This window comes from Actinophytocola xanthii, assembly GCF_001921205.1.
Taxonomy (GTDB): domain Bacteria; phylum Actinomycetota; class Actinomycetes; order Mycobacteriales; family Pseudonocardiaceae; genus Actinophytocola; species Actinophytocola xanthii.
The window spans coordinates 1-57,551 of record NZ_MSIE01000004.1 but is presented as its reverse complement, the minus strand read 5'-3'; the positions used below and the strand labels follow the sequence as shown (position 1 = coordinate 57,551).

General features: G+C 71.8%; 53 protein-coding genes. 28 read left to right on the top strand and 25 right to left on the bottom strand.

The features are described 5' to 3' along the window. The first annotated feature begins 83 nt into the window (after positions 1 to 83). From BU204_RS03325 to BU204_RS40565, 16 genes are all read left to right on the top strand, one after another. Positions 84 to 704, top strand: coding sequence for an SACE_7040 family transcriptional regulator (locus BU204_RS03325; protein ID WP_083660969.1), 621 nt, complete (start codon positions 84 to 86; stop codon positions 702 to 704). 69 nt (positions 705 to 773) lie between these two features. Next, positions 774 to 1,574 (top strand): SAM-dependent methyltransferase, encoded by an 801-nt coding sequence (locus BU204_RS03320; protein WP_075124029.1) that lies wholly within the window; start codon positions 774 to 776, stop codon positions 1,572 to 1,574. Between the two features lie 78 nt (positions 1,575 to 1,652). After that, positions 1,653 to 3,863, top strand: coding sequence for a diguanylate cyclase domain-containing protein (locus BU204_RS03315; RefSeq protein WP_075124028.1), 2,211 nt, complete (start codon positions 1,653 to 1,655; stop codon positions 3,861 to 3,863). Positions 3,864 to 3,883: 20 nt separating this feature from the next. After that, positions 3,884 to 4,396, top strand: coding sequence for a hypothetical protein (locus tag BU204_RS03310; protein ID WP_075124027.1), 513 nt, complete (start codon positions 3,884 to 3,886; stop codon positions 4,394 to 4,396). A 63-nt stretch (positions 4,397 to 4,459) separates the two neighbouring features. Next, complete coding sequence (locus tag BU204_RS03305; RefSeq protein WP_075124026.1) at positions 4,460 to 5,395, top strand: hypothetical protein; 936 nt, start codon at positions 4,460 to 4,462, stop codon at positions 5,393 to 5,395. Next, the gene (locus BU204_RS03300; protein ID WP_075124025.1) at positions 5,392 to 5,697 is read left to right on the top strand and encodes a transcriptional regulator; all 306 of its coding nucleotides are present in this window, start codon (positions 5,392 to 5,394) and stop codon (positions 5,695 to 5,697) included. The genes BU204_RS03305 and BU204_RS03300 overlap by 4 nt, the downstream gene beginning before the upstream one ends. Positions 5,698 to 5,712: 15 nt before the next feature. Further along, positions 5,713 to 8,799 (top strand): S8 family peptidase, encoded by a 3,087-nt coding sequence (locus tag BU204_RS03295; protein ID WP_143229283.1) that lies wholly within the window; start codon positions 5,713 to 5,715, stop codon positions 8,797 to 8,799. Between the two features lie 52 nt (positions 8,800 to 8,851). Beyond that, on the top strand, positions 8,852 to 10,399 hold the full coding sequence (locus BU204_RS03290) for a PucR family transcriptional regulator (RefSeq protein ID WP_075124023.1): 1,548 nt from the start codon (positions 8,852 to 8,854) through the stop codon (positions 10,397 to 10,399). 121 nt (positions 10,400 to 10,520) lie between these two features. After that, positions 10,521 to 11,636 carry an alanine dehydrogenase gene (ald, locus tag BU204_RS03285; protein ID WP_075124022.1) on the top strand — a complete coding sequence of 372 codons (1,116 nt, stop codon included), beginning with the start codon at positions 10,521 to 10,523 and terminating at the stop codon, positions 11,634 to 11,636. A 541-nt stretch (positions 11,637 to 12,177) separates the two neighbouring features. Beyond that, on the top strand, positions 12,178 to 12,384 hold the full coding sequence (locus BU204_RS03280; RefSeq protein WP_075124021.1) for a hypothetical protein: 207 nt from the start codon (positions 12,178 to 12,180) through the stop codon (positions 12,382 to 12,384). Between the two features lie 5 nt (positions 12,385 to 12,389). Continuing rightward, entirely contained in the window at positions 12,390 to 12,689 is a 300-nt protein-coding gene (locus BU204_RS03275; RefSeq protein WP_075124020.1) for a hypothetical protein, read from the top strand. Between the two features lie 130 nt (positions 12,690 to 12,819). Continuing rightward, complete coding sequence (locus BU204_RS03270) at positions 12,820 to 14,046, top strand: ABC transporter ATP-binding protein (protein WP_075124019.1); 1,227 nt, start codon at positions 12,820 to 12,822, stop codon at positions 14,044 to 14,046. Further along, positions 14,046 to 14,945 carry an ABC-2 transporter permease gene (locus tag BU204_RS03265; protein WP_075124018.1) on the top strand — a complete coding sequence of 300 codons (900 nt, stop codon included), beginning with the start codon at positions 14,046 to 14,048 and terminating at the stop codon, positions 14,943 to 14,945. The genes BU204_RS03270 and BU204_RS03265 overlap by 1 nt, the downstream gene beginning before the upstream one ends. A gap of 44 nt (positions 14,946 to 14,989) precedes the next feature. Then, a complete protein-coding gene (locus BU204_RS03260; RefSeq protein ID WP_083660968.1) occupies positions 14,990 to 18,826 on the top strand; it encodes an ABC transporter ATP-binding protein in 3,837 nt (1,278 codons plus the stop codon). Positions 18,827 to 19,111: 285 nt separating this feature from the next. Beyond that, entirely contained in the window at positions 19,112 to 22,921 is a 3,810-nt protein-coding gene (locus tag BU204_RS03255) for a multifunctional oxoglutarate decarboxylase/oxoglutarate dehydrogenase thiamine pyrophosphate-binding subunit/dihydrolipoyllysine-residue succinyltransferase subunit (RefSeq protein WP_408607981.1), read from the top strand. A gap of 3 nt (positions 22,922 to 22,924) precedes the next feature. Continuing rightward, positions 22,925 to 23,101: a DUF6104 family protein gene (locus BU204_RS40565; protein ID WP_198942754.1), complete on the top strand. Its 177-nt coding sequence runs from the start codon at positions 22,925 to 22,927 to the stop codon at positions 23,099 to 23,101. Between the two features lie 42 nt (positions 23,102 to 23,143). On the opposite strand, the gene BU204_RS03250 is transcribed toward BU204_RS40565, so the two are convergent. Next, positions 23,144 to 24,136, bottom strand: a complete 993-nt coding sequence (locus BU204_RS03250) for an aldo/keto reductase (protein WP_075124016.1) — start codon at positions 24,134 to 24,136, stop codon at positions 23,144 to 23,146. Between the two features lie 81 nt (positions 24,137 to 24,217). Between BU204_RS03250 and BU204_RS03245 the strand changes: the two genes are divergently transcribed. Next, a complete protein-coding gene (locus tag BU204_RS03245; RefSeq protein ID WP_075124015.1) occupies positions 24,218 to 24,409 on the top strand; it encodes a hypothetical protein in 192 nt (63 codons plus the stop codon). Position 24,410: 1 nt separating this feature from the next. Here BU204_RS03245 and hutI read toward each other — a convergent pair whose 3' ends face one another. The 5 genes from hutI to hutH all read right to left on the bottom strand — a co-directional run bounded on the left by hutI (position 24,411) and on the right by hutH (position 31,482). Then, a complete protein-coding gene (hutI, locus tag BU204_RS03240; RefSeq protein ID WP_075124179.1) occupies positions 24,411 to 25,556 on the bottom strand; it encodes an imidazolonepropionase in 1,146 nt (381 codons plus the stop codon). Between the two features lie 126 nt (positions 25,557 to 25,682). Further along, positions 25,683 to 26,996, bottom strand: coding sequence for a formimidoylglutamate deiminase (locus BU204_RS03235; RefSeq protein WP_075124014.1), 1,314 nt, complete (start codon positions 26,994 to 26,996; stop codon positions 25,683 to 25,685). Continuing rightward, positions 26,993 to 28,195: an allantoate amidohydrolase gene (locus BU204_RS03230; RefSeq protein ID WP_075124013.1), complete on the bottom strand. Its 1,203-nt coding sequence runs from the start codon at positions 28,193 to 28,195 to the stop codon at positions 26,993 to 26,995. Before BU204_RS03230 ends, BU204_RS03235 begins: the two co-directional genes overlap by 4 nt. Further along, on the bottom strand, positions 28,188 to 29,849 hold the full coding sequence (gene hutU / locus BU204_RS03225) for a urocanate hydratase (RefSeq protein ID WP_075124012.1): 1,662 nt from the start codon (positions 29,847 to 29,849) through the stop codon (positions 28,188 to 28,190). Before hutU ends, BU204_RS03230 begins: the two co-directional genes overlap by 8 nt. 130 nt (positions 29,850 to 29,979) lie before the next feature. Further along, positions 29,980 to 31,482 (bottom strand): histidine ammonia-lyase, encoded by a 1,503-nt coding sequence (gene hutH, locus BU204_RS03220; RefSeq protein ID WP_075124011.1) that lies wholly within the window; start codon positions 31,480 to 31,482, stop codon positions 29,980 to 29,982. 77 nt (positions 31,483 to 31,559) lie between these two features. On the opposite strand from hutH, the gene BU204_RS03215 reads away from it, so the two are divergent. Further along, positions 31,560 to 32,369: an IclR family transcriptional regulator gene (locus BU204_RS03215; protein ID WP_075124010.1), complete on the top strand. Its 810-nt coding sequence runs from the start codon at positions 31,560 to 31,562 to the stop codon at positions 32,367 to 32,369. A gap of 2 nt (positions 32,370 to 32,371) precedes the next feature. Here the strand turns inward: BU204_RS03215 and BU204_RS03210 are convergent, their stop codons facing one another. The 6 genes from BU204_RS03210 to BU204_RS03185 form a co-directional block, all read right to left on the bottom strand. After that, a complete protein-coding gene (locus BU204_RS03210) occupies positions 32,372 to 33,289 on the bottom strand; it encodes an ABC transporter substrate-binding protein (RefSeq protein ID WP_075124009.1) in 918 nt (305 codons plus the stop codon). A gap of 14 nt (positions 33,290 to 33,303) precedes the next feature. Beyond that, positions 33,304 to 34,041: an ABC transporter permease gene (locus tag BU204_RS03205; protein ID WP_075124178.1), complete on the bottom strand. Its 738-nt coding sequence runs from the start codon at positions 34,039 to 34,041 to the stop codon at positions 33,304 to 33,306. Next, complete coding sequence (locus BU204_RS03200) at positions 34,038 to 34,712, bottom strand: ABC transporter permease (RefSeq protein WP_075124008.1); 675 nt, start codon at positions 34,710 to 34,712, stop codon at positions 34,038 to 34,040. Before BU204_RS03200 ends, BU204_RS03205 begins: the two co-directional genes overlap by 4 nt. Beyond that, positions 34,709 to 35,842, bottom strand: a complete 1,134-nt coding sequence (locus BU204_RS03195; RefSeq protein ID WP_075124007.1) for an ABC transporter ATP-binding protein — start codon at positions 35,840 to 35,842, stop codon at positions 34,709 to 34,711. Before BU204_RS03195 ends, BU204_RS03200 begins: the two co-directional genes overlap by 4 nt. Positions 35,843 to 35,999: 157 nt before the next feature. Beyond that, the gene (locus BU204_RS03190; protein ID WP_233159166.1) at positions 36,000 to 38,525 is read right to left on the bottom strand and encodes a sensor domain-containing protein; all 2,526 of its coding nucleotides are present in this window, start codon (positions 38,523 to 38,525) and stop codon (positions 36,000 to 36,002) included. Between the two features lie 251 nt (positions 38,526 to 38,776). After that, complete coding sequence (locus BU204_RS03185) at positions 38,777 to 39,976, bottom strand: NAD(P)-dependent malic enzyme (protein ID WP_075124006.1); 1,200 nt, start codon at positions 39,974 to 39,976, stop codon at positions 38,777 to 38,779. A gap of 219 nt (positions 39,977 to 40,195) precedes the next feature. On the opposite strand from BU204_RS03185, the gene BU204_RS03180 reads away from it, so the two are divergent. After that, complete coding sequence (locus BU204_RS03180) at positions 40,196 to 40,804, top strand: dTDP-4-dehydrorhamnose 3,5-epimerase family protein (protein ID WP_075124005.1); 609 nt, start codon at positions 40,196 to 40,198, stop codon at positions 40,802 to 40,804. Here BU204_RS03180 and BU204_RS03175 read toward each other — a convergent pair. Then, the gene (locus tag BU204_RS03175; protein ID WP_075124004.1) at positions 40,784 to 41,119 is read right to left on the bottom strand and encodes a S26 family signal peptidase; all 336 of its coding nucleotides are present in this window, start codon (positions 41,117 to 41,119) and stop codon (positions 40,784 to 40,786) included. The genes BU204_RS03180 and BU204_RS03175 overlap by 21 nt on opposite strands. Before the next feature lie 81 nt (positions 41,120 to 41,200). On the opposite strand from BU204_RS03175, the gene sodN reads away from it, so the two are divergent. Together sodN and BU204_RS03165 are read left to right on the top strand one after the other, a co-directional pair. Then, positions 41,201 to 41,608: a superoxide dismutase, Ni gene (sodN, locus tag BU204_RS03170; protein WP_075124003.1), complete on the top strand. Its 408-nt coding sequence runs from the start codon at positions 41,201 to 41,203 to the stop codon at positions 41,606 to 41,608. A 197-nt stretch (positions 41,609 to 41,805) separates the two neighbouring features. Beyond that, complete coding sequence (locus BU204_RS03165; protein WP_075124002.1) at positions 41,806 to 42,297, top strand: HAD domain-containing protein; 492 nt, start codon at positions 41,806 to 41,808, stop codon at positions 42,295 to 42,297. Here the strand turns inward: BU204_RS03165 and BU204_RS03160 are convergent. Together BU204_RS03160 and BU204_RS03155 are read right to left on the bottom strand one after the other, a co-directional pair. Then, complete coding sequence (locus tag BU204_RS03160; protein WP_332888565.1) at positions 42,284 to 42,910, bottom strand: GyrI-like domain-containing protein; 627 nt, start codon at positions 42,908 to 42,910, stop codon at positions 42,284 to 42,286. The genes BU204_RS03165 and BU204_RS03160 overlap by 14 nt on opposite strands. Before the next feature lie 123 nt (positions 42,911 to 43,033). Beyond that, entirely contained in the window at positions 43,034 to 43,900 is an 867-nt protein-coding gene (locus BU204_RS03155; protein ID WP_075124000.1) for an NAD(P)-dependent oxidoreductase, read from the bottom strand. 76 nt (positions 43,901 to 43,976) lie between these two features. On the opposite strand from BU204_RS03155, the gene BU204_RS03150 reads away from it, so the two are divergent. The 3 genes from BU204_RS03150 (at position 43,977) to BU204_RS03140 (ending at position 45,451) form a co-directional block, all read left to right on the top strand. Beyond that, positions 43,977 to 44,330 (top strand): winged helix-turn-helix transcriptional regulator, encoded by a 354-nt coding sequence (locus BU204_RS03150; protein WP_075123999.1) that lies wholly within the window; start codon positions 43,977 to 43,979, stop codon positions 44,328 to 44,330. Between the two features lie 23 nt (positions 44,331 to 44,353). Beyond that, the gene (locus tag BU204_RS03145; protein WP_075123998.1) at positions 44,354 to 44,941 is read left to right on the top strand and encodes a histidine phosphatase family protein; all 588 of its coding nucleotides are present in this window, start codon (positions 44,354 to 44,356) and stop codon (positions 44,939 to 44,941) included. A gap of 63 nt (positions 44,942 to 45,004) precedes the next feature. Continuing rightward, positions 45,005 to 45,451, top strand: a complete 447-nt coding sequence (locus BU204_RS03140; RefSeq protein WP_233159141.1) for a GNAT family N-acetyltransferase — start codon at positions 45,005 to 45,007, stop codon at positions 45,449 to 45,451. Between the two features lie 13 nt (positions 45,452 to 45,464). Here BU204_RS03140 and BU204_RS03135 read toward each other — a convergent pair whose 3' ends face one another. The 3 genes from BU204_RS03135 to BU204_RS03125 form a co-directional block, all read right to left on the bottom strand. Continuing rightward, positions 45,465 to 45,863 carry a RidA family protein gene (locus tag BU204_RS03135; RefSeq protein WP_075123996.1) on the bottom strand — a complete coding sequence of 133 codons (399 nt, stop codon included), beginning with the start codon at positions 45,861 to 45,863 and terminating at the stop codon, positions 45,465 to 45,467. Positions 45,864 to 46,035: 172 nt separating this feature from the next. After that, positions 46,036 to 46,761, bottom strand: coding sequence for a S1 family peptidase (locus BU204_RS03130; protein ID WP_075123995.1), 726 nt, complete (start codon positions 46,759 to 46,761; stop codon positions 46,036 to 46,038). An 88-nt stretch (positions 46,762 to 46,849) separates the two neighbouring features. Further along, positions 46,850 to 47,275 carry a TMEM200 family protein gene (locus BU204_RS03125; RefSeq protein ID WP_083660965.1) on the bottom strand — a complete coding sequence of 142 codons (426 nt, stop codon included), beginning with the start codon at positions 47,273 to 47,275 and terminating at the stop codon, positions 46,850 to 46,852. 76 nt (positions 47,276 to 47,351) lie between these two features. On the opposite strand from BU204_RS03125, the gene BU204_RS03120 reads away from it, so the two are divergent. Continuing rightward, positions 47,352 to 48,302, top strand: coding sequence for a diacylglycerol/lipid kinase family protein (locus BU204_RS03120; RefSeq protein ID WP_075123994.1), 951 nt, complete (start codon positions 47,352 to 47,354; stop codon positions 48,300 to 48,302). Between the two features lie 229 nt (positions 48,303 to 48,531). After that, a complete protein-coding gene (locus BU204_RS03115) occupies positions 48,532 to 48,786 on the top strand; it encodes a WhiB family transcriptional regulator (protein ID WP_075123993.1) in 255 nt (84 codons plus the stop codon). Between the two features lie 67 nt (positions 48,787 to 48,853). On the opposite strand, the gene BU204_RS03110 is transcribed toward BU204_RS03115, so the two are convergent. From BU204_RS03110 to BU204_RS03085, 6 genes are all read right to left on the bottom strand, one after another. Further along, a complete protein-coding gene (locus BU204_RS03110; protein ID WP_075123992.1) occupies positions 48,854 to 50,359 on the bottom strand; it encodes a sensor histidine kinase in 1,506 nt (501 codons plus the stop codon). Between the two features lie 19 nt (positions 50,360 to 50,378). Further along, positions 50,379 to 50,594: a biotin/lipoyl-binding carrier protein gene (locus BU204_RS03105; RefSeq protein WP_075123991.1), complete on the bottom strand. Its 216-nt coding sequence runs from the start codon at positions 50,592 to 50,594 to the stop codon at positions 50,379 to 50,381. 43 nt (positions 50,595 to 50,637) lie between these two features. Continuing rightward, positions 50,638 to 50,934, bottom strand: coding sequence for a mycothiol system anti-sigma-R factor (gene rsrA / locus BU204_RS03100; RefSeq protein WP_075123990.1), 297 nt, complete (start codon positions 50,932 to 50,934; stop codon positions 50,638 to 50,640). Next, complete coding sequence (locus BU204_RS03095) at positions 50,931 to 51,596, bottom strand: sigma-70 family RNA polymerase sigma factor (protein ID WP_083660964.1); 666 nt, start codon at positions 51,594 to 51,596, stop codon at positions 50,931 to 50,933. The genes rsrA and BU204_RS03095 overlap by 4 nt, the downstream gene beginning before the upstream one ends. 120 nt (positions 51,597 to 51,716) lie before the next feature. Further along, on the bottom strand, positions 51,717 to 52,328 hold the full coding sequence (locus BU204_RS03090; RefSeq protein WP_075123988.1) for an alpha/beta hydrolase family protein: 612 nt from the start codon (positions 52,326 to 52,328) through the stop codon (positions 51,717 to 51,719). Positions 52,329 to 52,335: 7 nt separating this feature from the next. After that, positions 52,336 to 53,097 (bottom strand): SOS response-associated peptidase, encoded by a 762-nt coding sequence (locus BU204_RS03085; RefSeq protein WP_075123987.1) that lies wholly within the window; start codon positions 53,095 to 53,097, stop codon positions 52,336 to 52,338. A 113-nt stretch (positions 53,098 to 53,210) separates the two neighbouring features. Here BU204_RS03085 and rsgA point away from each other — a divergent pair, with 113 nt between their 5' ends. Both rsgA and BU204_RS03075 read left to right on the top strand, forming a co-directional pair. Then, positions 53,211 to 54,257 carry a ribosome small subunit-dependent GTPase A gene (gene rsgA / locus BU204_RS03080; protein WP_075123986.1) on the top strand — a complete coding sequence of 349 codons (1,047 nt, stop codon included), beginning with the start codon at positions 53,211 to 53,213 and terminating at the stop codon, positions 54,255 to 54,257. Between the two features lie 65 nt (positions 54,258 to 54,322). Next, entirely contained in the window at positions 54,323 to 55,141 is an 819-nt protein-coding gene (locus BU204_RS03075; protein ID WP_075123985.1) for a DUF6612 family protein, read from the top strand. Positions 55,142 to 55,219: 78 nt separating this feature from the next. Here the strand turns inward: BU204_RS03075 and BU204_RS03070 are convergent. Then, positions 55,220 to 57,551, bottom strand: a 2,332-nt coding sequence (locus tag BU204_RS03070; protein WP_075123984.1) for a S8 family serine peptidase, incomplete at its 5' end; no start/stop codon positions are given.

The window sequence follows — 57,551 nt, the reverse complement described above, 5'->3', positions numbered from 1 at the left end:
CGAAAATGAGTGATGTTGCCCCTTCGGGCGTTCGCCCACCGCCTGCTGTTAGCCAGCGCTAACGCGGCCGGTAGGCTCGAGAGGTGTCGACCCGCCGGGAGCAGATCCTCGCAGCCGCGGCCGAGCTGTTCGCCCGGCACGGTTTCCACGGCGTGGGCATCGACGAGATCGGCGCCGCGGTCGGCGTCTCCGGTCCCGCGCTCTACCGTCACTTCCGCAGCAAGGACGCGATGCTCGGGGAGATGCTCACCTCGATCAGCGAGTCGCTACTGGCAGGCGGCCAGGAACGCCGTGACACCAACGAACCCGCCCAGGTGCTCGGCGAGCTGATCCGGTTCCAGGTCGACTTCGCGCTCGACAACCCGGCGCTGATCACGGTGCAGGAGCGCAACCTCGGCAACCTCACCGAGCCGGACCGGCGGCGGGTCCGCGCCCTGCAACGACGTTACGTCGAGGTGTGGGTGCAGGCCATCCGCGAGACGGCACCCGCGCTCGACGAGCCGACCGCGAGGGCGGCGGCGCACGCGGTGTTCGGCCTGATCAACTCGACGCCGCACAGCCGCCACCTGGGACGCGACGGAATGGCCACCATGCTTCGGGAAATGGCCGTCGGCGCATTGACCAGGGTGTGCGCTGACGGGCGCCCCTCGGGGGATCTCCAAACGTCCAGCCGGGAATTCCGGATCGCTGGTACATCTGGGTGAACCCGCCCCCGACGACCCCGCGCCGGTTAGTAGTGTTTCGGTCACGGATCCGAAACGGAGAGGTGTACGGTGTCGCAGCAGACCCACTGGGTTCCTACCTCGGTCGACCTCGAGAAGGCAAGCGCGGCAAGGATGTACGACTACCTGTTGGGCGGGAACCACAACTTCGCGGTCGACCGTGACTTCATCCAGCAGCTGATGCGGCTACAGCCGGAGATCAAGCGGTACGCCCTGACCAACCGCTCCTTCATGCGTCGTGCGGTGCTGTACCTGATGGACCAGGGCATCCGGCAGTTCCTCGACCTCGGTTCCGGCATTCCCACCGTGGGCAACGTGCACGAGATCGCCCAGGCGGTGGACCCCACCTCCCGCGTGGTGTACGTGGACAACGAGCACGTCGCCGTCGCCCACAGCCAACTCCTCCTCGAGGACAACGAGAACGCGGCGATGGTGCACGCGGACATCACCAAGCCGCTGCTGGTGCTGCAGGACCCGGTCACCAGGAAGCTGCTCGACTTCGACCAGCCCATCGGCGTTCTGGCCGTCACCATCGGCCACTACATCCTCGACGAGCAGGACCCGGAGGGCGTGTACGCCGCCTACCGGGACGCGGTCGCGCCGGGCAGCTACCTCACGATCACCCACCTCACCGACGACTACCTCAAGGTGGACGAGCTGGCGGAGGCCATGACGAGGTCGCAGAACCGGATCGCCGCCCGGACGCGGGACCAGGTCCGGGCGTTCTTCGGCGACTTCGAGCTCGTCGAGCCGGGACTGGTGACCACCTCGCGGTGGCGACCGGAACGCCCGGAGGACGTGCAACCCGGGAAAGAGGACGGGCTCTACGCCGGTGTGGCCCGCAAGAACTGACGCCGGGAGCAACAGACCGGCAGCGGTACTCTGCTGCCGGCATCTGGTATCGCTGAGTATCGCCACGACTACGGACTGATGGACACCTATCCAGTGCACGCCACCCCGCCCCCGGCCTCCAGCCGGGAGGACCTGGCTCGGGCGTGGACGGGTGCCGCCACCTCGTCGGCCTACATTCCCAGGGCGGCCGACGAGCTGGAAGCGGTGCTGCTGGCGCTGGTCGACGAGCTGCTGGCGGCACTGCACGAGGAGACGGGCGGCGGTCTGGTCTCGGTCGGTGAACAGGTCGGCTCCCGGCTCGTCGACGAGGGCTTCATCGATCCGGAGTCCCTGCGCGCCACCATCGACGTGCTCACCGCCGGCCTGCTCGGCGACCTCGGCGACACGCCGGACGCGGAGCTCGCCCGGCGGACCGCGGCGCTGCTCGGCGCCATGTCCGCCGGCTACGCCGACGGGTTGCGTTCCTACACCCTGACCCAGCAGGAGCGGCTCAAACAGGCGCTGTTCAACGCGATGGTGCGGGCCGAGCACAGCCTGCGGGCCACGGAGAACCGGTTCCGGGAGGTGTTCACCTCCTCGGCCGTCGGCATCGCGATCACGGACCTGAACGGCATGTGCGTCGAGTCCAACCCGGCGCTGAGCCAGATCCTGGGCCGTCCGCACAACCACCTCGCCGGCCGGATCCTCACCGACTACTTCCTCACCGAGGACCCGATGCCGATGGCCGGCCTGGCCGGTCCCCGACCGGTGCCCGGGGACCTCTCGGCGACCTACCGCCGCGTGCTGGACGGCGAGGTGGAGCGGGTGCACGAGCAGCGCAGGCTCCGCAACGCCGACGGCGACACCGTGTGGGTGTTCGTCGCGATCTCGCTGCTGCACGACGGGGCCGGCGACCCGGCCTACTTCGTCACGATGGTGCAGGACGTCAGCGAGCTCCAGCTGCTCTCCGACCGGCTGGGCCACCAGCTGCTGCACGACGCGCTGACCGGCCTGCCCAACCGCAAGCACTTCGAGTCGAAGCTCGAGACCACGCTCGGCCAGGCGGCCCCGAACGCGTCGATCACGCTGTGCTTCGTGAACCTGGACGGGTTCGCGATGGTCAACAACAGCCTCGGCCACGAGTTCGGCGACCGGCTGCTGCGCACGGTCGGCCGGCGGCTGGAGGCGGCGGTGTCCGACGAGCGCGCGATGGTCGCCCGCCTCGGCGGTGACGAGTTCGCCGTGCTCGTCGAGGACCTGCCGGTGACCCCGGACGTGAACGGGATCATCGAGCGGATCACCGCCGAGCTCGCCGAGCCCGAGTACCTCGGCGACCGCAGCGCCGGGCTCGGTGCCAGCGTCGGCGCCGTCCGCTGCCGGGCCGGCGAGATGTCGGCCGAGGAGCTGTTCCGCGCGGCCGACACGGCACTTCGCCGGGCGAAGAGCACCGGGCGCCGGCAGTGGGCGACCTTCCACGGCCGCGAGGACGGGCTGGCCCGCGAGCGGGACGCGCTGGCCGCGGAGCTCCCCGCCGGCTGGGAGAACGGCCAGCTCACTGTCGCCTACGAGCCGGTGGTGCGGCTGGCGACCGGGAACGGCGGCCACCGGACGGTGGCGGCGCGGCCGGTGCTGCGCTGGCGTCGCGGCGAGGAGAGCTTCGGCCATCGGTTCTGCACCGAGCTCGCCGAGCGAACCGGCCTCTCGCTCCAGCTCGGCCCGTGGGTGCTGCGCGAGGCGTGCCAGCTGCTGCCGGCGCTGCGCGAGGTGTTCGCCGACGAGCCGGAGCCGTTGGTGCGGCTCCAGCTGTCCCGGGCCCAGTCCGGCGACGCGGACCTCGTGCGTGCGGTCAACGAGGCGCTGCGGGACACCGGCAGTCCGCCGGGGCTGCTGGAGCTCGCGCTGGACACCGGCGCGCTGCTCGACGAGTACGGCGACGCGCGGGACAACCTGGACGTGCTCAACGATATTGGCGTGGCGACGGGGCTGTGCGGGTTCCAGGGCGGTCCCCGCGAGCTGGACCTGATGGCGGCCTCGTCGGTGCGGTCGGTGACGCTGGCCCAGCACGGTCTCGGGTGCGCGGCACACGAGACCGCGAGCGGGGTGCTGCGCGAGGAGACCGAGCGGCTGGTGCGCACGATCGCCGCCGGTGGGCGCGAGTGCTCGGTACTGGACCTGCGGACCGAGGCGGAGGCGCGGTGGTGGGCGTCGGCCGGAGCGGTGACGACCCAGGGCGGCGTGTTCGGCCTGCCGGTGTCCCCCAGCGAACTGGCCAGCTTGCCCGATCCGACGCGTCGGCCGGCAAACGGTTGAGCGCGCCTCGACCGACCCTGATGGAAGATGTGGCCGTGGACCCGCAACCCGACCCGGACCGCCGGCAACGCATCGTCGAGGTCGCGAGCCAGGCGCTCGCGGCCATGAACGCCGGCGCGGACGAGGGCGCGGCGGACCGGGTGACCGCGGCCATCTCGGCCAACCCCACCAGCCGGGACGACGCGCAGGAGCTCATGCTGCTGCTGTTCGGCGAGTGCAGCGCGATGGTGACCGCCCTCGGCCAGGGCGCCGAGGCCCCGGTGAAGATGCAGGTCTACGACGACGACGGCCAGGAGGTCTCGATCGACGAGGCGGACCCGCCGGTGCGAACGGCCGTCCGCACCCTGCTCGCCGAGGTGCACGGCGACTCCGAGGCGGCCAGGACCCACATCCAGATCGCGCTGGCCAACGCCGCGCCGGAGGAGATGGTCACGCTGGTGATCCAGGCCCTGCGCTGGACGATCCGCCTGGCCCACGAGTGCACCACCCGCGACCTCCCGGTCGCCGACTGGATCACCGACGCCCTGTCCTGACCCCTGCCGTGCCGATCCGAGTTCTCTGTTGACCAAATCGGTTTGCAATGCAAACCTGTGTGCATGACAGATTCTGGGGACAGTGCCCTGACCGACCCGTCGTCGCGGGAACCGGACGCCGGCGAGCTGCTGACCGACCTGCGGTCCCTGCGTGAGCGGGTCCGCCTCGACCGGCACGGCTTCGCCTTTCCGCTGTTCCTGTTCGGCGGCCTGATCCTCCTCGCCCCGCTGCTCTACGGCCCGGCGCCGCGACTGGCGGACCCGAACGGCGGGCGCGTTGTCGTGCTGGCGAAGCCCGGCCCCTTCCCCCAGTTCGAGCCGGCCGTGGACATCGCGGACGGGTGGTTGGTCGGGTGGTACTGGATGCTGGTGATCGTCGGCGGGCTCGCCGCGACCGGCTGGTGGTACCGGCACCGCGCCCGGCGTCACGGGGTGGAGACGAGCGTCGCCGTGCCCTTCGCCGCGGCCGGGGCCGCGCTGTTCGGCCTGCTCATCGGGGACCGTCTGCTCACCGACGTACTCACGCCGGAGGGCTCGCTCTACTCCGACCCGGCGACCAACCTGCCGGTTCTGTTCGGCTCGGCCGCACTCGCGGCACTGGCCCTGGCCTGGGCGCTGCGTCCGGGGCGCACCGAACGCGCCAGGAGCCGGGGGGTGGCCGCGGGCACGCTGCTGGCCATGATCGCGTTCTCCGCGCTCTGCGTGTACATGCACGGCGGCTTCGCAGCCCTGCTGGTGATCGCGGTGGCGCTGCTCGTGCTGGCCGCCTACGAGCGCAGCACGCTGCTCGGCGTGGTCGCCGTGGTCTTCACCGCCGTGTCCGTCCCCGCCAACCACTCGCTCTGGTACTGGAACTTCCCCGAACTGTTCAGGAACGTCGGCCTGACCTGGTTTCCGGACACGCGGATTCATGCGCTGTACACGCTGCTGGTTCCCGGTCTGGTGCTGCTGGTCGGCGGCGCGGTGGCGGCGCTGCGCGGCCGGGGTGCCCGCGGATGAGTGACCACCCGACGAACGGGCTCAGCGACGTCGTCCACCAGCGGCACCGGCTCGGCATCCTGACGATCACGGCCGAGTCCAAGCGGATCGAGTTCGGCTACCTCAAGGAGACGCTCGACCTCACCGGCGGCAACCTCTCCCGGCACATCACCGTGCTGGTCGACGCCGGGCTGCTCAACCTCGAGAAGGGCTACGACGGACGACGGCCGAAGACCTGGGTCAGCATCACCCGCGCCGGCCGTGAGGCCCTGGCCGAGGAGATCGCCGCCCTGCGCGCCCTCGTCGACCGCCACGGCGACTGAGCGAGGAGACCTCCCGTGCGACCACGTCCCGAATCCATGATCGTCACCGTCCTCACGGCCCTGGCCTTCGCGGCCGCGCCCACGCCGACCTCCGCCACAACAAACCCCGACCCCGCGAGCGACACGGTCACCCTCGTCACCGGGGACCGGGTGTTCCTCCGGGTGGACGGCTCGGTCGCCGGACTGCGGCCGGCACCTGGCCGGGAGCACATCCCGGTGCACACCTATCGCGACGGCGCCGGAACCCACGTCGTCCCCGGAGACGCGACCCGACCGCTGGCCACCGGCCGGCTCGACCCGAGGCTGTTCGACGTCACGCTGTTGCGCGAGCTGGGCTACGGCGAGACGGCCGAGCCGCTGCCGCTGATCGTCGACGGACAGGTACCCGGCGCGCGGGCCGCACCGCGCCTGCCCGAAGGGGTCGCCGCCCGCGTGACCCGAAGTGTCGACACCTGGCGCGTACTCGCCGGCGCCCGCCGGGTCTGGCTGGACGGGCGGCGACGGCTCAGCCTGGACCGGAGCGTGCCGCACATCGGCGCCCCCGCCGCCTGGCAGGCCGGGCTGACCGGGGCGGGCGTCACCGTCGCCGTGCTGGACTCCGGCGTCGACCATGACCACCCCGACCTCGCCGGCCGCGAGGTGGCGGAACGCAACTTCACCGACTCGCCGGACACCGTCGACCGGCACGGCCACGGCACCCACGTGGCCTCGACCATCGCCGGCCAGGACGCGGTGTACCGGGGAGTGGCCCCGGGAGTCCGGATCATGGACGGCAAGGTCGTCGACGACGACGGCTGGGCGACGGACTCCGCGATCCTCGCCGGCATGCGGTGGGCGGCCGAGAACGGTGCCCGCGTGGTCAACCTCAGCCTCGGCGGGCAGGACACCCCCGGTACCGACCCGGTGGAGGCGGCCGTGGACTCGCTGTCCGCCGAGTACGGAACGCTGTTCGTGGCCGCCGCCGGCAACGGCGCGAGGCCGGGCACGATCGGTTCGCCGGCCAGCGCGGCTGCCGCGCTCGCGGTCGGCGCGGTTGACCTCGACGGAGCGGTCGCCTCGTTCTCCAGCCGGGGACCGGGCCTGGATCGGGTGGTGAAGCCGGAGATCACCGCGCCGGGAGTGGACATCACCGCCGCCGCGCCGGGCGGCGGCCACGCGACAGCCTCCGGCACGTCCATGGCCACGCCGCACGTCACGGGCGCCGCCGCGCTGCTCGCCGAGCGGAACCCGGGGTGGACGGGCCAACGGCTGCGGGCCGCGCTCACCGGCTCGGCCGGGCCGACGAGCGACGCCGGGGTGTTCGAGCAGGGAGCCGGGCAGGTGGACGTGGCCAGGGCGCTCACCTCGCCACTGTCGACCTCACCGCCGGTGGTCGATCTCGGTGTCGTCCGGTATCCGAACGCCGAACCCGTCACCAGGACGCTGACCTACCACAACGACGGCGCCGCCGACCTCACGCTGGACCTGGCGGTGGACGCCGCCGGGTTCTCCCTAGGCAGCGACTCGCTCACGGTGCCGGCACGCGGGCAGGCGGCGGTCGAGGTCACCGCCCTGCCGGGCAGCGGCACGACCACGGTCACCGCATCGGCCGGAGCGCTCTCGGTGCGCACCCCCGTCGGGGTCGTCTGGGAACCGGAGAGCTACGACGTCGAGGTGACCGTGCTGGACCGGGACGGGCGGCCCGCCGCCGACTACGACCTGCTGCGGCTCGGGTTCGGCGAGGAGGGCTCGCAGTTCCACCACGACCCGGACGGCACCGTCTCCCTCCGCCTACGCGCCGGCCGGCACGTGCTCAAGGCGACGGTCTACGGGGACCGCGCGCACGAGGTGGTCTACCCCGCGCTCACCGTCGACGGCGACACGGCCGTGACCCTCGACGCCCGCACCGCGCGGCCGGTGGCCGTCGACCTTCCCGACGGGGACGCCCGGGCGGACGGGTTCGACGTCGGCTTCGCCGTGGAGCTGCCCGACGGCGAGGTCAGTTCGCACTCGGTGATGTACTCCTCGCCGGACCAGGTGGCCGTGGCGCACGCGGGTCCCTCCTCGGCCGGTGTCATCGCGTGGCTCGCCGGGCAGTGGGCAGGCGGCACGTCGAACTACAACCTCGCCTGGTTCCGTCGCGGTGGGGGGTTCACCGGGTTCGACCGTGCGGTCGACCGCGGCGACCTGGCCCGCCTCACCACGCGGCTCGCCGCGGTCGCCCCGGGCGCGACCGGCGACCTGCTCATGTGGCCGGCCCCGCTCGGCGGCTTCTCTCCGGCCTTCCAGTTCGCACCGCCGCAGGCCAGACCGGTCGAGGTCGCCCTGCCCGCCGCCAGGACCACCTGGGTCAGCACGGACGTGGAGTGGTCGACGGCGCTGTGGCAGCAGACGGACACCGGGCGCAGCACCGTCCAGACCCCCGAGCGGCGGTACCGGCCAGGCCGCCACACCGTCGAGGACCTCGGTCGGCCGGTCTTCGGGCCGGCACTGCCGCCCACCCGCTACCCGACACCCGGGGCGTACCGCACCGGGAACTGGATCGTGGCGCGGGTCCCGCTGTTCGGCGACGGCGCGGGCAACGCGGGCACCTCGACCGTCGACGACGCCCGTACGGTCCTGTACCGCAACGGCGTCGAGGTCGGCGACGTGCCGGCGCCCGGCTCAGGCGAGTTCGAGGTGCCGCCGGAGGCCGCCGAGTACCGGCTGTCCACCTCGGCCACCCGCTCCGGCACCGAGCTGAGCACGCACGTCGCGGCGACCTGGACGTTCCGCTCCGCCCACGTCCCCGCCACGTCGACGCGGCGCCTGCCGCTCTCGGCCATCGGCTTCCGGCCGGCGCTCTCGACGACCGGCACCGCGCCCGTCGGGCCGTTCGCCGTACCGGTTGTAGTGACCGGCCCCACCGGTCAGCCCGTCCGCCCCCGCCGGTTGACCGTCGAGGTCTCCTACGACGACGGCGACACCTGGCAGGTCGTACCGGTGGACCGCGACCAGGTCGCGTCGCTCACCCACCCGGCCGGCCCCGGCTCGGTGTCGCTGCGCGCCTCCGCGGTCAACCACGACGGCACGACGGTGACGCACACCCTCGTCCGCGCCTACCTGCTCGAGCACCAGCCCTAGGCGAACCGCCTCGCCGGGGTGGACGATCACCCCAGCGAGACGGGAGCGATCGATGATCACGGTGCGCGGCGTGGTGGACCGGGTGGGTCCGACGTTGCTGCACGTGCGGCTGGACGGGCGGGCGAGCCACGTCAGCGATGTCGTGATCGCCGAGCCGGGGCGCAGGGACCAGGTCGGCGACGGTGACCTGGTCCTCGGCGTCTCGGTGCACGCCGTGCGGGAGGCGGTCGAGCTGGTGCGCCACTGCGGCGCCCAGGGCGCGGCGGCGGTCCTGCTCAAACCGCCGTTGGCGACCAGGGCGGCGGTTCGGGCAGCGGCGCAGACCTGCGAGCTCTCGCTGGTCGAGGTGCACGCGGGGGCTGCCTGGGCGCAGGTCGTCTGGCTGCTGCGGTCCGTGCTCGACGCGGCGGCCGACGAGTCCGAGCTGGGCGACACCCCCATCGGCGGGCTCGGTGACCTGTTCCGGCTGGCCGACGCCGCGGCCGCGGTGGTGGACGCACCGGTCACGATCGAGGACGCGAACTCCCGGGTGCTCGCGTACTCCGCCCGCCAGGACCGCACCGACTCCGCCCGCGTCTCGACGATCATGGGCCGGCGGGTGCCCGACGACGTGCTGGCCCGGTTCCGCTCCCGAGGCGTGTTCCGCGAGCTGTCCCGGGGCCGGACGACGATCTTCGTGCCGGCCCAGCGCGACGGCACGCTGCCCCGGCTGATCGTGCCGATCCGGATGGGCGGGGAGCTGCTGGGGTCCATGTGGGCCGTTGTCCCCGGTCCGGTCGCCGACGAACGTGCCGCCGCCTTCGCCGACACCGCACCCGTGGTGGCGCTGCACCTGCTGCGCCGCCGGGCCACCGAGGACGCCGAGCGGCGCAGGTCGGCGGAGGTGGTGCGGTCGCTGCTGGCCGGTGCGGGCAGCGTCCGGCTGGCCTCGGCCGAGCTGAACCTGGCCGACGAGCCGCACCGAGTGGTGGCGATCGCGAGCCAGGCCCAGGACACGCTGGGGGCCGAGGGCATGCGGCTCGCGCTGTGGGAGCGGATCACCGCGGGCGTGGGCAGCCGTCCGGCCGTGGCCGAGCTGCACGACGCCCTGTACGCGGTCGTGCCCGACCGGGACGGCGCCGGCGGGTGGCCCGCGTTGCGTGCCGCCCTGGCCGAGGACCGCACTCCCCCGCTGGTCGCCGCCGGTCCGGCGGTGGCCCTCGGCGAGTTGCCCGCCTCGCGCGCGCTCGCCGAGGAGCTGCTGTCGCTGCTGCGGGCCGGGTTGGTCGCCGGCCCGGTGATCGCGCACGAGCAGGCCTGGCCCGTGCTGGTGCTGCACCGGGCGGCGGTCGCCGTGGCCGGCGCGGGCGCCGCCGAGTTCGGCCCGCTGCCGGTGCTGCGGGCCCAGGACCGCGAGGCCGGCACGGCCTACGTCGACACCCTCTACGAGTGGCTGCGTCATCCCGGGGACCCGCGGGCGGCCAGCCGCGCACTGCGGATCCACCCGAACACGCTGCGGTACCGGATGTCGAAGCTCGCCGAGCTGGTGGAGGTCGACCTCGACGACCCGGACGTGAGGTTGGCCCTGCTCACCCAGCTGACGGCGTTGCGCTGGGCTTGAGCGAACTGTGCTGAGAACACGACCGGCAGAGGTCATTATCGTGCTGTCAGGACGATGACTATCACGCTCGGTCATCTCACTGTGGGGTATAGCACTCGTCTGGCCCAGTCGGGAGGAAGTCGTGAAGGTCGCCGTTCCCCGCGAGATCAAGAACCACGAGTACCGCGTGGCGCTGACCCCGGCCGGGGTGCACGAGTTGGTGACCCACGGCCACGAGGTGTTCGTCCAGGCGAACGCGGGGCTCGGCTCGGCCATCTCCGACGACGAGTTCATCGCCGCGGGAGCCAAGGTGCTCGCGACCGCGGATGACGTGTGGGCCGAGGGAGACCTGGTCCTCAAGGTCAAGGAGCCCATCGCCGAGGAGTACCCGCGGCTGCGGTCGGACCAGGTGCTGTTCACCTACCTGCACCTGGCCGCCGACGAGCGGCTGACCAGGGCGCTCATGGCCGCCGGCACGACGGCGATCGCCTACGAGACCGTGCAGACCCCGACCGGCGCGCTGCCGCTGCTGGCGCCCATGTCGGAGGTGGCCGGGCGGCTGGCACCCCAGGTCGGTGCGTTCGCCCTGATGCGTCCCTCCGGCGGCCGGGGGGTGCTGCCCGGCGGTGTGCCCGGCGTGCTGCCGGCACGGGTCGTGGTGATCGGCGGCGGGGTGGCCGGCATCAACGCCGCGGCGATCGCGGTGGGCATGGGCGCGGACGTGCAGGTACTCGACACCAACGTCGACCGGCTGCGCCAGATCGACCACGAGTACCGCGGCCGGCTGCGGACGCTCACCAGCAACCGTTTCGCCGTGGAGGAGGCGGCCCGCGAGGCCGACCTGGTGATCGGCGCGGTCCTGGTCCCCGGCGCCCGTGCACCCAAGCTGATCAGCAACGACCTGGTCAAGGAGATGCGGCCGGGTTCGGTCCTGGTCGACATCGCCATCGACCAGGGCGGCTGCTTCGCCGACTCCCGGCCGACCACCCACGCCGACCCCACCTACGAGGTGCACCAGTCGGTGTTCTACTGCGTGGCGAACATGCCGGGAGCGGTGCCGAGGACGAGTACCTACGCCCTGACCAACGTGACGCTGCCCCACGCGGTCGCCCTGGCGAACAAGGGCTGGCACCGGGCGCTGCGCGAGGACCCCGCGCTGGCGCTGGGCCTCAACGTGCACGCCGGCGCGGTCACCAACGCCCCGGTGGCCGAGGCGCACGGCCTGCCGCACGCAATGTTGACCGAAATAGTCAACTAATCAACACCCTCCATTCCGGCGGCCGCCCAGGAAAGCGTGAGAAAAAGCACGTTCCCTCGATCGGGCGGCACGCCGCGAGAGGAGGGGGCGACACGCCGAGGCGAGGTGCCTGGCAGCCCGTGGTCCGGTGTGGAGTGTCCGACTGGCACGGACGGCGGCGCAGGGCCGGTACGCGGCACCGGAGGCAGCCGGCTCGTCCGGCAGGCGCTCCGACCAGCATGGACCGAGGGCGTCAGGGGGCCTGGAGAAGTAAAGGGGCGGCCCGCTCAACCAGCCTGGGGGTCACTGGGAGCGGGCCGCCAACGCAAGGATATGCGATCGGGGCGCTGTCGACACCTACCGGGGTCGGCAAGTTGAGCGTATTTGATAACGAATTGAGGCGAATCAGCCCAGATCGCCCCCGCGGAGGCCCCTGCAAGTTGCCACCGACACGTTGCCGGGCCCGCGCGGTCCGCTCTCGATCGGGTGAGAATGGCCGCATCGGGGTGAAGTACCGCCGTTACCACTTCGGTATGCGCGGCGCCGCGCCGATGCGGGTTTGGTGACTGAACCTCGATGGTCCGTTCGCTGCCACGACCCCTTCGGCCGAGATCGCGCGCTGACCGTGCTGGTCGAGGACGGGCGGGTGGTCCTCGTCCCGCCGCCGGGCGCCGCCGCGGTGCTGTCCACCCAACAGCTCGCCGGGCTGGGTATCGCCCTCGACCAGGCCGCCACGGTCCGCGCCCGCCGTGAGCGCTGGGTGGGTTGACCAGCATGTACGACAATCTCCGCCGCGCCGTGCTGCACCGCCTCGACGTGCTCGAACGCGCGGTCGACCACGCCGATCCGTCCACCCTGCTGCCGCTGGCCCGCACCGAGCTCGACCGCCTGGTGACCGGCTGGCGCCGGCTGCTGCGCTCCCACGGCGCCGACGAGTCCGGCCGGTGCGCCGCCTGCAGCCGAGGCATCCTCGCCCGCCGGCGCCCCTGCCCCGTCTGGCGCCTGGCCCACCAGCAGCTCCTGGACGAGGGTCCACCGCACCGCGCCCGCCGCCGGTTCCTCCGCGCCCGCTGACCGAGCCCGTCTCCTGCCGCCGTCTCCTGCCGCCCGCACCAGTCAACTCGGACCAAAGCACACGGTTCACCCCACCGGGGGATTGGCATGCGGCAAGATGTGCGCACGACTCGGCAGGCAGGAGGGGCCAGTGCACGACGGTAGCGGCCGCATCGTGGTTCAGAACCTGACCAAGAACTTTGGTCAGGTGGCCGCGGTACAGAACCTGAGTTTCCAGGTCGAGCCCGGATCGGTGACCGGGTTCCTCGGCCCCAACGGTGCCGGCAAGACGACCACACTGCGGATGCTGCTCGGCCTGGTCACCCCGACCGCCGGGCACGCGACGATCAACGGGCAGCTGTTCCACCAGCTGGAGAACCCCGCCCGCGTGGTCGGTGCCGTGCTCGAGGCCCAGGGCTTCCACCCGAGCCGCACCGCCCGCGACCACCTGCGCGTCTACTGTGCGGCGATGGGCATGCCCGACCAGCGGGCCGACGAGATGCTCAACCTGGTGGGTCTCGGCTCGGCGGCTACCCGGTCGGCCGGCGGGTTCTCCCTCGGCATGAAGCAGCGCCTGGCCCTGGCCACCGCCCTGCTCGGGGATCCGCAGGTGCTGGTCCTGGACGAGCCGGCCAACGGCCTCGACCCGGAGGGGATCGCCTGGCTGCGGACCTTCCTCAAGGCGTTCGCCGCCAGCGGTCGCACCGTCCTCATCTCCAGCCACCTGCTGGCCGAGGTCGAGCAGACCATCGACCAGGTGGTGATCATCAGCCACGGCCAGACGATGTACTACGGCCAGCTCGACGAGTTGCGCCGGTCCCAGCAGAGCCGGGTCATCGTCCAGCCCGCCGACCCGAACAAGCTGGTCGCGGCGCTCCAGGAGGCGCAGATCACCAACGTCACCCCGATGCCGGAGGGCCGGGTCGCGGTCGTGGGTGCCACGGTCCAGCAGATCGGTGACGTCGCCGCGCGGGCCGGGGTGGCGCTCTACGGCGTCCAGGAGGAGAAGGCCGACCTCGAGCAGCTGTTCTTCCGCCTGACCAGCGGCCAGTACGCCGCCCCCGGCACCCAGCTGCCGCCGCCGGGCCAGGGACAGCCCCAGCAGGGCTACGCCCAGCCGGTGGGCCAGCAGGGCTACCCGCCCAACCAGGCCCCCCCGCAGCAGTTCCAGCAGCAGGGCCAGCAGTCCGGCTACCACCAGCCACCCCCGGGCTACCAGCCCGGTTACCAGCAGCAGGGCACACCGCCCGGCGGCTGGGGACCGCCGCCGGGGCAGCCGCCGACCGGCACCCCGCCCGGTGGGTGGGGACCACCACCACAGCAACAGCAGCAGTACCAGGCCCCGCAGCAGGACCAGCAGCACGGAGGTAACGCCTGATGGGCCGGCTGATCAGCGCGGAGTTCCGCAAGATCCTCACCACCCGGCTGTGGTGGGCGCTGGCCATCCCGGCCGTCCTGCTCGCGGTGGGCTGGGCCTGGGGTGTGTCCGCCTTCGTGACCGACATCGCCGACGACGTGGCCGACTCCGACCTGCTCGCGACGACGGGCATCGAGGTCAGCGACATGTCGTGGTCGGTGCTCGCGCTCACCAGGGCGATGAACATCGCGACGATCTTCCCGATGGTGTTCGGCGCGCTCGCCCTGGCCAGCGAGATCAACCGCAAGACCATCACCACGACGTTCCTGACCGCGTCCAGCCGGGCCTCCGTCCTGGGCGCGAAGGCGATCACCTACACGATCTGGGGCCTGGTCTACGGGGTCGTGGTGGCCGGCGCGGCGAGCCTCGGCACCGTCCTCGGCTCCAACCCCGACTACCTGCCCGAGGGCGGCGACTGGTTCCTCGTCCTGATGTCCGGGATCATCGCCTGCGTCCTGTGGACGCTGCTCGGTATGGGTGTCGGCGCCCTGCTCGGCTCGCCGGTCGGCGCGCTGGTGCTCCTGCTGGTCTACGCCTCGTTCGTGGGCCCGGTCGGCGAGCTGATCCTGTTCGGCGTGACGGAGGGCTCCCACCTCACCGGCTGGATGCCCAACGGCTCGGCCAACGGCCTCACCGGAGCCACCGCGAGCGAGGTGCTGTTCGGCCAGGTGCAGGAGATCGTGGGCAACAACGCGGTACTCGCGCAGGCCGACATCGAGGACTTCGACATCGGCGTGCGGTTCGCCGCCGGCGCGCCGGGCGCGTACTCGCTGTGGGTGAGCGGGCTCATCTTCCTCGGCTGGACGATGATCTTCTTCGTCTCCGGCCTGCTCCGCAACCAGCGCCGCGACATCACCTGAGTCGGCCGCCGAGGGTTGTCAGGGGTTCGACCTAGTCTGGTTTCGTGGTCGAACCCAACCCCGGCTGGATCCGTCGCCTGTCCTCCGCCTGCTGGCGCCACCGCCGGCTGGTGGTGCTCTCCGTCGTCTCCTCGGTGATCGGCGTCGGCTTCCAGGCGGCGGGTCCACTGCTGGTGAAGTACGTCGTCGACGACGCGGTGGTCGGCACCACGGCCCGGCTGGGCTGGCTGGTGGCCGCGCTCGTGCTGATGGAGCTGTCCACCTTCGCCACCGCGTTCGTGCGGCGGTACCTGGGCGGCCGCCTCGCTCTCGACGTGCAGCACGACCTGCGCCAGCAGGTCTTCGCCGCCGTAGCGCGGCTCGACGGCGCCAAGCAGGACGCGCTGCGCACCGGTCAGGTGGTCTCCCGGTCGATCACCGACCTCCAGGTCGTCCAGGGCATGCTGATGATGGTGCCGCTGTCGATCGGCACCGTCGTGTTCGCGCTCTGCGCGCTCGCCGCCATGCTCTGGCTCTCGCCGCTGCTGACGCTGATCGCGTTCGTGATCACGCCGGTCGTGGCCGTGGTCGCGGTGCACAGCAAGCGGACGCTGTTCCCCGCGTCCTGGTCGGCCCAGCAGCGGGCGGCCGACCTCGCCCAGCACGTCGAGGAGACCGTCACCGGCGTCCGGGTGGTCAAGGGCTTCGGCCAGGAGGCGCGGGAGATCAGGCGACTCGACCGGGCGGCCAGGGCGTTGTTCGGCGAGCGCATGCGCACCGCCGCGCTCACCTCCCGGCCCGCCGCGACGATGGTCGCGATGCCGGCCGCCGGGCAGGTCGCGGTCCTCGCCCTCGGCGGCTACCTGGCCCTGAACGGCGAGGTCACGCTGGGCACCTTCCTGGCCTTCGCGAGCTACGTGGCGAACCTGGTCGGCCCGACCCGGCTGCTCTCCAGCCTGCTGCTCAACGTCCAGCTGGCCAGGGCCGGCGTGGAGCGGGTGTACGAGCTGATCGACTCCAACCCCGCCGTCACCGACAAGCCCGACGCGGTCGAGGTCCCGGCCGGCCCGGTGGAGGTCGCGCTGACCGAGGCCACGTTCGGCTACACCCGCAGCGAGCCGGTGCTCGACGGGATCTCGCTGCGTGTGCGGCCCGGCGAGACGCTGGCCCTGGTTGGCACGGCCGGCTCCGGGAAGTCCACCGTCTCGCTGCTGCTGCCCCGGTTCTACGACGTGCACGAGGGGTCGCTCACGGTGGCCGGGGTCGACGTGCGGGACCTGCGGCTGGCCTCGCTGCGCCGCACCGTGGGTGTGGTGTTCGAGGAGGCGTTCCTGTTCTCCGACACCGTGCGGGCCAACATCGCCTACGGCCGCCCGGACGCCACCGACGAGGAGGTCCGCGCCGCCGCGAGGGCAGCCCAGGCGGACGAGTTCGTCGCCGCCCTGCCCGAGGGCTACGACACCGTCGTCGGCGAGCGCGGGCTGACCCTGTCCGGCGGGCAGCGGCAGCGGGTGGCGCTGGCCAGGGCACTGCTGTCCGACCCGCGCGTGCTGGTCCTCGACGACGCGACCTCCGCGGTCGACACGGCGACCGAGGCCGCCATCCACGACACGCTGCGCGCGGTCACCCGCGACCGGACGACCCTGCTGATCGCGCACCGCCGCTCGACGCTGGCGCTGGCCGACCGAATCGCGGTGCTCGACCGCGGCAGGGTCGTCGACACCGGCACGCACGAGGAGCTCGCCACCCGCTGCGAGCTCTACCGTGCGCTGCTGGCCGGCCCCGGGGAGGCGATTGAGGACCCGACCCGCCGCGCGGCGGCCGACCTCGAGCCCGGCCCCGAGGGGTGGACCCCCGCCCTGTGGCCGGACGGGGACACCGCGCCGGACCCGGTCCTCACCGGGAACGGCCGGGCCCCCGAGGCGCGGATCGGGCCGCCCCGCGGCGGTGGCGGGCGAGCCGGCGGCGGGGGCGGCATGACCGGCGCGCTCTCCGGCGTCCCACCCACTCCCGAGCTGCTCGAACGGGTGCGGGCGCTGCCACCGGCCGAGGAGCTGCCGACGCTGGCCGGAGCGGACCCGACGGCACCCGATCCGGGCTTCCGGCTGCGCGGGCTGCTCGCGCTGGTCCGCGGTCCGATGGCGGTCGTCGCCGGGATGGTCCTGCTCGACGCGGTGCTGGCGATGGCGCTGCCGACCCTGGTCCGCGCGGGCGTGGACAACGGCGTGGTCACCGGGAACACCGCGGCCCTGTGGGCGGTCACGGGGATCGCGGCGGTGCTGGTCGCGGTGGCCTTCGCGAACACCGCTGTCAGCACCGTGCTCACCGCCCGCCTGGGCGAGCGCCTGCTGTACATCCTGCGCGTACGCAGCTACGCCCACCTGCAGCGGCTCGGGCTCGACTACTTCGAGCGCGAGATGGCCGGGCGGATCATGACCAGGATGACGACCGATGTCGACGCGCTGTCGACGTTCCTGCAGACCGGGCTGACCAGCGCGCTGGCCAGCCTGCTCACCGTCGTCGCGATCACCGTGGCGCTGCTGGTCACCGACGTCGGCCTGGCGCTGGTCGCCCTGGCCGTGCTGCCGGTGCTCGTCGTGGCGACGGTGGTCTTCCAACGGCTCTCCACGGTCGCCTACAGCCAGGCCCGCGAGCAGGTCAGCGCGGTGAACGCGGACATGCAGGAGAACGTGTCCGGTCTCCGGGTGGCACAGGCGTTCACCCGCGAGGAGCACTCGGCGCGTGAGTTCGCCCGGCGTAGCGACACCTACCGACGCACCCGGCTGCGGGCGCAGCGCTACGTCGCGACCTACTTCCCGTTCGTCGCGTTGCTCGCCGGGGTGGCGCAGGCGGCGGTGCTGGCGGTCGGCGCCGCCCGGGTGGCCGCCGGCGAGCTCACCCCCGGTGTGCTGCTGGCGTTCATGCTGTACCTCAACCTGTTCTTCGCACCCGTGCAGCAGCTCTCCGGCGTGTTCGACGGCTACCAGCAGGCCCGGGTCGGCCTGCGACGCATCGCGGACCTGCTGGCCACCCCCACCTCGGTCGAGACGCCGGCCGACCCCACCCCGGTGCCGGAGACGCTGCGAGGCGCCGTCGACCTGGTCGACGTCTCGTTCCGCTACCCGGGTGCCGAGCACGACGCCGTCTCCGGCCTCACCCTGTCGGTCGCGCCCGGGGAGACCGTCGCCCTGGTCGGCCCGACCGGCGCGGGCAAGTCCACGGTCGTGAAGCTGATCGCCCGGTTCTACGACCCGACCGCGGGCGCGGTCCTGGTGGACGGCGTCGACGTGCGCGAGTTCGACCCGTCGGCCTACCGCCAGCACCTGGGCGTCGTGCCGCAGGAGGCGCACCTGTTCTCCGGGGACGTGGCCAGCAACGTCGGCTACGGACATGGGCACGCAGATGGGAACGGGAACGGGAACGGCCAGGCCGACATCGAGGCCGCCGTGCGGGCGGTGGGCGCGCTGCCGATGGTCAGCGAGCTGCCGGGCGGGTTCCGCCAGCAGGTCGGCGAGCGGGGGCAGGGCCTGTCCGCCGGCCAGCGGCAGCTGATCGCCCTGGCCCGCGCCGAGCTCGTCGCCCCGGAGGTCCTGCTGCTCGACGAGGCCACCGCGGCACTGGACCCGGCGACCGAGGCCCTGGTGCTGGCCGCCAGCGAGCGCCTCGCACGCCCGCGGACCACGTTCGTCGTGGCCCACCGCCTGGCCACCGCCGCCCGGGCCGATCGCATCCTCGTGCTCGACGGCGGGCGTATCGTCGAGGAAGGCACCCACGCCGAGCTGCTCGACGCCGGGGGGCGGTACGCGACCCTCTGGCGGCACGGCACCGCGGACCCTCCCGCCGGTGGCCTGGCGGCCGAGGACGTCGAGGGCCCGGTTGGCGCGCGTACCACCTCGGGCTGAGTCCGGAGGCGTCCGGATTCGTCCCTCCTGGGCGAGTGGTCTGGACCCGATGCGGGTACCGTCGACAAGGGTGCGAGTATCTGGCGACAGTTCAACGGGGGGCGTCACCGGTCTCCGCGTGACGGGCCTCGGCCGCCCGAGTCGACCACACAGGTCTCGGCCGGAGGACTAGCCTGAACATGCAGCGTTTCAGTAACAGATCGAGATAGATAGAGGCGAGTGCCTGCCGTGTCCAGCAGCAGCCCTGCGTCGCAGTTCGGACCCAACGAGTGGCTCGTCGAGGAGATGTACGAGCAGTTCCTCGCCGACCCCTCCTCCGTCGACGACGCGTGGCATGACTTCTTTGCCGACTACAAGCCGACTCCGCGACCAGCGACAAAGGCCCAAGGCAAAACGACCGACGACACCACGAGCGTGACGAAGCACACATCCGCCGCGAACCGGGGTGCGGTCAACGGCCAGGCCCCCAGGACCGCGGGCGGCGCCACCACCACGACCACCGCGTCCCGCGGGACCAAGGCGGGGTCGAGCGGCACCGCCGACGGTGCGAAGCGCGGGACCGACGGCAACCCGCCGCCCCAGAAGGAGACCGTGAACGCACCCGCGAAGGCTCCAGCGAAGGCTCCAGCGAAGGCCCCGGCGAAGGCTTCGGGCACGAGCTCCACGGAGAGCGGCACGAAGACCACGGCATCCCAGAAGGGCCCCGCCAAGCAGGAGTCGAAGCCGAGCGGCGAGGGCGACGACAAGGCCAAGGGCGAGGAGAGCAAGCCGCTGCGGGGCGCCGCGGCCGCCATCGCCAAGAACATGGAGCTCTCGCTCGCCATCCCGACCGCGACCAGCGTGCGGGCCGTGCCGGCCAAGCTGCTGTTCGACAACCGCATCGTGATCAACAACCACCTGCGGCGTACCAGGGGCGGCAAGGTCTCCTTCACTCACCTGATCGGGTACGCCCTGATCAAGGCGCTCACCGACTACCCGAACATGAACCGGCACTACGGCGAGGTCGACGGCAAGCCGGTCGTGATCACCCCCGAGCACGTCAACCTCGGCCTGGCGATCGACCTGCCGACCAAGGACGGCGGCCGGACGCTGGTCGTGGCGTCGATCAAGCAGTGCGAGCGCATGTCGTTCACCCGCTTCTGGCAGGCCTACGAGGAGATCATCCGCAAGGCCCGCAACGGCGCTCTGACCGCGGACGACTTCGCCGGCACCACGATCTCGCTGACCAACCCCGGCACGATCGGCACCAACCACTCGATGCCCCGGCTCACCAAGGGGCAGGGCGCGATCATCGGTGTGGGCGCCATGGAGTACCCCGCCCAGTACCAGGGCACCAGCGAGCGTGCGCTGGTCGACCTCGGCGTCAGCAAGATCATCACCCTGACGTCGACCTACGACCACCGGATCATCCAGGGCGCCGAGTCGGGCGAGTTCCTGCGCCGGGTGCACCAGCTGCTGCTCGGCGAGGACAACTTCTACGACGACATCTTCACCTCGCTGCGGCTGCCCTACGAGCCGGTGCGCTGGGTCGAGGACATCCCCGAGGGCGCGATCGACAAGACCACCCGCGTCATCGGCCTCATCGACACCTACCGCACCCGCGGCCACCTGATGTCCGACGTCGACCCGCTGAACTACCGCCAGCGCAAGCACGAGGACCTCGACATCCTCTCCCACGGCCTCACGCTCTGGGACCTGGACCGCGAGTTCCCGGTCGGCGGGTTCGCCGGCAAGGAGCGGATGAAGCTGCGCGACGTGCTTGGCGTGCTGCGCGACTCCTACTGCCGCACGGTCGGCGTCGAGTACACCTACATCCTCGACCCCACCGAGCGCCGCTGGATCCAGCAGCGCGTCGAGGTCCGGCACGAGAAGCCTCCGCAGGCGGTGCAGAAGTACATCCTGTCCAAGCTCAACGCGGCCGAGGCGTTCGAGACGTTCCTGCAGACCAAGTACGTCGGCCAGAAGCGGTTCTCGCTCGAGGGCGGCGAGTCGGTCATCGCGCTGTTGGACACGGTGCTGGACAAGGCGGCCGAGTACGAGCTCGACGAGGTCGTCATCGGCATGCCGCACCGCGGCCGGCTCAACGTGCTCGCGAACATCGTCGGCAAGCCGATCTCGCAGATCTTCCAGGAGTTCGAGGGCAACCTCGACCCGGGCCAGGCCCACGGCTCCGGCGACGTGAAGTACCACCTCGGCGCGGAGGGCAAGTACTTCCGGATGTTCGGCGACGGCGAGACCAAGGTCACGCTGACCGCCAACCCGTCGCACCTGGAGACCGTGGACCCGGTGCTCGAGGGCATCGTCCGGGCCAAGCAGGACCTGCTCGACAAGGGCGGCGCCGGCTTCACCGTGCTGCCGGTCGCACTGCACGGCGACGCCGCGTTCGCTGGCCAGGGCGTGGTCGCCGAGACGCTGAACCTCGCGCTGCTGCGCGGCTACCGCACCGGCGGGACCGTGCACGTGATCATCAACAACCAGGTCGGCTTCACCACCGCCCCGGAGCACTCGCGGTCCTCCCAGTACGCCACCGACGTGGCGAAGATGATCCAGGCGCCGGTGTTCCACGTGAACGGCGACGATCCGGAGGCCTGCTACTGGGTGGCGCAGCTGGCGATGGACTACCGCCAGGCGTTCAACAAGGACGTCGTGATCGACATGGTCTGCTACCGGCGGCGCGGGCACAACGAGGGCGACGACCCCTCGATGACCCAGCCGGCGATGTACGACATCATCGACGCCAAGCGCAGTGTCCGGAAGACCTACACCGAGGCTCTGATCGGCCGCGGCGACATCTCCGTCGACGAGGCGGAGAAGGCGCTGCGCGACTTCTCCAGCCAGCTCGAGCACGTGTTCAACGAGGTGCGCGAGCTGGAGAAGCACCCGGTGGCACCGAGCCCCTCGGTGGAGTCCGAGCAGCAGGTGCCGGCCAAGCTCCCCACCGGGATCAGCAAGGACGTCCTGGAGCGGATCGCGGACGCGCACGTGAAGCTGCCGGAGGGCTTCGTGCCGCACCCGCGGGTGAAGCCGGTGCTCGAGCGGCGCGCGAAGATGGCCCGCGAGGGCGACATCGACTGGGCGTTCGCCGAGCTGCTCGCGTTCGGCTCGCTGAACCTGGAGGGCCACCTGGTCCGCCTGGCCGGCCAGGACTCCCGCCGCGGCACGTTCACCCAGCGGCACGCGGTGCTGATCGACCGGAAGACCGGCCGGGAGTACACGCCGTTGCAGAACCTGTCGAGTGACCAGGGCAAGTTCATGGTGTACGACTCGGCCCTGTCGGAGTACGCGGCGCTCGGCTTCGAGTACGGCTACTCGGTGGCCAACCCGGACGCGCTCGTACTGTGGGAGGCCCAGTTCGGCGATTTCGTCAACGGCGCCCAGTCGGTGATCGACGAGTACATCTCCTCCAGCGAGGCCAAGTGGGGCCAGCGCTCGGACGTGGTGATGCTGCTGCCGCACGGCCACGAGGGCCAGGGCCCGGACCACACCTCGGGTCGTATCGAGCGGTGGCTGCAGCTGTGCGCCGAGGGGTCGATGACCGTCGCCGTGCCCTCCACCCCGGCGAACTACTTCCACCTGCTGCGCCGGCACGCCCTCGACGGCGTGGCGCGTCCGCTGGTGGTGTTCACGCCGAAGTCCATGCTGCGCAACAAGGCGGCGACCAGTGCCGTCGAGGACTTCACCGAGGGCTCGCGGTTCAACTCGGTGATCGACGACCCGGCGGTGTCCGACCCGTCGGCCGTGCGCAAGCTGCTGCTGGCCTACGGCAAGCTCTACTACGAGCTGGCGGCCGAGCGGAACAAGCGCGGGTTGACCGACGTGGCGCTGGTGCGCGTCGAGCAGCTCTACCCGGTGCCGATGCGTCGGCTGGGCTCGATCTTCGAGCGCTATCCGAACGTGTCCGAGCTGCGCTGGGTGCAGGAGGAGCCGGCGAACCAGGGTGCCTGGCCGTTCTACGGGCTGCACCTGCCGGAGCTGTTCCCCGAGCTGCCCAAGCTCCAGCGGGTCTCGCGGCGCGTCATGTCGGCGCCCTCGGCCGGGTCCGGCAAGGTGCACGAGGTCGAGCAGCGCGAGATCATCGAGAAGGCGTTCAGCTGAGCGATGTACTTCACCGACCGCGGCCTGGAGGAACTGGCCGACCGCAGGGGCGACGAGGAGGTCACGCTGTCCTGGCTGGCCGCCAAGATGCGTGACTTCGTCGACGCCAACCCGGAGTTCGAGACCGCCGTCGAGCGCCTGGCCACCTATCTGGCGCGCGACGACGGCGACGAGGACTGACCGGGCCGGGGCCGGCGGCGACCCGGCGGCCCCGGCTCGTTCTCACCAGGCGTAGGCCTCCGGGGCCGGCTTGGCGCCGTTCGGGCCGGGTGCGGGGAACAGCTCGTCCAACGTGGCCAGCGTGTCCTGCTCGAGGGTGATGTCCAGAGCGCGCAGCGACCCGTCGAGCTGCTCGCGGGTGCGTGGGCCGATGATCGGTGCCGTCACGCCCTCCTGGTGCAGCAGCCAGGCCACCCCGAGGTCGGCCGGGTCGACGCCGAGGTCCTTGGCCAGCGTCTCGTAGGCCTCGATCGAGGCGCGGTGCTTCTCGAGCCCTTCGGCGGCACGCCCGGAGGTGCCGCGGGACGCGCCGCCCTCCCGCTGCTTGCGGAGCACGCCGGCGAGCAGCCCGCCGTGCAGCGGCGACCAGGGGATCACGCCGATTCCGTAGTGCCGCGCGGCCGGCAGCACCTCCAGCTCCACCCAGCGGGTGAGCAGGTTGTAGATCGACTGCTCGCTGACCAGGCCGAGGAAGTGCCGTTCGCGGGCCGCCTCCTGGGCCTGGGCGAGGTGCCACCCGGCGAAGTTGGACGAGCCGAAGTAGAGGACCTTGCCCTGCTGGCGCAGCACCGAGAAGGCCTCCCAGATCTCCTCCCACGGCGTGTTCCGGTCGACGTGGTGCATCTGGTACAGGTCGATGTGGTCGGTCTGCAGCCGGCGCAGCGAGGCGTCGGCGGCCCGGCGGATGTTCAGCGCCGACAGGAAGGTCTCGTTGGCCCAGTCACCCATCGAGCCGTAGAGCTTGGTGGCCAGCACGGTGCGTTCGCGGCGCCCGCCGCCCTTGGCGAACCAGCGGCCGATGATGTTCTCGGTGACGCCCTCGCCCTTGCGCCAGCCGTAGACGTTGGCCGTGTCGAAGAAGTTGAGACCGTGTTCGTGCGCTCGATCCATGATCGCGTGACTGTCCTCTTCGGACGTCTCCGGACCGAAGTTCATGGTGCCGAGCACCAGCCGCGACACGGACAGGCCGCTGCGGCCGAGATGGGTGTACTCCATGAGGCCAACCTACGCCCGGAGCTGCTCCAGCTCGCGGCGATGACGTGGGCGTTCCCCTGCGATCGGTGGTTTCATGGGGATATGACCGAGAACTCACCACCGCGTGGAACCACGCCGGACCCGGTGCTGTTCGGGACCGACCCCTTCCCCGCGCCGCCCGGCCTGGAGCCGGGTGAGGAGCCCACCCACACCCGCCCGAGGTGGCCGGTGGTCACCGCGATCCTCATCCTCGTGGTGGTGCTCGTCGGCGTGGTGGGGATCTGGGTCCTGTAGTTCAGCGCACCCGCTCGCCGCGCCGCCACACGGCGTGGGTCAACGGCACCCCGGGCCGGTAGGCCAGGTGCGTCACCGACGGGGCGTCGAGCACGTGCACGTCCGCCCGCGCGCCGACCCGCAGGACGCCGACCTCGTGCTCGCGGCGCAGCGCCCTAGCGCCGCCCCAGGTCGCCGCACGCACGGCCTCCTCGACCGACATCCGCAGCTGTAGCACTGCCGTGGCCACGCAGAACGCCATCGACGAGGTGTAGGACGAGCCGGGGTTGCAGTTGGAGGCAAGCGCGACCGTCGCGCCGGCGTCCAGGAGCCGTCTGGCCTCGGGCAGGGGCTGGCGGGTGGACAGGTCGCAGGCCGGCAGCAGCGTCGCGACCGTGTCCGACCCGGCCAGGGCGTCCACGTCGGCGGCGGTCAGGTGGGTGCAGTGGTCGACGCTGGCCGCCCCGAGCTCGACCGCGAGCCGGACCCCCGGGCCGGGCCCGAGCTGGTTGCCGTGCACGCGCAGCCCCAGCCCCCGCGCAGCCGCCGCGGTGAGCACCGCCCGCGAGGCGTCCTCGTCGAACGCGCCGGTCTCGCAGAACACGTCGGCCCACCGAACGTACGGCGCGACGCCCTCGAGCATCTCCCCGCGGACCAGCTCCACGTAGTCCTCGGCGGTGGTGCCGGCCGGCACCAGGTGCGCCCCGAGGAAGGTCACCTCGTCCACGACCCCGGCGGCGATCCGCGCCGACCGCACCTCGTCGGCGACGGTGAGCCCGTATCCGGTCTTGGTCTCCAGGCAGGTGGTGCCCTGCGCCACGGCCTCGCGCACGTGCCGGCCCAGCACCTCGGCCAGCTGGCCGTCCGAGGCGGCCCTGGTCGCCTCGACGGTGACCGCGATCCCGCCCGCCGTGTATGGCGCCCCCGCCATCCGAGCGGCGAACTCGGCGGTCCGGTCCCCGGCGAACACCAGGTGGGTGTGGCTGTCCACCCACCCCGGCAGCACCGCCCGTCCCTCGACGTCGACCCGGAGGTCCGCCGGCGGGGCGGCGGACGCGGTCCCCACCCACGCGACCCGGTCCCCGTCGAGCACGAGCGCGGCGTCGGCCAGAGCCGGCCCGTCGTTCGTGGTCAGCTCACCGATCCCGGTGATCACAGTGGCGGCCACGCCCGCCTCCCCGGAGTGTCTGCTGTTGGTCGCCTCGCGCCGGGACAGTTCACCTTCCGGCGCGTACTGGTGGCTGGGTCGCATCACGTTCCCCTTGGGCGCGGTGTGGAGGTGGGCAAGGGCGTGTCACCAGAGGGGGTCGATCGCCGCGGTCAGTAGGGCGCCGGCGGCGCCGAGGTGCTCGTGGTGGCCGTCCCGGGCCACCAGGCGGCCGCCGGCCACGACCGTGTGCACGTCGGCGGCGGTGGCGGCGAACAGGACCTGGTCGGGCCGGCAGCCGGCGGTTCGCGTGCTGTCCAGGCGGACCGCCACCAGGTCGGCCGGGGCGCCGGCGGCGAGGCGTCCGCCCGTCGGCCAGCCCAGGGCGGTGTTGCCGGCTGCGGTGAGCGCGGTGACCAGGTCGGCCGGGTCGAACCGGCCACGCCGGCCGGTGCGCAGCCGCTCGCCGTGTTCCAGCGACCTGGCCTCCACGAAGGGGTCCACCACCGCGTGCTGGTCGCTGCCCAGCGACAGCGGGACCCCGGCCTCGGCCAGCTCGCCAGCCGGCCCCAGGCCGTCGGCGAGGTCCGCCTCGGTGGTCGGGCACAGGCACACCCCGGTCCCGGTTTCGCCGAGCCACCCGACGTCGGCCGTGGTCAGGTGGGTGGCGTGGACGGCCGTCGTCTCGGGACCGAGCACGCCGTGTTCGGCGAGCAACTCCACCGGCGTCCGGCCGTAGGCGGCGACGCAGTCCTCGTTCTCCGCCGGCTGCTCGGAGACGTGGACGTGCAGCGGGCGGCCGGCGGCCGCGGTGGCGACCACCGCCAGCTCGTCCGGCGGCACGGCACGCACCGAGTGGACAGCCGCGCCGACCCTGACCTCACCCCGGTCCTCGCCGGGGCGGGCCCGCTCCGCCCAGGCCTGCGCAGAGCCGTCGCTGAAGCGGGACTGTTCGGGTGCGAGCGGCCGACCGATCCCGCCGGTCAGGTAGCACGTGTCGAGCAGGGTCAGCCGAATACCGGCCAGCCGGGCCGCCTCGGCCAGGGCCTCGCCCATCGCGTTGGGTTCGGCGTAGCGGCCGCCGCCGGGCGGGTGGTGCAGGTAGTGGAACTCACCGACCACCGTGGTCCCGGACAGCGCCAGCTCCGCGTAGACGGCGGTGGCCAGCCGCAGGTAGCTGTCCGGGTCGAGCCGGGTGGCAAGCGCGTACATGTCGCGGCGCCAGGTCCAGAAGCTCCCCTCCGCCGTCGCCGCGTGGGTGCGCCCACGCAGGGCGCGGTGGAACGCGTGCGAGTGCGCGTTGGCGAACCCCGGGAACACCACACCCCGCAGCGCCACCGCTCCCGCCGGCACCCGGTCCGATGTGGACACCGCGGCGATCTCGCTGCCGGCTGTCTCCACGACGACGCCGTGCGCCACCCGGCCGTCGAGCCACGCGTGCTCACACCAGTACCTGTTCACCCGGCCAGCTCCCCCAGCACCGCGGCCAGTGCCGCCACCCCGGCCGCGCAGTCGGCGGGTTCGGCGTGCTCCGCCGGGGCGTGGCTCACCCCCGTCGGGTTGCGCACGAACAGCATCGCCGTCGGCACTCGGGCGGCGAGGATGCCCGCGTCGTGGCCGGCGCCGGTGGCGAGCACCGGAACCCCGCCCAGTCCGCGGACGAGCCGGTCGCGCAGGGACGCGTCGAAGAACACGGTGTCCCCGTAGGACTCCTCGGTGACCGCGACCTCGCAGCCCTCCTCGGCCGCCGCCGCACGGGCGGCCACCGCGATCTCCTCGACGACCGCGCGGGTACGGGCGGTGTCCGCCGCCCGCGCGTCCAACCACACGTCCACAGTGGACGCTATGACGTTGGTGCCGCCGGGGTTGGGCAGCACCCGGCCGACCGTCGCCCTGGCGCCGGGCACCCCGGCCGCTGCCCGACGAGCGGCGAGGACCAGCTGGGCCGCCGGCAGCATCGGGTCGCGCCGGTCGTCGATGGGAGTGGCGCCGGCGTGGTTGCCCTCGCCGCCGAACCGGAACCGCCACCGGCCGTGGGCGAGGATCGAGCTCGCCACGGCCACCGGGGCGTCGAGGTCGGCGAGCCCACGGCCCTGTTCGACGTGCAGCTCCACGAAGCGGCCGATCCTGCCGAGCGCCTCGTCGTCGCGGCCGAGGCGGGCGGGGTCGAGCCCGGCTCCGGCCACCGCCTCGGCCAGCGTCGTGCCCGCCTGGTCGGTGAGCCGGCGGGCGGCGTCGGGGTCGATGGTGCCGGCGAGCAGTCGGGAGCCGAGGCACGGCACGCCGAACCGGCCGCCCTCCTCCTCGGCGAACACCACCACGGCGAGCGGTCGCACCGGCGCGAACCCGTCGGCACGCAACGAGTCCACCGCGGCAAGGGCACTGACCACGCCCAGCGGACCGTCGAAGGCGCCACCGCCGGGCACCGAGTCGAGGTGGCTTCCGGTGACCACGGCGTCCGGGCCGGGTCGGCCCCACCAGGCCCACAGGTTGCCGTTCCGGTCGGTCTCCACCGCCAGGCCGCATCGCCGGGCCGCCGCGGTGAACCACTCACGCAGCTCCAGCTCGGCGGGGTCGAAGCCGTGCCGGGAGTACCCGCCGCGGCGCCCGTCCGCGCCCACCCCCGCGATGTCCGCCAGCAGGGCGGTGGCCTCAGCCATGGCGCATCGGCACCCGGACACCGCGCTCCGCGGCCACCTCCTCGGCCCGCTGGTAGCCCGCGTCGACGTGCCGGATGACGCCCATCCCGGGATCGTTGGTGAGCACCCGCTCGATCTTCTGGGCGGCCAGCGGGGTTCCGTCGGCCACGGTGACCTGGCCGGCGTGGATGGACCGTCCCATCCCGACACCGCCGCCGTGGTGGATGGACACCCAGCTCGCCCCGGAGGCCGTGTTGACCATCGCGTTGAGCAGCGGCCAGTCCGCGATCGCGTCGGAACCGTCGGCCATCGCCTCGGTCTCCCGGTACGGCGAGGCGACCGAGCCGCAGTCGAGGTGGTCGCGGCCGATCACCACCGGCGCGGACAGCTCACCGTCGGCCACCATCTGGTTGAACCGCAACCCGGCGAGGTGCCGTTCGCCGTAGCCGAGCCAGCAGATGCGTGCCGGGAGCCCCTGGTAGGCGACCCGCTCGCCGGCCAGCCGGATCCAGCGCGCCAGCGACTCGTTCTCGGGGAACAGGTCAAGGATCGCCCGGTCGGTGGCCGCGATGTCCGCGGGGTCGCCGGAGAGCGCGGCCCAGCGGAACGGCCCGCGACCCTCGCAGAACATCGGCCTGATGTAGGCCGGCACGAAGCCGGGGAAGTCGAACGCCCGCTCGCAGCCACCGGCCTTGGCCTCGCCGCGGATGGAGTTGCCGTAGTCGAACACCTCGGCACCGGCGTCGAGGAAGCCCACCATCGCGTCCACGTGCTCGGCCATCGAGTCCCGCGACCGGTCGGTGAACTCGTCCGGCTTCTTCGCCGCGTAGTCCGACCAGTCCTCCAGCGCCACCCCCCTTGGCAGGTAGGCCAGCGGGTCGTGGGCGGAGGTCTGGTCGGTGACTACGTCGACCTCCACCCCGCGACGCAGCAGCTCGGGCACGACCTCGGCCGCGTTGCCGATCACCGCGACCGACAGCGGCCGCCGCTCGCGCCGGGCGGCCTCCACCCGCCGCACGGCGTCGTCGAGGTCCTCGGCCACCTCGTCCAGGTACCGGGTCTCGACCCGACGCCGCGCCCGGGCGGGGTCGACCTCGACGCAGAGCGCGACGCCGTCGTTCATCGTGACCGCAAGCGGTTGCGCGCCACCCATGCCGCCGAGCCCGGCGGTGAGCGTGAGCGTTCCCCGCAGGCTCCCGCCGAACCGCTTGCGGGCGACGGCGGCGAAGGTCTCGTAGGTGCCCTGAAGGATGCCCTGGGTGCCGATGTAGATCCACGAGCCGGCGGTCATCTGGCCGTACATCGTCAGCCCCAGCGACTCGAGGCGGCGGAACTCCGGCCAGGTGGCCCACTCGCCGACCAGGTTGGAGTTCGCGATCAGCACCCGCGGTGCCCACTCGTGGGTCCGCATCACCCCGACCGGCCGCCCGGACTGCACGAGCAGCGTTTCCTCGTCGCTCAGCTCGGTCAGCTCCCGGGTGATCGCCTCGAAGCTGGCCCAGTCCCGGGCGGCGCGGCCGGTGCCGCCGTAGACGACGAGGTCGTCCGGCCGCTCGGCCACCTCCGGGTCGAGGTTGTTGTGGAACATCCGCAGCGCCGCCTCGGTCTGCCAGCTCCCGGCGCTGCGCCGGGAGCCGCGGGCGGCACGGACGGGACGTGGCCCTGGCTGGGTCATGGCAGTTCCGCCTCCCCGAGTTTCTCCCTGTTGGTGGGCTTGGGTAGAAAGCCTTCGGCTTGGGTGCGTACTTGTGGCGGAGTTGCGTCACGGTCCCCTGAGGTCACGGCTCTGGAGGTCGGAAGGTGTCTCACGGCAGGTCTCCTTCTCGGATGAGATCTTCGGCTGCCTGGATCTCGGGAGCGAGGTGGCGGTCGGGTCCCGGTCCCGGCACCCGCTCGCGCAGCAACGCGACGACGCGGGCGGTGGCCGGGGCGGGGGTGAGCGGTGCCCGCAGGTCCAGCGCCCTCGCCGCGGTGAGCAGCTCCACGGCGAGCACGGTGGTCAGTCCGTCGACCGCGGTGCGGAGCTTGCGGGCGGCGGACCAGCCCATCGAGACGTGGTCCTCCTGCATGGCCGAGCTCGGGATCGAGTCGACGCTGGCCGGCGCGGCGAGGCGCTTGAGCTCGGAGACGATCCCGGCCTGGGTGTACTGGGCGATCATGTGGCCGGAGTCGACGCCGGGGTCCTCGGCGAGGAACGGCGGCAGGCCGTGGCTGCGGGTGGCGTCCAGCATCCGGTCGGTGCGCCGCTCGGCCATGCTGGCCACGTCGGCGACCGGGATGGCGAGGAAGTCGAGCACGTAGGCGAGCGGCGCGCCGTGGAAGTTCCCGTTGGACTCCACCCTGCCGTCGGCCAGCACCACGGGGTTGTCGATCGCCGCGGCGAGCTCGCGGTCGGCCACGGTCGCCGCGTGGGCGGCGGTGTCCCGTGCCGCACCGTGCACCTGCGGGGCGCAGCGCAGGGAGTAGGCGTCCTGGACCCGGTGGCAGTCCGGCCCGCGGTGGCTCGCGACGATCGCCGAGCCGGCGAGCAGGTCCCTGATCCGCCGGGCGCTCACCGCCTGCCCCGGGTGGGGCCGCAGCCGTTGCAGCTCGTCGCCGAACACCCGGTCGGTGCCGAGCAGCGCCTCCACGCTCATCGCGGCCGTCAGGTCGGCGACGTCGAGCAGCCGGTCCAGGTCGGCCAGCGCGAGGACCAGCATGCCGAGCATGCCGTCGGTCCCGTTGATCAGCGCGAGCCCCTCCTTCTCGGCGAGGGTGACCGGGCCGATCCCGCGCTCGGCCAGGGCCCGCGCGGCACTGGTGCGCGTTCCCCCGACGACCACCTCGCCCTCGCCGGTCAGGGCGAGCGCCACCGCCGACAGCGGGGCGAGGTCGCCCGAGCAGCCGAGCGAGCCGTACTCGGGGACGACCGGGAGGATGTCGGCGTTGAGCAGGTCGACCAGGGCACGCACGGTCGCCGGGCGGACGCCGGTGTGCCCGGTGGCCAGGGTGCGCAGGCGCAGCAGCATCAACGCCCGGACGACCTCCCGCTCCACCGGCCGCCCCGCGCCGGCCGCGTGCGAGCGCACCAGCGAGCGCTGCAGCGCCGCCCGGCGGTCGGTGGGGATGTGGCGGGTGGCGAGCGCGCCGAACCCGGTCGAGACGCCGTAGGTCGGAGCCTGAGCGTCGGCCAGCCGGTCCACATGCGCCCGGCTCTTGGCCACCGCGTCCACCGCGGCGTCGCCGAGCCGGACCGCCGCGCCGCCTCTGGCGACGGCGACGACCTCGTCCCGGGTCAGCGGCCCGCCGTCCACAACCACCTCAACCATGCCCCCATCCCAACCCGCGGGGCCCGGTCGCACGACCCGGCAGGAGCGAACTGCGTCTGATATCCCAGACTGGACCGGTGGGAGCCAGTTCGGACGTGCCGGCGCTGCGCCGGGGGCTCGCCGTGCTCCGGTTGCTCGCCACCCGGGCCGGCCCGGTCACCGCCGCCGCGGTGGCCCGCGAGCTGGGGCTGCCCCGCTCCACCACCTACCACCTGCTGGCCGAGCTGACCGCCGCCGGGTTCGTCACCCACCTGCCCGAGGAGCGGCGCTACGCGCTCGGGCTGGCGTCGTTCGAGCTCGGCTCGGCCTACCTGCGGCACGATCCCCTCGAGCGGCTCGCCCGGCCGGTGCTGCGTGCGCTGATCACCAGGACGGGGCACACCGCCCACCTGGGCGTCCTGCACGGTCGCGAGACGCTGTACCTGCTGCGTGAGCAGCCGCCGCACCCGCATCCGACGGTGGTGACGGAGGTCGGGGTCCGGTTGCCGGCGCAGCTGCCGGCCTCCGGCCGGGCGGTGCTCGGGCTGCTGCCCGCGGCGCAGGTGCGCGCGTTGTTCCCGAGCAGGGAGAGCTTCGTGACCCGGACCGAGCGCGGGCCGGCCCACCTGCCAGGGCTGCGCCGCCTGATAGCCGCGGACCGGCGGCGGGGGTGGGCGGTGGAGGACGGGTACGTGACGCCGGGGTTCGCGTCGGTGGCGGCACCGGTGGTGGACCACCGGGGTCACCCGGTCGCGGCGATCAGCACCACGTTCCGGCACGACTGCGAGCCGGAGTGCGGCGAGACCTGGCCCGAGCTCGCCGGCGAGACGTTGCGGGCGGCCGACGAGCTCAGTACGCGGATCGGCGGCGGTCCCGCCCGCACGGGTGGGACCGCCGCCGATCGCTGAGGTCAGACGCCGATCTCGGCCAGCCACTCCTCGGCCACGTCGGCGTAGTCCGGCTTGTCCGGTGCGTTCAGCCGGGCGTTGAGGTCGAGCAGCGCCTCGGTGTCGAGCTTCGCCGAGATCGCGTTCAGCGTCTCCTTGACCGTGTCGCTCGCCTTGTCCTTGGCGACCAGCGGGACGACGTTCTGCGCGGCGAAGTTGTTCTTCGGGTCCTCGAGCACGACCAGGTCGTTGGCCTCGATCGCGGCGTCGGTGGTGAAGATGTCCGCGGCCTGCACGGTCCCGTCCAGCAGCGCCTTGGTGGTGATGGCACCCGGCTGGAGGGCCTTGAACGACTTGAACGTGCAGCCGTAGGTCTCCTTGAGACCCGGGAGCCCGTCCGGGCGCTGCTGGATCTCCGTCGGTCCGCCGAAGATGGCCTCGCCGCAGTGCGGCACCAGGTCCTCGATGGACTTCAGGTTCCACCGCTGCGCGGTCTCCTGGGTGACCACGACCGCGTCCTTGTCCTCCGCGTCCGCCTTGTCCAGCACGGTGAGGTTGTCCGGCAGCACGCCCTGCAGTGCCTCGTAGACCTCCTCGGACTCGACCTCCGGCGCCTCCTTGTTCAGGAACTGCAGCAGCACACCGGTGTACTCCGGGATCAGGTCGATCGACCCGTCCTTGAGGCCGTCGAAGTACTTCTCCCGGCTGCCCAGGTTGAACTCCCGGCTCACCTGGACGTCCTTGCCCTCCAGCGCCTGGGCGTAGATCTCGGCGAGCAGCTGACTCTCCGGGAAGTCGGCCGAGCCGATCGCGATGCTCTCGGCCGAGCCACCGCCGCCGCCCCCGTCACCGGAGTCCTCGGCAAGCGGGTCCGAGCTCCCACACGCCGCCAGCGTCAACGCCGCCACGGCCGTCGCCACACCGGCGAGTACGCGCTTCATCGTCCTACGTCTCCTCAGATCGGGTTCTCTACCACATCACCAGTTGGGCGCCGTCGCATCCGCGCGGACCGCCCCGCCCTCGCCGCGTCCCGCACTCCCGGCGAGACCACGGCCCGTTCCACCAGCGCGAGCGCGCCCTCGACGACCAGCGCGAGCACCGCCACGACGATCGCTCCGGCGGCCATCTGCGGGTAGCCGTCGGGCGAGCCAGGCCCCGCGTTGTTGCCGTCGATCACGAACCGGCCCAGCCCGCCGAGCGACACGTAGGCCGCGATCGTCGCCGTCGCGATCACCTGCAGCGTCGCCGCGCGGATGCCGCCGAGGACCAGCGGGAGCGCGTTGGGCAGCTCCACTCGCAGCAGCACTGTCGACGAGCGCATCCCCATCCCGTGGGCGGCGTCGACGACCGCCCGGTCCACGTTGCGGATCCCCGAGTACGTGCCGGCGAGGATCGGCGGCACGGCGAGGATCACCAGCGAGATCACCACCGGCAGCAGGCCGACGTAGGTGAGCAGCACCAGCAGCGTCAGCAGGCCGAGCTCCGGCAGTGCCCGCAGCCCGTTGGACAGCCCGGCGACGAGGAAGGTCCCCCGCCCGGTGTGCCCGATGACCGCGCCGAGCGGCACCGCGATCGCCGCCGCGAACAACACGGACAGGGAGGTGTACCCGAGGTGCTCGAGGATCCTGGCCGGAATCCCGGTCGGGCCGCTCCAGTGCTCGGGGTCGAACAGCCACGCGAACGCCGCGTTCATGCCGAGGCCCCCGTTCCCCGCTGCGCCCGCACCCACGGTGTGACGGCCCGCCCGACGAGCAGCAGCAACGCGTCGATGACCAACGCCAGCACGACGATCAGGGCGATCGCCACGACGAGCTCGACACCGTTGTTGCGCAGGAAGCCCTCGGTGATGAGCTGGCCGAGCCCGCCGATGCCGACCAGCGCGCCGACCGCGGTGAGGCTCATCGCGGACACCACGGCGACCCGCAGCCCGGCCACGATCACCGGCACGGCCAGCGGCAGCTCGACGGTGAGGAACTGGTGCACCGGCCGGTAGCCGAGCGCCGTCGCGGCCGCGGTGACCTCCCTCGGAACCGCCGCGAGCGCGTCGGACACGGAGCGGACCAGCAGCGCGATCGTGTAGATGGCGAGCGGGACCTGCACGTTGAGCGGGTCGATGATCCGGGTGCCCAGGGCCAGCGGCACCAGCGTGATCAGCGCCAGCGACGGGATCGTGTACAGCACGCCGGCCAACGGCACCAGGATCCCGCGGGCGACCCGCCACCGGCTCGCCGCCCAGCCGAGCGGCACCGAGACTGCCAGCCCCACGAGCACCGGCAGCAGCGCCAGGAACAGGTGCTCACCGGTGGCCTCGGCGATGTCGTCGAGGTTGCGCTCCAGCCACGGCCAGGGCCAGTCGATGTTCACCCGGGCACCTCCCCGGACCGACGGGCGTCCGCGAGGGCGGCGAGCACGGTCTGCGCGGTGACCCCGCCGACCACCGCACCCCGCCCGTCGACGGCGATGCCGACCGCCGCCGGTGAGCTGAGCGCGGCGTCGAGCGCGTTGCGCAGCGATCCCGCCGTCCCCGCCGTGGAGTCCACTTCGAACAGCGAACCGCCGGACACCAGCTGCTCGGCGTCGACCGACCCGTCCATCTGGGACAACGTCTCCGCCGAGACCCAACCCAGCGGCCGGCGCTCCTCGTCCACGACGACCGCCCAGCCGTCGACCAGCGCCTCCCGAGCCCGCGCCACCTCCCCGCCGGCCGGGACTGTCGCGACCGGAGCGACCGGGACGCCGGTCGCGGTGAGGAAGCCGAGCGCGCGGTATCCCCGGTCCCGGCCGACGAACGAGGACACGAAGTCGTCGGCGGGCTTGGCGAGCAGCGCGGACGGCGTGTCGTACTGGGCGAGCCGACCGCCGACGCGGAACACGGCCACCCTGTCGCCGATCTTGATGGCCTCGTCGATGTCGTGGGTGACGAACACGATCGTCTTGTCCAGTTCGGACTGCAGGCGCAGCAACTGCTGCTGGAGGTCGTCGCGGACCACCGGGTCGACCGCGCTGAACGGCTCGTCCATCAGCAGCACGGGCGGGTCGGCGGCGAGCGCGCGGGCCACCCCCACCCGCTGCTGCTGGCCACCGGACAGCTGCGGCGGGTAGCGCCGGGCCACCTCCTGGGGAAGCCCGACCAGCTCGAGCAGCTCGGCGGCCCGTGCCCGCGCCGCACGCTTGCCGGCGCCGGTCAGCAGCGGCACCGTCGCGACGTTGTCCAGGACGGTCCGGTGTGGGAAGAGGCCGGCGTGCTGGATGACGTAGCCGATGCCACGGCGCAGCAGCGGAGGGTCGGACTCGCGGATGTCCTTGCCGTCCAACAGGATCGAGCCGCCGGTGGGGTCGATCATCCGATTGATCATGCGCAGTGAGGTCGTCTTGCCGCAGCCGGACGGCCCGACGAACACCGTGATCTTCCCGTCCTCCACCGTGAGGTCGAGACCGTCGACGGCGACGGTGCCATCCGGGTACTGCTTGGTCACGTCCCGGAACTCGATCACTCTCGAGGCTCCTCCGGTCGAGACGGCCACCTGCCGGCCGTGGGTCCGCCCGACCCTAGTGCGTGAGACCGACAGGGGCAGGGCGTCTCACCATCTGGAGCCGCCCATTCATCTCACCGTACTGGTCCGAACGGCGCAACCGGTTGCCAAGTCGAGACTAAGCGGACCCGAGCGGGACCTCCAGCGGGCCGTTGCGCAACAGCTCCCGGAACTGCTCGGCCGGCAGCGGGCGGGACAGCAGCCAACCCTGGTAGGCCCCCACGCCGAAGCTGCGCAGCACGTGGAACTGCGACTCGACCTCGACCCCTTCGGCGACACAGGTCCGGCCCATCGCCCTGGCCATGTCGACCAGCGCGCGCACGACCGCGAAGTCCGCCGCCTCGGTGGCCACTCCGGACACGAACGCGCGGTCGATCTTGATGATCTGCGCCGGCAGCTCCTTGAGCCTGGCCAGCGAGGAGTACCCGGTGCCGAAGTCGTCCACGGCGAACCGGACGCCCCGGTCGGTCAGCTCCTCCATCGCCGCCCGCGAGCGCGACGGCAGGTCGATCAGGCTGGTCTCCACCAGCTCCAGCACCACCCGGTCCCAGCCGATGTCGGACTCGGCGACGGCAGCGGTGACGATCTCGACGAACTCCGGGTCGCCCGGGACCAGGCCGGCCAGGTTGACCCCGACCCCCGGGCCGGCACCGAGCACACCACCGGTCAGCAGCGGCCACGACGACGCCTCGCACAGCGCCGCCCGGAGCACCCACCGGTCCAGCTCGCGCAGCAGGTCGCCCTGCTGGGCGACCGGCAGGAACTCACCCGGTCCGAGCAGCCCGCGCTCCGGGTGCGGCCAGCGCACCAGGGCCTCGGCGGACAGGATCGTGCCGTCCGGCCCGACCACCGGCTGGTAGTGCAGCACCAGGCCGTCGTTGGCGATCGCGTCCCGCAGCTGGCCCTCGAGCAGCATCTGGCTGTTGGCGGTGTGAATCAGCTCCGCGTTGGCCAGCGACACCCGGCCGGTGCCCTGCCGCTTGGCGTTGAACATCGCCGCGTCGGCGAAGCGCAGCAGGTCGGCGGCGGTCGTGTCGGGCCCGCTCGGCACCGCCGCGCCGATCGCGGCGGACACCCGCAGCAGCTGCCCGCGGACCGGCACCGCCGTGCGCAGCAGCCGCGCCACCCGGTTGGCCAGCGCCTCCACCCCGCCGACCTCGCCGACGTCGGAGCAGATGACCACGTACTCGTCGCCGGACATGCGGCCCGGCGTGCAGGAGGGCGGCAGCCCCCGCTCGAGCCGCCTGGCCAGCGCGATGATCAGCTCGTCGCCCACGTCGTGGCCGAGCGAGTCGTTGACCCGCTTGAAGTTGTCGACGTCACAGAACAGCACGGCGACGCTGTCGGCCTCGGGTCCGCCGAGAAGCTGTCCGAGCAGCTCGTTGATCGCCGAACGCCCGGGCAGCCCGGTCAGCTCGTCGTGGGTGGCCTGGTAGCGCAGCCGCTCCGCGGCCCGCCGGCGGTCGGTGACGTCGGAGAACACGACCAGCCAGTACCGCTGACCGTCGTCGCCGACCGACGTGGTGACGCTCAGCTCGCAGTACACGGCCTTGCCGGAGGCGGTCACCAGCACCCGCTGGCCGGCACGCAGGTCACCGCGCAGGTCACCGCGCCGGTGGCCGTCGGGGGCGGCCAGCAGCGAGGTGGCCCGGTCGCTGGGGTGCGCGAGCTCCACCGCGCACCTGCCGCGCAGCCGGTCCATGTCCAGCTCGAGCAGCCGGCACAGCGCCTCGTTCGCGTCGACCAGGTGCTCGGTCTCGTCGAACAGCCCGATCCCGACCGGGGCGATCGCCACCAGGTCGAGGAACCGCTGGCTGGAGCGCATCATCCTGGTCTCGGTCGAACGCTGCTCGGTGACGTCCTGGCAGGTGCCGATCAGGATCTTCGCCCCGCGCGACGCGTCGTGGACCACCCCGCGGCAGCGGAACACCCGGCAGTTCCCGTCGGGTAGCAGCACCCGGTGTTCGGCCTCGATCGGCCGGCCGCCGGTCGCGAGCTCGCGCCAGCGCATGTCCACCCAGGCCCGGTCCTCCGGGTGCACGAAGCTCAGGTAGTCGGTGTAGGTGATCGGGGTGCCCGGCTCCACGCCGAACAGCTCGTAGAGCATCGTCGACCACACGCACTCGCCGGTCTCGGTGTTCCACTCCCAGGTGCCGAGGCGGGCTACCTGCTGGGCGTCGACGAACAGGCGCCGGTCGTGGATGGCGCGCCGCTCGAACTCGCGGGAGCTGGTGACGTCCTGGACCGTGCCGTGGATGCGGACGACCGCGCCGGTGGCGTCGCAGTCCGAGCGGGCCCGGATCTGGAAGGTGCGCTCGCCCACGGCGTCGCGCACCTCGACCTCGGCCGGCACGCCCTCGGTGGGGGAGAACAGCCGGGCGCGGAAGATGTCGAGCACCGGGCGGTCCTCGGGGTGGACGAGCCCGAGCGCGACGGTGACCGTGCTCCCGGCGGTGAGCCCGCAGAGCTTGCGCATGCCGTCGGAGAAGTACGCCTTGCGGGCGACGAGGTCGACGCTCCAGACGCCGAGCTGGGCCAACTCCTCCGCGTCGTCGAGCAGGAACGGCTGGCTGCCATCGTCCGGGACGTCGAGCACGTCCTCCACCCGCGGGGGTTCGCCGGTGAAGGAACCCACCGCGGGCACGTCTAACTCACCGGCCGGCCCACCGAGGGGGTGCGGACCGGCACGGAGGACATGCTCGGCCACCATGCCATCCTCTCGCCCGCATGCCGGCGGTTCCGGCGCCAGCCGCCGATCTTCCCGCCGGTGCTTAGGCTACCCCGAGGATTGTGGGAAATACCCTCCCCGCCTGATTGCCCAGCTGGTCGCGCTCCGGGAATGCGCCCGCGACCAGCGGTGAATCGTCCCCGCGGACGGCATCAACGCGAAAACAGCTACCCGGTCACGCCGTCCTCGGTGGCCGCTTTCGCCACGGCGGCGGCGACCTCGGGCGCGACCCGGGGGTCGACCCCGGAGGGCACGATGTGGTCGGCGTCCAGGTCCTCGGCCGCGACCTGGAAGATCGCCTCGGCGGCGGCCAGCTTCATCCGCTCGGTGATCCGCCGCGCACCGGCGTCCAGGGCGCCGCGGAAAACACCCGGGAATGCGAGGGAGTTGTTGATCTGGTTCGGGAAGTCGCTACGGCCCGTAGCCACGATTGCCGCGTGCTTCCGCGCGACATCCGGGTGAATTTCCGGGTCCGGGTTCGACAAAGCGAACACGATCGAAGGCGGCGCCATCGTGGCGATGAGTTCCTCCGGCACGGTCGAGCCGGAAAGGCCGACGAAGACGTCCGCGTCGCGCAGCGCCTCGGCCAGGCCGCCGCGCAGGCCGGCCTTGTTGGTCCGGGTGGCGAGCTCGGCCTTGACCGGGTTCAGGCCGTCCCGGTCGGCGTGCACGATGCCGCGCGAGTCGAGCACCGTGACGTCGCCCGCACCCGCGGAGAGCAGGAAGTTCGCACAGGCCACCCCGGACGCGCCGGCCCCGGCGATGACGATCCGCTCGTCCTCGATCGGCCGGTCGAGCACGGCGTTGGCGCCCCGCAGCGCGGCGAGCAGGATGATCGCGGTGCCGTGCTGGTCGTCGTGCATGACCGGGCAGTCGAGGGCCTCGATGAGCCGGCGCTCGAGCTCGAAGCAGCGCGGCGCGGCCACGTCCTCGAGGTTGACGGCGCCGAACGAGGGGCGCAGCCGGACCAGCGTCTCGACAATCTCGTCGACGTCGGTCGTGTCGAGCACCAGCGGAATCGAGTTCAGCCCGCCGAACGTCTTGAACAGGGCGGACTTGCCCTCCATGACGGGCAGGGCGGCGCGCGGGCCGATGTCGCCGAGGCCGAGCACGGCGGTGCCGTCGCTGACCACGGCCACGAGCCGGTTGGTCCAGGTGTACTGCTTGGCGAGCGAGGCGTCCTCGGCGATCGCGCGGCTGACCTTCGCCACGCCCGGCGTGTAGACGATGGACAGCGTGCGGGCGTCGGCGATTGGCCGGGTCACGGACGTGTCGAGCTTGCCACCCTCGTGGGCTCGGAAGATCTCGTCGTCGGTGACGGGAGCGTTGAGGTCGGGTTGAACGACTGAATCGTTCAGGGTGGTCATCTGCGTCCCTCCAACGGGCCGGAGCGGGGATCAGGAAAAGGTATCCCCGCCTGGTCTCGGCACGATCGAGCGTCGATCGGGTGGCATCGACGCGTTCGAGATGTGCCGGCCGATCGCCGCGCGCGGATGGTTGGCGGGCGACCGCGGAGGCTGCGGTGTCCCACAGTGTGGCAGGTCCACCCCGAGCCGTGCAGAGGTGGGGGAAGTACGCTCCGTCACATGGATGTGAGGGAACTGGCCGTGCCGGGCGCGTTCGAGTTCACCCCCCGGGTGTTCCCCGACGAGCGAGGGCTGTTCGTGTGCCCCTACCAGGAGGAGGACTTCGTCAAGGCCGTGGGACACCCCCTGCGGCTGGCCCAGACGAACCACAGCAAGTCCCGGCGCGGGACGATCCGCGGCGTGCACTTCGCCGACGTGCCACCCGGTCAGGGGAAGTACGTCTACTGCCCCCAGGGCGCCCTGCTGGACGTGGTGGTCGACATCCGAGTCGGGTCTCCCACGTTCGGGGCGGTCGATGTCGTGCGCCTGGACCCCGTCGACTTCCGCGCCGTGTACGTGGCGGAGGGCCTCGGCCACGCCATCATGGCCCTGGAGGACGACACGGTGATCTCGTACCTCTGTTCGACCGGCTACAACCCCGGTGCGGAGCACGGCCTGAACCCGATGGACCCGGCGCTGGCCATCCCCTGGCCGGCGGAGGTCGAGGTTCTCCTGTCCGACAAGGACCGCCTGGCGCCCACCCTGGAGCAGGCGCGGGAGGCCGGCATGCTCCCCGAGTACGCCGACTGCCTGGCCCGCTACCAGCAGCTACGGACCGGTCGTCCGTAGCCGCCCCGGACGCGGCCACACCCGCCACCCCACGACGGCGTGCACGGTGGCGGCCCCCAACTCCCGCGAGTCCGTCGAGGCGTGGGTGTTGTCCCCCACCACGAACCACCCCCCGGTCATCGGGGAGACGGCCCGCTTCACCGACAGCTGCCCGCCGCGCTCCGCCCAGCTCACCAGAACCACATCGCCGACCCGAGCCGCCCCGCGCCGGGCGAGGACCACGTCCCCGTCCCGCAGCGTCGGCGCCATCGAGGGTCCGCGGACCCGTATCCGCCGCACCGGCGCCCAGCCGAGCGGGTTGCCCGCACGTGCCACCGATCACCTCCGTCACGTCACCTCAGCATGCCGGGAGTAGTGTCCGAACTGTCGCCAGCGTCAACCTGTTCAGGAGGAAAGATGCGACTCCTGTCGCGCATTCTCGGCCCACGCCTGGAGGCCACCGCACACTGCGACCTCCCCTGCGGCGTGTACGACCCGGCGCAGGCCCGCATCGAGGCGGAGTCGGTCAAGGCCATCCAGCAGAAGTACCAGGACAACCAGGACCCCGAGTTCCGGACGCGGGCGATCCTGATCGCGGAGCAGCGCAGTGAGCTCGTGAAGCACCACCTGTGGGTGCTGTGGACCGACTACTTCAAGCCCCCGCACTTCGAGAAGTACCCCCACCTGCACGAGCTGTTCAACAAGGCGACCAAGGCTGCCGGCGCCTCCGGCACCAAGGGCTCCATGGACCCCGCCAAGGGCCAGGAACTCCTCGACCTGATCGCCCAGATCGACAAGATCTTCTGGGAGACCAAGCAGGCCTGAGGCCCCAGCGCTTCAAGCGGCGCCTACCAGCGGACACGAGTCCGCTGGTAGGCGCCGCTTCTCGTTGCAAGCCGACCTCCGACGGCCCAAGGACGGCCCCACACGCCCCCGCCCACCCCAGCCCCCGCCGACACCTACTCCCCGCCGTCGGACCGGTGTTGAACGATCACGGCCGTGAGAGGGGTCGGCCGCACGCCATGACGCACCCCAACCCCTTCCTGTTCCTGGATGTGGACGGCCCCCTGATCCCCTTTGGCGGTCCCGCTCGCGAGTTCTCCCCCTCCGAGAACCTCCCCAACCCCCTGCTCGCCCGAGTCAACCCGGCACTCGGCCCGCGGCTGTTGTCGCTCGGCTGCGATCTCGTCTGGGCGACCACCTGGATGGCGGACGCCAACGACTGCCTCAGCCCTCTGCTCGGCCTACCCGACCTCCCAGTACTCACCTGGCCCGATTCCGAGGACGACGACACCAGGCTGCACTGGAAGACTCCGGCCATCGTCGCCCATGCCGCCGGCCGCCCCTTCGTCTGGGTCGACGACGAGATCACCGGCGCCGACCGAACCTGGGTGGTGAACCACCATCCCGGCCCAGCGCTCCTCCACGCCGTGCCCCCCAGCATCGGCCTCACCGCACACGACCTCGACGACATCGCCACCTGGCTCCGAGAACCCGGCATCACCCAGCCTTGACCGGCTGCCGCAGGATTGTCCGAAGCTTCTCCGGCGCGGTCCGACGGACGTCGCTCAGGTAGATCTCGTGGTGGTCGCCGTTGAAGGTGAGGCCGTTCTCGGGCAGGTACCGGCTGTGCAGCCGCTCCAACGTGGGTCCCTCGTCGTCGTACGGCCCGATGTGCAGGATCTGCACGCAGGTCCCCTCGACGAGGGTCCGCAGACCGACGCCCTCCAGCCCCGGCAACGTCTTCTTCTTCGCTACGTCCTCCACCGCGGCTCGAACCATGTCCTCGGTGACCCACGGCGGTTGGCTGATCATCATCGTCCACTCCCACACCTGCTTGTGTCGCGTGTGGAACGCGGCCGGATCGTCGGCTCGCCACAGCCCCTGCAACGGGCCCACCACGAAGTCCCGGCCGAGCACCTTCCTGCTCCCGAACTTCACCGTGTACGCCACCCCGTACAACGCCGCGACCGCGTTCGCGTACGCCTCCGACGTGTTCGGGTCGCCGCGTCCGTCCACGGCGAGGTACCGCAGCTCCGGCACCTCGACGACCGCGAACTCCCGAGCCGACGGCGAGTACAGCGTCCGGTGCGCCTTCTTGACGTCGTACTTGTCCACTGTGGTCACCGCCGCTACAAGGAGTAGTCGATCGAGATGTGGGTGCCGTCGCCGGCTACTCGGATGCCGCCGGCCTCGGTCGACTGGAAGGTGGCCACCGTGAACGTACCCGCTGCTCTCATGGGCTGGACGCTAGCCGGCACCCCCGACAGTCGGGCGCACAAGCAGCTCGACGACGCTCGCCAGGTCGTCGCCACCGCGGCCCTCGGCGACGGCACGCACCATCAGCGCACGCATCGGCGCGTACAGCTCCGCGCTCACCCCCTGCTCCCGGCTCACCTCGGTGATCGTGTCGGTCCCCGCCTGCATCGCCAGCGACGCGTCCCGGGCGGCGTAGTCCCCCGAGTCCACCTGCTCGGCCATCCCCGGCACCGCGGTGAGCATCGCGGAGAGCCAGGGGAGCAGCAGCGCCGAGGTGAACTCGGCGACCGGCCGTCCGGTCGAGCGGACCAGCGCGGCGGCGTGCAGGAAACCGCCGAACATGCCGTACATCGCGGCCAGCAACGCCAGGTCGTAGAGCGACGCCAGGCCGGGGTCCGCCCCGAGGTGTTGGGCCCCGCCGAGCACCTCGAGCACCGGCCTGTGGGCGGCGAAGGCCTCGGGCGAGCCGCTGTAGAGGATCACCGCGGCGGGCGTGGCGATCAGCGACGGGATCGCCATGATCCCGCCGTCGAGGTAGCTGGGCACCCGGCGGGCGAGAGCACGGGTCTGGGACGGTGTGCTGGTGGTCAGGTTCACGACGGTGACCGCGTCCGACAGCGGACCGGCCGCGGCGAGGACGTCCTCGACCGCCGCGTGGTCGAGCACGCACACGATCACCAGCGGAGACGCCGCGACGGCGGTGGCGACATCGGGGGCGACGACGGCGCCGTCGAGGTCGGCGGCGCGCGAGGGGGTGCGGTTCCAGACGGTGGTCGGGTGCCCGGCCGCGATCAGGGCGCCGGCCAGCGCCCGGCCCATCCGACCCAGGCCGAGCACGCTCACGGGGATCTTGGTCATGTCCCCAACCCTCGGCCTAGCCTCGGGAGTGGACAAGTACCCACTTCGAAGTCAGGTACTGACCGAAAGGTGAGTAATGCGTACCTTCAGCTGCGGTCTCGACGCCGCCGTCGACATGGTCGGGGGCAAGTGGAAGCCGCTGATCCTCTGGGCCCTGCACGCCCACGGCCCATGCCGGTTCGGCGAGCTGCGCCGACGCGTCTCCGGCGTCACCGAGAAGGTGCTCGCCCAGCAGCTGCGGCAGCTGGAGTCCGACGGCCTGGTCCACCGCGAGGTCTACCCCGAGGTCCCGCCGCGCGTGGAGTACTCGCTGACCGAGTTCGGCGAGTCGCTGAACACCGCACTGCTTCCGCTCGGCACCTGGGGTGAGCGCAACCTCACGAGGATCACCGAGGCCGCGGCCAGGCGCACGCCTCGGCTCCCCGGCTAGCCTGTACACACAGGAGGTTCCAGATGTCCGCGCTCTACCTGCTCCGGCACGGCGAGACCGAGTGGTCACGCACCGGCCGGCACACCAGCGTGTCCGATCTCCCCCTTACCGCCGAGGGCGAGCGGCGCGCCGGCGAGGCGGGCCGTCTGCTGACCACCATGCGCGGGACGGACCCGCCCGCCCTGGTCGCCTCCAGCCCTCGTACCCGTGCCCTGCGCACCGCCGAGCTCGCCGGCCTGACCCCCGAGCTCGTCACCGAGGACCTCGCCGAGTGGGCCTACGGGGAGTACGAAGGCCTGTCCACGCCCAAGATCCGTGAGACGGTTCCCGGTTGGACGGTGTGGACGCACCCGAGTCCCGGCGGCGAGACCGCCGAGCAGGTCGCCGTCCGGGCCGACCGCGTTCTGGAGCGAGCGCGCGCCGCGCTGCCCGCTGGCGATGTCATCCTGGTGGGACACGGCCACTTCAGCCGCGTCCTGGTGGCCACCTGGCTCGGCCTCGAACCAACCGCCGGAGTCCACTTCGCACTCGAGGCCGCCGCCGTCACGGTGCTCGGCGACGAGCGCGGCGAACCGCAGATCAAGCGGCTGAACGTGCCTTCCTCGCTGTAGACGGAGATCCAGTTGCCGGACCAACGCATCCGACGCGCCACCGAGTCCGATGTGGACTCTCTGGTGAAGCTCATCTACGAGCTGGCCGAGTACGAACGCGCCCCCGACGAGTGCCACATTACCCCCGAGCAGCTCCATCTCGCGCTGTTCGGCCCCGACCCCGCCCTGTTCGCCCACGTCGCCGAGCTGGACGGCGAGGTGGTGGGCTGCGCCCTGTGGTTCAGAAACTTCTCCACCTGGGACGGCGTGCACGGCATCTACCTCGAGGACCTCTACGTCCGCCCCGCCGCCCGCGGCACCGGCCTGGGCAAGGCCCTCCTGGCCGCACTGGCCGAAGAATGCGTACGAAACGGCTACACCCGCCTCCAGTGGTGGGTGCTCAACTGGAACAAGCCCGCGATCGACTTCTACGAGTCGATCGGCGCCACCCCCATGGACGAGTGGACGGTCTACCGAGTCAGCGGCCCCGCCCTGACCCAACTGGCAGGAACCACCCCCGCGAACGACTAGGTCGTCCGCCCCCCTACCCGTCCACAACCGCGATCGCGTCGACCTCGATCAGGTACTCAGCCCTGGCGAGCCTTTCCACCCCCACGATCGTGTCCGCCGGCTTGTGCGTTCCGAAAAGCTCCACCCGAGCCGCCTCGACAACGGCGAGGTACTCGGGTCGATGGCCCACCACATAGATCGTGATCTTGGCAACCTGGTCCGGCCGAGCACCGACGGCGGCCAGAGCGCGCCCGAGGTTGGCGAACACCTGACGCGCCTGCACCGCGAGGTCCCCCGCCCCAACCAGCTCACCACGCGCGTCCTCCGGCTCCTGCCCGGCGACGAACACCAGCCGAGTACCCGTCGCCACCACCACGTGGGTGTAGGTAGGCGGCCGAGGAAGATCGTCGGGGTTGACGAGCTCAAGGCCCATCCGCGGTCATCCTCCCTGTGCTCGCCTCACGTTGATCGACAGGAGGGGCGGAGGTAGTCCGGACCAAAAAGTCCAAGCTCCCTCCACCCCCGAGGCTCCCTCGCACAGGCCGTCCCGTACTCCGGTCCGACGGTGTCAGACCGGAGTACGAGATTCACCGGCCCAGGGAGCATTACACCCCGGCAATACCAGCAATCCAGTCCCGGTACACCGTGATATTCGTGTAGGCCGTGAACGTCAGACGGTCGCTGGTGGACGCAACTCCCACCTGGTAATACCCACCATCCACCGGGCTGGTGGCGAACATCGGCCCGCCCGAGTCACCACCCGCGGTGATTCCGTCGATTCGGTTGGCACATACCGCGACCCCACCCAACCAATCCGAGCAGTCCGTCGCGCTCACGCTCACGTTGGCGACCTTCAGGAACTGCGACTGACAATTGATCTCCGGCTGGTCCGTACAGGTGGCACCCCACCCGTACACCTGCACGGTCTGCCCCACACCCACCGCCGACGCCGTGCCCAACGGCGAGTACGTCGCCGACACCGCGTGGTCCAGCTGGGCCAGCGCGATGTCCGCCGAGGGGTGGTTGTGGATGGCGACAGCCGTGGCCGACTCACCCTGGGTCTGGTCCAGGTTGCCGATGTTGAACGAGACAGTGCCACCGGACACGCAGTGCTGCGCGGTCAGCACCCAGGTCGGCGCGATGATCGTCGCCGAGCAGTTCTCCTGGCCGTTCACGAACAGCCGCGCCGCCCACGGCGCGTTCTGCGCGAAACTGCCGTCGATAATGGCCGGTCCGACAATCGGCTCGTCGGCGGCGGCCGGCGCCGACAGGAATCCGAGCACCGCCGCCGCCGCACCCACCAGAGCCGCCCCGACTCGAACGAAACGCATTGGGGATCACCTCGAAAATCCCGCGGCCTCGCGAGCCGCGGAGCAGGGACAGGAACCCCATCAGGTTCACCCGTTGGCGAACGCGCCACTACCCGCCGTTAGTCGGTTTCCCGTCCTCGTCCTCGTCCAGCCCCAACGCCCACTCCCGCGACCGCGCGGAGAAAAGCAGGAACAGCACGACCACGCACATCACGCCGACCGGAATTCCGAACTCTGGACGCCCGGAGGGACCCGCGGCATACCAGGCGACCCCGAGCAGCAGCAGCTCGACGACCACCGCCGGGCTGCGCGCCCAGTACCGGCCGAGCACCAGCCCGATGCCGACGGCCAGGACCGCCACGCCGATCACGGCGAAGTAGCCCGCCTCCCCGTAGACGTTGTTGCCCTGGGTCGACGCGCCGCCCATGGCCCGGACCAGCAGCGCGACCGCGAACGCGAGCCCGGCCAGCCCCTGGAGGGCGACGAGGACCCCGCCGCCGCGGACACTCGCGGGGGCGTCGGATGCGATGCGCACGCTTCGTCCTTCGTCCGGGGTGTGAGTTCGGATGGATGGTAGCGCTGCGCCACCACCCCTCGCCTACCCTGCGGTCATGCGCGCAGTGCTGGTGGTGAACCCGAAGGCGACCGCGACCACGGCGGCCGGCCGAGACGTGCTGGCGCACGCACTGGCCAGCGAGGTCAACAAGCTCGAGATCCTGGAGACCGACTACCGCGGCCACGCCCTGGCCGCCGCCGCCCAGGCGGCCGGCGACGGCGCCGACCTCGTCGTCGCCCACGGCGGCGACGGCACGGTCAACGAGGTGGTGAACGGCCTGCTGGCCCACGGTGTCGGGCCGGAGGTGCCGATGCTCGGGATCGTGCCGGGCGGTTCGGCGAACGTCTTCGCGCGGTCCCTCGGCGTCCCCCGCGACCCGGTCGACGCCACCCACCAGCTGCTGCACGCCCTCGAGGACCGGCGGTCGCGGCGGGTGGGGCTGGGCCGGGTGGAGTCGGACAAGCCCGGCGACCCGGCGCGGTGGTTCACCTTCTCGGCAGGGGTCGGCCTGGATGCCGACGTGGTCGCCGAGGTGGACCGCAAGCGGGGCAAGAAGGCGAGCCCGGCGCTGTACACCCGGGTCGCGGTCACGCAGTACCTCAAGCCCTCGCACGGAAAGCCCCGGCTGACCGTGGCGATGCCCGGGGCGGAGGACGTCGAGGGCCTGCGCCTGGTGTTCGTGTCGAACACCGACCCCTGGACCTACCTCGGCTCCCGCCCGATCCACCTCAACCGCGGCTGCGGCTTCGACGGGGACCTCGGCGTGTTCGCACTGCACTCACTCCGGCTACCGACCGTGCTCAGGCATCTCGGTCAGGCGATCAGTCGGAAGGGAGAGCAGCGCGGCCGAAAACTGCTGCGTCGGGACGACGTGCCGGAACTGACGATCACGAGCGCCGACCCGGTTCGCGTTCAGTGTGACGGTGATCTCATTGGAGAGCGCACCAGCGTGCGAATTTCGTCGGTCAGGAATGCCCTTTCGGTGGCTGGGTACCCCCTCTCCTGACGCCGGGAGGACCCCGAAGAGACACTTGAGGGCCGAGACGCAGTCGTGACCTAATTGTTACTCTGTGCTCTCGCAGGCCTCTGACGTCGATCTTTCGGGTGAGGTCCGGCACGGGCTGATGAAGAGGCCTTGACATCTCGCTCGTTCGTGAAAGCATTCACAAGCACCCCAAGACCGGATGACCGACTGAGGCGCTTCTGAACGCGCCCAAAGCGAGGAGCACGTAGAAATGGACTGGCGCCACCGCGCGGCCTGCCGTGACGAGGACCCCGAGCTGTTCTTCCCCGTGGGAACCAGCGGTCCGGCGATACTGCAGGTTGCCCAGGCGAAGGCCGTTTGCCACCGTTGCACCGTCGCTGCCAACTGCCTGACCTGGGCTCTGCAGAGCGGCCAGGACGCAGGCGTGTGGGGCGGTATGAGTGAGGACGAGCGTCGCGCGCTCAAGCGTCGCAACGCCCGTACGCGGACTGGCAGCAACGCCTGACTCTCCCCTGACGTCGAAAAAGGCCCGGTTCCCCAAGGGGATCCGGGCCTTAGTGTTTCTGGGGTTACTACTGCCGGCGGTGGGAGAGCGGAACCCGCAGCACGGCTTCCGTTCCGCCCCGCGGCCGCCGGCGCATCGACAGGGACCCGCGTAGCTCGGACTCGACCAGCGTGCGCACGATCTGCAGCCCCAGCCCGTTGGAGCGCTCGAGCGAGAAACCCTTGGGCAGACCGCGGCCGTCGTCGGTGACCACGACGTCGAGCCACCGCGCGGTCCGCTGGGCGCAGACCTCCACCTCCCCGCTCACGCCGGCGGGATAGGCATGCTCGATGGCGTTCTGCACCAGCTCGGTCAGCACCATCACCAGGGGCGTCGCCACCTCCGCGGCGACCACCCCGAACTGGCCCTTCCTGCGCACCCGGACGTGGTTCTCGGCGACAGCGACATCGCCGACGACGGGAATCACCTTGTCCAGTAAAGAGTTCAGGTCGACCTTCTCGTCCACCGAGGTGGACAGCGCCTCGTGCACCATGGCGATCGCGGCGACCCGGCGGACGGACTCGGCCAGCGCGGCCCTCGCCTCCGGGCTCGCCGTGCGCCGGGACTGCAGGCGCAGCAGCGCCGCCACCGTCTGCAGGTTGTTCTTGACCCGGTGGTGGATCTCGCGGATCGTCGCGTCCTTGGACATCAGGGCGCGGTCGCGGCGGCGCACCTCGGTCACGTCCCGGACCAGTACGAGCGCGCCGGCGGCCTTGCCGCCGGGACGCAGGGGCAGCGCCCGGAACAGGACACCGGCACCGCGGTGCGACTCGGCCTCGGCCCGCATGCTGGGCTGCCCGTCCAATGCCGCCAGGATGCGCTGGGCGATCTCCGTGGCGTCGAACGGGTCCGCGATCAACCCCCTGGTCAGCGGGGCCAGCCGCACGCCGAGGAGCTCGGCCGGGTGCCCCATCCGGTGGTAGGCGGACTGGGCGTTGGGACTCGCGAACACCACGGTGCCGCTGGGGTCGAGGCGGATCAGCCCGTCCCCGACCCGCGGGCTGGTGTGCACGTCGGCGGCCGGCTCCGAGGTGGGAAAGCTTCCGTCCGCGACCATCTGGCACAGGTCGGCGGCGATACCGAGATAGGCGATCTCCAACGCGCTCGGCACCCGTGGCACGGCGAGGTCGGTCTCCCGCGAGAGCACCGCGATCACCTTGTCGTCGAAGGTCACCGGAACGGCCTCGCGGCGCACCGGGACCCCGTGGTACCAACGCGGGTCCTCCTCGCGGCAGACCCGTCGCTCGTCGGCGGCCCGGCGCAGCTGCGGATGCTCCTCGACGGGCTGGGTACTGCCGACGACGTCCTCGGGGTGGGCCGTGGGCGCTGTCGTCGGCCGCGCCTGCGCCACGCAGAGGTACTCGACCTCGGTCTGCCCCGGGGTCGGCGGCTCGCCGATCGGCACCCACATCAACAGGTCGGCGAAGGACAGGTCGGACAGCAGCTGCCACTCGGCGACCACCATCTGCAGGTGGTCGACCTCGTCACCGGAGAGCTTGGTGTGCTCGGCGAGCAGGTCGGAGAGCGTCGACACTGGAGCGACTCGGGGGTGGCTAGTCGACGACGGCGATCAGGTCGTGCTCCTGCACCACGTCGCCTTCCTTGACGGCGATCGAGGTCAGCACGCCCGTGTACTCGGACAGGACGGGGATCTCCATCTTCATCGACTCGAGGATCACCACGGTGTCGCCCTCGTCGATCCTGGTCCCCGGCCGCGCCACCACCGACATCACGTTGGCGACTATCTCGGCCCGAATCTGCTCGGTCATCGCCCGATCCTCCCATGCGGGTGTTGCCGCGGCGTTGCCACTCTCACCGCGGCTCGGCACCATCCTGCACGGTCGTAGCTGCCTGTTCGACCACAGTCTCGCGAATTTTCTCCCGGAGCCGGCGCTTGAGGCCGTCCGGGGCATGGTCGCCGCCGCACTTGCTCCTCAGCAGCACCTTCAGGTGCTCCTCGATGCCGAACCGCTCGAGGCAGGGGCTGCACTCGTCCAGGTGATGCTCCAGCAGCCTGCGCCGCTCCTGGTCGCACTCGTGGTCGAGGAACAGCCACACCTGCTCGAGCACCTCGGAACAGTCGGTCTCGTGTGGTTTGCCGCAGCTCACGATCCGGTCACCTCTTGCTCGGTCGTTCGCAGGAACCCGCGGTCCCGCGCGACCCCGGCCAGCAGGTCACGAAGCTGCCGACGGCCACGGTGAAGTCGGGACATCACCGTACCGATCGGCGTGTGCATTATGTCCGCGATCTCCTTGTAGGCGAACCCCTCGACGTCGGCGAGGTACACCGCGAGCCGGAAGTCCTCCGGCAGCTGCTGCAGGGCTTCCTTGACGTCGTTGTCCGGCAGCCGGTCCATGGCCTCGACCTCGGCGGAGCGCAGCCCGGTGGAGGTGTGGCTCTCGGCCTGGGCGAGCTGCCAGTCCGTGATCTCCTCGGTCGGCGACTGCTGCGGCTGGCGCTGCCGCTTGCGGTAGCCGTTGATGTAGGTGTTGGTGAGGATTCGGTACAGCCAGGCCTTCAGGTTCGTCCCCTTGGAGAACGAGGCGAACGCGGCATAGGCCTTGAGGTAGGTCTCCTGGACCAGGTCCTCGGCGTCCGCCGGGTTGCGCGTCATCCGCAGGGCGGCCGCGTACAGCTGGTCGAGCAGGGGCATGGCATCCCGCTCGAACCGCTCTGCGCGCTGTTCCTCGGTCTCGACCTCGCCGACGTCGGGCTCAGGCTGGGCATCGGTGCGTGGCACCGCACTCCCTTCCAGTTCGAACTGTCCCATCGTGGGATACGCATAGGACCCCCTCGAGGATACGCGGGGGGACCTGCTCAGCACGTCAGAAGGCACGTCAGGGGGAACGCGCGACAGTCGGTGAGCATTCCCCCGGGTGGGGGACCCCCATCAGCCGAGCGGGCGCAGGATGCGGTCCAGCCACTCCTGGACCGTGCGGGCCAGGCCCGCGGCGTCGCGGCGCAGGGAGTGGTCGCCGGGTACGACGACGATCTCCCGGTGCGGGCCAGGACCGGGCATGCCGAACGGGTCGGATTCGCCCTGCACGACCAGCGTGGGCACGGTCACCGCGTCCAGCTCGGGCATGCGGCTGCGGTCGGGCTTGCCCGGCGGGTGCACGGGAAACGCCAGGCACAGGATCGCGACGGCCTGGCCCTCCGCCGCGGTGCGGCAGGCCACCCGCGCACCGGAGGAGCGTCCGCCGAAGACCAGCGGCAGGTCGTGGAACCACTCCTTGGACAGGACGTCGGCGACCGCGAGCCAGGCCGTGTCCAGCTGGGCGGCTGGTGCCGGCGCCCGACGGCCGGCCACCCGGTACGGCTGCTCGACCAGCGCGACGTGCACGCCGGCCGCCTGGGCGCCGCGGGTGGCCGCGACCAGGTCCGGCGCGCCGACCCCGCCGCCGGCGCCGTGGCCGAGCAGCAGCGCCGCACGGCCCTCCTCGGCGCAGTGCAGCTCGGCCCTCGCCGGGCCGTGCGGGGTGTCGATGCTCTTGGTGGTCATCCGCCTGTCAGGAGTCGAACAGCGTGGGTTCGTCGAGCTCGGTGACCTGCTCCTCCCGCTCGACCAGCTCGGGGCCGTTGTTGCGGACATTGTTGACCCGGCTCGACACCGGCCGCAGCTCGAGCGACTCGATCAGGTCGATCGGCGGCGGCGAGGTCAGCAGCTCTCCCGGGTCCTCGGCGTCCGGGTCGAGCCAGGCCGCCCACTGCTCCGGCGCCATGAGCAGCGGCATCCGGTCGTGGATGTCGGCGAGCGGACCGATCGCGGCCGTGGTCAGCACGGCCGCGCTCACCAGCGGCGGCCCGTCCTTGTCCGCGGGGTCGCGCCAGGTCGTCCAGAGCCCGGCGAAGGCGAGGCTCTGCCCGTCCGGCCTGGTCATGAAGAACGGCTGCTTGTGGCCGCCCTCCTTGCGCCACTCGAACCAGCCGTCGGCCGGGAGCAGGCACCGGCGCCTGGCCACCGAGGACTTGAACGCGCGGCTGGTCGCCGCCGTCTCGGACCGGGCGTTGATCATCTTGGCGCCGACCGAGCGGTCCTTGGACCACGGCGGGATCAGCCCCCAGCGCATCACCCGCAGGCTGCGCACGGTGTGGTCGGGGTCGGGTTCGCCCTGCTCGTCCCGCGGGTGGCGCTGCACGACGGCCACGACGTCCTTGGTCGGCGCGACGTTGTGGTCGACCGACGGCCCGTGGCCGTCGGTGGCGTCCATCGCGTCGAACTCCGCGGCGAGCGTCGCCGGGTCCTTGGTCGACGCGTACCTGCCGCACATTCGCCCCACCTCCTCGTTCCGACGTCAACGATCGTGACACGCCGCACCGACAGTCGGCACCGGGAGGTCTCGCCGCCGCTCGTCATGGGGGAGGATCGGGTAATGAACGACGGATGGGACGGGGGCCGCGCGAGGTGAGCCGGCGCGGGCGGGGACCGGACTGGGAGCGGCTGGACGAGTCCGACGTCCGGGTACGCCCGGGCAAGGGCACCCGGCCCCGCAGCAAGCGCCGCCCGGAACACGCCGACGCCAGGGCGGCGATGGTCGTCGGCGTCGACCGCGGGCGGTGGACCTGTGCCCTGGACGGCAAGCCCTCCCGTCAGGTCGTCGCGATGCGGGCCCGCGAGCTGGGTCGCACGCCGATCGTCGTCGGGGACCTCGTCGACCTGGTCGGGGACACCTCGGGCCAGCCGGACACGCTGGCGCGGGTGGTGCGGGTGGCCGACCGGTCCAGTGTGCTGCGCCGCACCGCCGACGACAACGACCCCTACGAGCGGCTCGTGGTCGCCAACGCCCAGCAGTTGTTGATCGTCTGCTCGCTGGCCGATCCCCCGCCCCGAACCGGGTTCATCGACCGCTGCCTGGTCGCCGCGTTCGCCGGCGGTCTGCGGCCGGTGCTGTGCCTGACCAAGTCCGACCTCGCACCGGCGGACGACATCCGCGCCGCCTACGCCGAGCTCGACCTGCCGATGCTGGTGACCCGCAGCGACCGCGAGCCCGACGAGGTGCGCGAACGCCTGGCCGACCAGGTTTCCGCGCTGGTGGGCCACTCCGGGGTCGGAAAGTCCACACTGGTCAACAAGCTGGTGCCCGACGCCCACCGGGCGGTGTCGGCGGTGAGCGCGGTCGGCAAGGGCCGGCACACCTCCACCGCGGCGGTGGCACTGCCGCTGCCCGACGGCGGCTGGGTCGTCGACACCCCGGGCATCCGCTCGTTCGGATTGGCGCACATCGAACCCGACGACATCGTCGCGGCGTTCGACGAGTTCGTGGAGCCGGCCGAGGAGTGCCCCCCTGGCTGCGGGCACCTCGGCGCCCCCGAGGACCCCGGCTGCATGCTGGACGTCGTGACGGCCGAAGGCCAGGCCACACCCGGTCGACTGGTGTCGTTGCGACGCCTGCTGGCCTCCCGCGCTCGGCTCGACGAGTACGCGGACTGAACTACCGATAGGCTGCATTCCTACCAAATTCCCCCACCGGGAACGACTCTTAGGGGTGACCACGCATGCGCAAGTTGACAGGGGTGCTGTCCGCGTTCGCGTTGGCCGTGACGCTGAGTGCGTGCGGCAACGAGGCTGACAGCGGTGACGCCGGCACCAACAACGGTGGCGGCGGCTCGGAGCAGGCGGCAACCAACCTCGCCGCGTTGGCCAAGTCCATCAGCGACAGCACGGCCGACACGAACACCGCGCACATGGTGATCGACGTGGACGCCGGCGGGCAGAAGGTGACCGGCGAGGGCGACATCGAGCTGGGCTCGGCCGATCCCAAGATGACCATGACCATGTCCACCCCCGACGGCGACATGGAGATGGTGTTCGTCGACGGCGTCCTCTACATCAAGACGCCGGAGGAGCTCGAGCCCGGGAAGCCGTGGCTGAAGATCGACTCGCAGGGCAACGACCCGATGTCCAAGGCTCTGGCCGGCATGACCGACCAGATGCGCGAGCAGGCCGACCCGCGTGCCACGCTCGAGCAGTTCAAGAACTCCGGCACGGTGACCTCCCAGAAGGAGGAGGAGCTCAACGGCGAGCAGACGACGCACTACACCATCAAGGTCGACGCCAAGAAGCTCGCCGCCGAGCAGTCCGACCCCGCCGCCAAGTCCGCGCTCGAGCAGGCCGGGGTGAAGGAGTTCCCGGTGGAGCTCTGGGTCAACGAGGACGACCTGCCGGTTCAGGTGCAGGTCAAGATGCCGGTGAAGGACCCTGCGTCGGGTGCGACCACGCAGACCAGCGCGAAGGTCACCTACAGCAAGTGGGGCGAGCCGGTGGAGATCGCCGCCCCGTCGGCCGACCAGATCGGCAAGATGCCGGGTAGCTGAACCACCCTCACCCGCGGCGCGAGGCCCCCGTCCGTTCCGGACGGGGGCCTCGCGTTCTCCGGGATGGGACAGGGTGGGTCAGGACAGGGCGTAGGCGTGCAGGATGGTCTGCTTCAACGTGTTGCCGTCGCGGTCGGAGACCGAGGAGCGCAACGAGACGAACTCCGCGTCCCTCGGGTGGTTCACCTCCGCCACCCAGTGGTCCCGGTCGCGGCTCAGCCTGGCCTGCCGCCAGGTCTGACCGTCGTCATAGGACACCTCGACCCGCGGCGGGTTCACCCGGCCCGGCCGTTCGGCTCCGTTGCGCTGCACGTGCACCGGGAAGCGGAACCGCTTCCCGGCCTTGGCCGCGTTGTGGTCGTCCAGGTTCGGCGAGAACCGCATCGCCAACGCCGGAATCGGTGCCGGGTCCTCCCCGGCGACATGCCCGCTGCTGAACGTCCACTCCGCATCGACCCGGGTCGAGAGCGGACCGGGTTGGGTGGCGGTCGTGCGGGCGGTGTAGGTCGCGCGCTCCGGACCGACCTCCGTGATGACGTAACCCGGGTACTCGCTCTCCGCGACGACCTCGCCGTCGAGCAGCAGTTCGGTCGTTCCGGTCGCGTCCGAGGACCGGCCCTCTCGTCCCAGGTTCCCGTCCGAGTGCAGGCCGACGTTGACCACCAGCTCGTCACCGAGCCGGCCGAAGCTGCCGTACCCGCCGTCGTAGGCCACCCCGGGGCCGAAGACCCCGACGTTCCACCGCTCCTCCGTGGCCTTCCCGAGGCGGTAGGTCTTCGGTGTGGCGGTGAAGCTGCCGAGCCCGCTCGGCGGGAACTCGTTCCATTCCGCCGCCTCGGTGAAGTTCGGCCACCACTGCACGTCGGGGGTGTAGTACTCGGTGAGGGTGAACGGGAGCGGCATCGTGAGCATGCTGTCCCGGACGCCGATCTTGCCGGGCGTCGCCACCGCGTGCCTCGAGACAACCCTGGCGAACTGGTCGTCGGTGAGCCGCGGCCACACGTCGTCCGGCACGCGCCCGCTGTCGTCGGTGTGCTGCGCGTGGTACAGGTACGGGCTGGCGTGGAACTCCGATCCCTCCTCGGTTCCGTCCGGCTCGGCCAGGCTCGCCTCCAGCACGAACCTGAACGCACCGGGCGCGGTGGTCCTCGACGGGCGGGTGGTCACCCCGTCGAAGTTCGGCATGATCGCGGTGACACCGGTACTACCCCACTCGGTCGTCATCTCGTAGGACGCCACGGCCTCGCCGGGGCGGGCGTCCGGATCCCGGACGGACATCCCGATCGGCTTGGCCTGCCGGGGGTCCAGGGTTTCCTCGGTCGGCCCGGTCACCGAGAACCTCGGCTCGATGACGTCGCTGCTCGACCGGTCCGTCGGGTCGAACGTCGTGGCCTCGAGGTAGTACTCGCCCTTGGGCAGCCGGGCCACCACCGTGCCCGACTCGTCGTAGGGCAGGTAGGCCTTGGGGGAGGTCAGGCTGACGAAGCGGAACCAGTAGTCGGGCGTCGGGTTCCCGTCCTTACCGAGGAAACGCAGGGTCACGTCGTAGCTCTCGACCTCCCGGTTCACCGCGACCGGGGTGCGTACCGTCGTCTCCCCGGCCGTGGCGAGGACGGTGCCGCTGTAGATGCCGTCAGGGGCCTCCACGGTGGTGTCGGTGGTGAGGATGGCCTCGGCAGATCCGCCGGCAGGCACCGTGACCCGGTCGGTGGAGAGCGTGAACATCCCCTCGGGTGCAGCCTCGCCGTCCGGCCCGCGCAGGTCTGCCACCAGGTCCAGGGTCACCGGGCTGGTGCCGGTGTTGCGGTAGGTGAGCGTGCTGGCGATCGGCTCGTCGTCGCCGTGCGGCCACTGGACGGTGCCCACGCTCAGGCTCGCCGGGAACGCCGTCACCGACGTGGCGACCGCCGCCGCGACATCCACCCGACCGCTGCCCTGCTCGAACACCGACAGCTCCGGATTGGCCTTCGCGCTGGACATCAGGGTCGCCTTGAGCGCCTCGGCGGTCCACTCCGGATGGCGCTGGGCCAGGATCGCCGCCGCGCCGGCAACGTGCGGCGCGGCCATGGAGGTGCCGGACAGTGAGACGTAGCCCTCACCGGCGGGGGTGCCGATCACACCCTGAGCGGCCTTCGCGGCGACGATGTCCACACCCGGTGCCGTGATGTCGGGCTTGATCGCCCCGTTGACCCACCGCGGACCGCGGCTGGAGAACTCCGCCAGCTCGTCCTCGCGGTCCACCGCGCCGACAGTGAGCGCGGCGTCGGCGGACGCCGGGGTGCCGATCGACTCCTCGGAGGGCCCGGTGTTGCCGGCGGCGACCACGAACAGGGCCCCGGTCTCCGCGCTGATCCGGTTCAGGGCTACGGACATCGGAGCGGTGCCGTCGTCCGGCCAGGGGTCGCCCAGG

Bases quoted from the DNA above. Each gene is read 5' to 3' on its own strand.
- BU204_RS03290 (WP_075124023.1), top strand. From the start codon at position 8,852: ATGATCACGGTGCGCGGCGTGGTGGACCGGGTGGGTCCGACGTTGCTG.
- BU204_RS03120 (WP_075123994.1), top strand. From the start codon at position 47,352: ATGCGCGCAGTGCTGGTGGTGAACCCGAAGGCGACCGCGACCACGGCG.
- BU204_RS03165 (WP_075124002.1), top strand. From the start codon at position 41,806: ATGACGCACCCCAACCCCTTCCTGTTCCTGGATGTGGACGGCCCCCTG.
- hutU (WP_075124012.1), bottom strand. From the start codon at position 29,849: ATGACCCAGCCAGGGCCACGTCCCGTCCGTGCCGCCCGCGGCTCCCGG.
- BU204_RS03095 (WP_083660964.1), bottom strand. From the start codon at position 51,596: ATGGGACAGTTCGAACTGGAAGGGAGTGCGGTGCCACGCACCGATGCC.
- BU204_RS03185 (WP_075124006.1), bottom strand. From the start codon at position 39,976: ATGACCACCCTGAACGATTCAGTCGTTCAACCCGACCTCAACGCTCCC.
- BU204_RS03145 (WP_075123998.1), top strand. From the start codon at position 44,354: ATGTCCGCGCTCTACCTGCTCCGGCACGGCGAGACCGAGTGGTCACGC.
- BU204_RS03105 (WP_075123991.1), bottom strand. From the start codon at position 50,594: ATGACCGAGCAGATTCGGGCCGAGATAGTCGCCAACGTGATGTCGGTG.
- BU204_RS03180 (WP_075124005.1), top strand. From the start codon at position 40,196: ATGGATGTGAGGGAACTGGCCGTGCCGGGCGCGTTCGAGTTCACCCCC.
- BU204_RS03230 (WP_075124013.1), bottom strand. From the start codon at position 28,195: ATGGCTGAGGCCACCGCCCTGCTGGCGGACATCGCGGGGGTGGGCGCG.
- BU204_RS03265 (WP_075124018.1), top strand. From the start codon at position 14,046: ATGGGCCGGCTGATCAGCGCGGAGTTCCGCAAGATCCTCACCACCCGG.
- hutH (WP_075124011.1), bottom strand. From the start codon at position 31,482: ATGGTTGAGGTGGTTGTGGACGGCGGGCCGCTGACCCGGGACGAGGTC.
- BU204_RS03115 (WP_075123993.1), top strand. From the start codon at position 48,532: ATGGACTGGCGCCACCGCGCGGCCTGCCGTGACGAGGACCCCGAGCTG.
- BU204_RS03135 (WP_075123996.1), bottom strand. From the start codon at position 45,863: ATGGGCCTTGAGCTCGTCAACCCCGACGATCTTCCTCGGCCGCCTACC.
- BU204_RS03245 (WP_075124015.1), top strand. From the start codon at position 24,218: ATGACCGAGAACTCACCACCGCGTGGAACCACGCCGGACCCGGTGCTG.
- BU204_RS03205 (WP_075124178.1), bottom strand. From the start codon at position 34,041: ATGAACGCGGCGTTCGCGTGGCTGTTCGACCCCGAGCACTGGAGCGGC.
- BU204_RS03255 (WP_408607981.1), top strand. From the start codon at position 19,112: ATGTACGAGCAGTTCCTCGCCGACCCCTCCTCCGTCGACGACGCGTGG.
- BU204_RS40565 (WP_198942754.1), top strand. From the start codon at position 22,925: ATGTACTTCACCGACCGCGGCCTGGAGGAACTGGCCGACCGCAGGGGC.
- BU204_RS03090 (WP_075123988.1), bottom strand. From the start codon at position 52,328: ATGACCACCAAGAGCATCGACACCCCGCACGGCCCGGCGAGGGCCGAG.
- BU204_RS03155 (WP_075124000.1), bottom strand. From the start codon at position 43,900: ATGACCAAGATCCCCGTGAGCGTGCTCGGCCTGGGTCGGATGGGCCGG.
- BU204_RS03085 (WP_075123987.1), bottom strand. From the start codon at position 53,097: ATGTGCGGCAGGTACGCGTCGACCAAGGACCCGGCGACGCTCGCCGCG.
- BU204_RS03300 (WP_075124025.1), top strand. From the start codon at position 5,392: ATGAGTGACCACCCGACGAACGGGCTCAGCGACGTCGTCCACCAGCGG.
- BU204_RS03315 (WP_075124028.1), top strand. From the start codon at position 1,653: ATGGACACCTATCCAGTGCACGCCACCCCGCCCCCGGCCTCCAGCCGG.
- BU204_RS03130 (WP_075123995.1), bottom strand. From the start codon at position 46,761: ATGCGTTTCGTTCGAGTCGGGGCGGCTCTGGTGGGTGCGGCGGCGGCG.
- sodN (WP_075124003.1), top strand. From the start codon at position 41,201: ATGCGACTCCTGTCGCGCATTCTCGGCCCACGCCTGGAGGCCACCGCA.
- rsgA (WP_075123986.1), top strand. From the start codon at position 53,211: ATGGGACGGGGGCCGCGCGAGGTGAGCCGGCGCGGGCGGGGACCGGAC.
- BU204_RS03210 (WP_075124009.1), bottom strand. From the start codon at position 33,289: ATGAAGCGCGTACTCGCCGGTGTGGCGACGGCCGTGGCGGCGTTGACG.
- BU204_RS03075 (WP_075123985.1), top strand. From the start codon at position 54,323: ATGCGCAAGTTGACAGGGGTGCTGTCCGCGTTCGCGTTGGCCGTGACG.
- BU204_RS03250 (WP_075124016.1), bottom strand. From the start codon at position 24,136: ATGGAGTACACCCATCTCGGCCGCAGCGGCCTGTCCGTGTCGCGGCTG.
- BU204_RS03305 (WP_075124026.1), top strand. From the start codon at position 4,460: ATGACAGATTCTGGGGACAGTGCCCTGACCGACCCGTCGTCGCGGGAA.
- BU204_RS03275 (WP_075124020.1), top strand. From the start codon at position 12,390: ATGTACGACAATCTCCGCCGCGCCGTGCTGCACCGCCTCGACGTGCTC.
- BU204_RS03310 (WP_075124027.1), top strand. From the start codon at position 3,884: ATGGAAGATGTGGCCGTGGACCCGCAACCCGACCCGGACCGCCGGCAA.
- BU204_RS03150 (WP_075123999.1), top strand. From the start codon at position 43,977: ATGCGTACCTTCAGCTGCGGTCTCGACGCCGCCGTCGACATGGTCGGG.